The organism is Streptomyces sp. NPDC028368, assembly GCF_055565615.1.
In genome coordinates, this window is the sequence record NZ_JBVHTY010000004.1 from 55,918 (window position 1) to 113,588 (window position 57,671).

General features: G+C 70.7%; 40 protein-coding genes and 2 pseudogenes (1 of these 42 running past the window's edge). 12 read left to right on the forward strand and 30 right to left on the reverse strand.

What is annotated here, in order from left to right:
* Positions 1–131 precede the first annotated feature (131 nt).
* Both ACZ4S3_RS10540 and ACZ4S3_RS10545 read left to right on the forward strand, forming a co-directional pair.
* Positions 132–1,370: a hypothetical protein gene (locus ACZ4S3_RS10540; RefSeq protein ID WP_467929962.1), complete on the forward strand. Its 1,239-nt coding sequence runs from the start codon at positions 132–134 to the stop codon at positions 1,368–1,370.
* A 34-nt stretch (positions 1,371–1,404) separates the two neighbouring features.
* A complete protein-coding gene (locus ACZ4S3_RS10545; RefSeq protein WP_467929966.1) occupies positions 1,405–1,914 on the forward strand; it encodes a glycine-rich domain-containing protein in 510 nt (169 codons plus the stop codon).
* A gap of 76 nt (positions 1,915–1,990) precedes the next feature.
* Here ACZ4S3_RS10545 and ACZ4S3_RS10550 read toward each other — a convergent pair whose 3' ends face one another.
* From ACZ4S3_RS10550 to ACZ4S3_RS10560, 3 genes are read right to left on the reverse strand one after another with little or no spacing between them, the layout of a single operon-like run.
* Positions 1,991–4,123: a protein kinase domain-containing protein gene (locus ACZ4S3_RS10550; protein WP_467929970.1), complete on the reverse strand. Its 2,133-nt coding sequence runs from the start codon at positions 4,121–4,123 to the stop codon at positions 1,991–1,993.
* Positions 4,120–6,348 carry a protein kinase domain-containing protein gene (locus ACZ4S3_RS10555; RefSeq protein ID WP_467929974.1) on the reverse strand — a complete coding sequence of 743 codons (2,229 nt, stop codon included), beginning with the start codon at positions 6,346–6,348 and terminating at the stop codon, positions 4,120–4,122. Before ACZ4S3_RS10555 ends, ACZ4S3_RS10550 begins: the two co-directional genes overlap by 4 nt.
* 16 nt (positions 6,349–6,364) lie before the next feature.
* Positions 6,365–7,159: a hypothetical protein gene (locus ACZ4S3_RS10560; protein WP_467929976.1), complete on the reverse strand. Its 795-nt coding sequence runs from the start codon at positions 7,157–7,159 to the stop codon at positions 6,365–6,367.
* Positions 7,160–7,702: 543 nt separating this feature from the next.
* Here ACZ4S3_RS10560 and ACZ4S3_RS10565 point away from each other — a divergent pair.
* A complete protein-coding gene (locus tag ACZ4S3_RS10565) occupies positions 7,703–8,686 on the forward strand; it encodes a DMT family transporter (protein ID WP_467931519.1) in 984 nt (327 codons plus the stop codon).
* Between the two features lie 149 nt (positions 8,687–8,835).
* Here the strand turns inward: ACZ4S3_RS10565 and ACZ4S3_RS10570 are convergent, their stop codons facing one another.
* Both ACZ4S3_RS10570 and ACZ4S3_RS10575 read right to left on the reverse strand, forming a co-directional pair.
* Positions 8,836–10,599 (reverse strand): MOSC domain-containing protein, encoded by a 1,764-nt coding sequence (locus ACZ4S3_RS10570; RefSeq protein ID WP_467929981.1) that lies wholly within the window; start codon positions 10,597–10,599, stop codon positions 8,836–8,838.
* Between the two features lie 330 nt (positions 10,600–10,929).
* Positions 10,930–11,445, reverse strand: a complete 516-nt coding sequence (locus tag ACZ4S3_RS10575; protein ID WP_467929983.1) for a CGNR zinc finger domain-containing protein — start codon at positions 11,443–11,445, stop codon at positions 10,930–10,932.
* 342 nt (positions 11,446–11,787) lie between these two features.
* Here ACZ4S3_RS10575 and ACZ4S3_RS10580 point away from each other — a divergent pair, with 342 nt between their 5' ends.
* Positions 11,788–12,663 carry an alpha/beta fold hydrolase gene (locus ACZ4S3_RS10580; RefSeq protein WP_467929986.1) on the forward strand — a complete coding sequence of 292 codons (876 nt, stop codon included), beginning with the start codon at positions 11,788–11,790 and terminating at the stop codon, positions 12,661–12,663.
* 335 nt (positions 12,664–12,998) lie between these two features.
* A complete protein-coding gene (locus ACZ4S3_RS10585) occupies positions 12,999–13,859 on the forward strand; it encodes a DUF427 domain-containing protein (RefSeq protein ID WP_467929988.1) in 861 nt (286 codons plus the stop codon).
* Between the two features lie 115 nt (positions 13,860–13,974).
* Here ACZ4S3_RS10585 and ACZ4S3_RS10590 read toward each other — a convergent pair whose 3' ends face one another.
* Positions 13,975–14,724, reverse strand: coding sequence for an SDR family NAD(P)-dependent oxidoreductase (locus ACZ4S3_RS10590; protein ID WP_467929993.1), 750 nt, complete (start codon positions 14,722–14,724; stop codon positions 13,975–13,977).
* 118 nt (positions 14,725–14,842) lie between these two features.
* A pseudogene (locus ACZ4S3_RS10595) lies at positions 14,843–15,052 on the reverse strand (winged helix-turn-helix domain-containing protein); the annotation flags it as partial.
* A 97-nt stretch (positions 15,053–15,149) separates the two neighbouring features.
* Here ACZ4S3_RS10595 and ACZ4S3_RS10600 point away from each other — a divergent pair.
* From ACZ4S3_RS10600 to ACZ4S3_RS10615, 4 genes are all read left to right on the forward strand, one after another.
* Positions 15,150–16,088 carry an alpha/beta hydrolase gene (locus ACZ4S3_RS10600; RefSeq protein ID WP_467929998.1) on the forward strand — a complete coding sequence of 313 codons (939 nt, stop codon included), beginning with the start codon at positions 15,150–15,152 and terminating at the stop codon, positions 16,086–16,088.
* A gap of 10 nt (positions 16,089–16,098) precedes the next feature.
* Positions 16,099–16,833, forward strand: coding sequence for a helix-turn-helix transcriptional regulator (locus ACZ4S3_RS10605; protein WP_467930002.1), 735 nt, complete (start codon positions 16,099–16,101; stop codon positions 16,831–16,833).
* A 402-nt stretch (positions 16,834–17,235) separates the two neighbouring features.
* Complete coding sequence (locus ACZ4S3_RS10610; RefSeq protein WP_467930006.1) at positions 17,236–18,648, forward strand: alpha/beta hydrolase family protein; 1,413 nt, start codon at positions 17,236–17,238, stop codon at positions 18,646–18,648.
* Positions 18,649–19,023: 375 nt separating this feature from the next.
* Complete coding sequence (locus ACZ4S3_RS10615) at positions 19,024–23,304, forward strand: molybdopterin-dependent oxidoreductase (protein ID WP_467930010.1); 4,281 nt, start codon at positions 19,024–19,026, stop codon at positions 23,302–23,304.
* A gap of 36 nt (positions 23,305–23,340) precedes the next feature.
* Here the strand turns inward: ACZ4S3_RS10615 and ACZ4S3_RS10620 are convergent, their stop codons facing one another.
* From ACZ4S3_RS10620 to ACZ4S3_RS10635, 4 genes are all read right to left on the reverse strand, one after another.
* Positions 23,341–23,709, reverse strand: a complete 369-nt coding sequence (locus tag ACZ4S3_RS10620; RefSeq protein WP_467930014.1) for a methyltransferase domain-containing protein — start codon at positions 23,707–23,709, stop codon at positions 23,341–23,343.
* Positions 23,658–24,245: a glutamine amidotransferase-related protein gene (locus tag ACZ4S3_RS10625; protein ID WP_467930019.1), complete on the reverse strand. Its 588-nt coding sequence runs from the start codon at positions 24,243–24,245 to the stop codon at positions 23,658–23,660. Before ACZ4S3_RS10625 ends, ACZ4S3_RS10620 begins: the two co-directional genes overlap by 52 nt.
* A 392-nt stretch (positions 24,246–24,637) precedes the next feature.
* Positions 24,638–25,342, reverse strand: coding sequence for a M24 family metallopeptidase (locus ACZ4S3_RS10630; protein WP_467930023.1), 705 nt, complete (start codon positions 25,340–25,342; stop codon positions 24,638–24,640).
* Positions 25,343–25,362: 20 nt separating this feature from the next.
* Entirely contained in the window at positions 25,363–26,130 is a 768-nt protein-coding gene (locus tag ACZ4S3_RS10635) for a class I SAM-dependent methyltransferase (protein WP_467930028.1), read from the reverse strand.
* A gap of 816 nt (positions 26,131–26,946) precedes the next feature.
* On the opposite strand from ACZ4S3_RS10635, the gene ACZ4S3_RS10640 reads away from it, so the two are divergent.
* A complete protein-coding gene (locus ACZ4S3_RS10640; RefSeq protein ID WP_467930033.1) occupies positions 26,947–27,657 on the forward strand; it encodes an IclR family transcriptional regulator in 711 nt (236 codons plus the stop codon).
* A gap of 34 nt (positions 27,658–27,691) precedes the next feature.
* Here ACZ4S3_RS10640 and ACZ4S3_RS10645 read toward each other — a convergent pair whose 3' ends face one another.
* The 7 genes and pseudogenes from ACZ4S3_RS10645 to ACZ4S3_RS10675 form a co-directional block, all read right to left on the reverse strand.
* Positions 27,692–27,958, reverse strand: coding sequence for a MoaD/ThiS family protein (locus ACZ4S3_RS10645; RefSeq protein ID WP_467930038.1), 267 nt, complete (start codon positions 27,956–27,958; stop codon positions 27,692–27,694).
* Positions 27,955–29,121: an acyl-CoA dehydrogenase family protein gene (locus tag ACZ4S3_RS10650; RefSeq protein ID WP_467930042.1), complete on the reverse strand. Its 1,167-nt coding sequence runs from the start codon at positions 29,119–29,121 to the stop codon at positions 27,955–27,957. The genes ACZ4S3_RS10645 and ACZ4S3_RS10650 overlap by 4 nt, the downstream gene beginning before the upstream one ends.
* Positions 29,096–29,425, reverse strand: a complete 330-nt coding sequence (locus ACZ4S3_RS10655; RefSeq protein WP_467930046.1) for an acyl carrier protein — start codon at positions 29,423–29,425, stop codon at positions 29,096–29,098. Before ACZ4S3_RS10655 ends, ACZ4S3_RS10650 begins: the two co-directional genes overlap by 26 nt.
* Positions 29,385–31,106, reverse strand: a complete 1,722-nt coding sequence (locus tag ACZ4S3_RS10660) for an acyl-CoA dehydrogenase family protein (RefSeq protein ID WP_467930051.1) — start codon at positions 31,104–31,106, stop codon at positions 29,385–29,387. The genes ACZ4S3_RS10655 and ACZ4S3_RS10660 overlap by 41 nt, the downstream gene beginning before the upstream one ends.
* On the reverse strand, positions 31,100–31,924 hold the full coding sequence (locus tag ACZ4S3_RS10665) for an acyl-CoA thioesterase (RefSeq protein WP_467930055.1): 825 nt from the start codon (positions 31,922–31,924) through the stop codon (positions 31,100–31,102). Before ACZ4S3_RS10665 ends, ACZ4S3_RS10660 begins: the two co-directional genes overlap by 7 nt.
* A gap of 16 nt (positions 31,925–31,940) precedes the next feature.
* Positions 31,941–33,572 (reverse strand): AMP-binding protein, encoded by a 1,632-nt coding sequence (locus tag ACZ4S3_RS10670; RefSeq protein ID WP_467930060.1) that lies wholly within the window; start codon positions 33,570–33,572, stop codon positions 31,941–31,943.
* Positions 33,573–34,033: 461 nt separating this feature from the next.
* A pseudogene (locus ACZ4S3_RS10675) lies at positions 34,034–35,308 on the reverse strand (AMP-binding protein); the annotation flags it as partial.
* A gap of 415 nt (positions 35,309–35,723) precedes the next feature.
* Between ACZ4S3_RS10675 and ACZ4S3_RS10680 the strand changes: the two are divergent.
* Positions 35,724–36,536 carry an SDR family NAD(P)-dependent oxidoreductase gene (locus tag ACZ4S3_RS10680; protein ID WP_467930062.1) on the forward strand — a complete coding sequence of 271 codons (813 nt, stop codon included), beginning with the start codon at positions 35,724–35,726 and terminating at the stop codon, positions 36,534–36,536.
* Between the two features lie 212 nt (positions 36,537–36,748).
* Here ACZ4S3_RS10680 and ACZ4S3_RS10685 read toward each other — a convergent pair whose 3' ends face one another.
* The 10 genes from ACZ4S3_RS10685 to ACZ4S3_RS10730 form a co-directional block, all read right to left on the reverse strand.
* Positions 36,749–39,601 (reverse strand): condensation domain-containing protein, encoded by a 2,853-nt coding sequence (locus ACZ4S3_RS10685; RefSeq protein WP_467930063.1) that lies wholly within the window; start codon positions 39,599–39,601, stop codon positions 36,749–36,751.
* Positions 39,591–41,516, reverse strand: coding sequence for an amino acid adenylation domain-containing protein (locus ACZ4S3_RS10690; RefSeq protein WP_467930067.1), 1,926 nt, complete (start codon positions 41,514–41,516; stop codon positions 39,591–39,593). Before ACZ4S3_RS10690 ends, ACZ4S3_RS10685 begins: the two co-directional genes overlap by 11 nt.
* A gap of 1 nt (position 41,517) precedes the next feature.
* Positions 41,518–43,458 (reverse strand): amino acid adenylation domain-containing protein, encoded by a 1,941-nt coding sequence (locus tag ACZ4S3_RS10695; protein ID WP_467930069.1) that lies wholly within the window; start codon positions 43,456–43,458, stop codon positions 41,518–41,520.
* Positions 43,458–46,640, reverse strand: coding sequence for a non-ribosomal peptide synthetase (locus tag ACZ4S3_RS10700; RefSeq protein WP_467930074.1), 3,183 nt, complete (start codon positions 46,638–46,640; stop codon positions 43,458–43,460). The genes ACZ4S3_RS10695 and ACZ4S3_RS10700 overlap by 1 nt, the downstream gene beginning before the upstream one ends.
* Before the next feature lie 141 nt (positions 46,641–46,781).
* Positions 46,782–48,080 carry a non-ribosomal peptide synthetase gene (locus ACZ4S3_RS10705; RefSeq protein WP_467930078.1) on the reverse strand — a complete coding sequence of 433 codons (1,299 nt, stop codon included), beginning with the start codon at positions 48,078–48,080 and terminating at the stop codon, positions 46,782–46,784.
* A gap of 121 nt (positions 48,081–48,201) precedes the next feature.
* Positions 48,202–49,518 (reverse strand): MFS transporter, encoded by a 1,317-nt coding sequence (locus ACZ4S3_RS10710; protein ID WP_467930083.1) that lies wholly within the window; start codon positions 49,516–49,518, stop codon positions 48,202–48,204.
* Positions 49,519–49,926: 408 nt separating this feature from the next.
* On the reverse strand, positions 49,927–51,567 hold the full coding sequence (locus ACZ4S3_RS10715; protein WP_467930087.1) for a glycoside hydrolase family 13 protein: 1,641 nt from the start codon (positions 51,565–51,567) through the stop codon (positions 49,927–49,929).
* Between the two features lie 51 nt (positions 51,568–51,618).
* The gene (locus ACZ4S3_RS10720; protein WP_467930092.1) at positions 51,619–52,452 is read right to left on the reverse strand and encodes a carbohydrate ABC transporter permease; all 834 of its coding nucleotides are present in this window, start codon (positions 52,450–52,452) and stop codon (positions 51,619–51,621) included.
* Positions 52,449–53,465 carry a carbohydrate ABC transporter permease gene (locus ACZ4S3_RS10725; protein WP_467930096.1) on the reverse strand — a complete coding sequence of 339 codons (1,017 nt, stop codon included), beginning with the start codon at positions 53,463–53,465 and terminating at the stop codon, positions 52,449–52,451. The genes ACZ4S3_RS10720 and ACZ4S3_RS10725 overlap by 4 nt, the downstream gene beginning before the upstream one ends.
* 18 nt (positions 53,466–53,483) lie before the next feature.
* Positions 53,484–54,788, reverse strand: a complete 1,305-nt coding sequence (locus ACZ4S3_RS10730; protein WP_467930101.1) for an ABC transporter substrate-binding protein — start codon at positions 54,786–54,788, stop codon at positions 53,484–53,486.
* A 436-nt stretch (positions 54,789–55,224) separates the two neighbouring features.
* On the opposite strand from ACZ4S3_RS10730, the gene ACZ4S3_RS10735 reads away from it, so the two are divergent.
* Complete coding sequence (locus ACZ4S3_RS10735; protein WP_467930106.1) at positions 55,225–56,289, forward strand: LacI family DNA-binding transcriptional regulator; 1,065 nt, start codon at positions 55,225–55,227, stop codon at positions 56,287–56,289.
* 302 nt (positions 56,290–56,591) lie between these two features.
* On the opposite strand, the gene ACZ4S3_RS10740 is transcribed toward ACZ4S3_RS10735, so the two are convergent.
* Positions 56,592–57,188: a cysteine hydrolase family protein gene (locus ACZ4S3_RS10740; protein ID WP_467930110.1), complete on the reverse strand. Its 597-nt coding sequence runs from the start codon at positions 57,186–57,188 to the stop codon at positions 56,592–56,594.
* Positions 57,185–57,671: the final stretch of an MFS transporter gene (locus ACZ4S3_RS10745; RefSeq protein ID WP_467930115.1), read on the reverse strand. 1,049 nt of this gene lie beyond the right edge of the window; 487 of the gene's 1,536 nt are visible here — the last part of the coding sequence; its start codon lies beyond the right edge, outside the window; the stop codon is at positions 57,185–57,187. Before ACZ4S3_RS10745 ends, ACZ4S3_RS10740 begins: the two co-directional genes overlap by 4 nt.

A 57,671-nucleotide genomic window follows, 5' to 3' on the forward strand; every position in this document is an offset into this window, starting at 1 on the left:
CGCTGACCGGCCGGATGGCCGACCGATGAGCGCACGCGAGCGGTCCGGTGGAGGTTCTCCCGCCGCCGGACCGCTCCCGGGCGCAACGCCCCACCCCACACGCCCACCTTCCGAGCACACAGGAGGGGTCCATGGATGGTCAGCCGACCGCCGAGGTCATCGAGCAGATCCGTGACATTCCGATCTACCGCCAGTCGCTGGAGCGCGGGCACTTCCCGATTCTCGACAAGCCGGAGATCGCCCGGGGTTTTCCCGACAACTGGATGACGCCCCGACTGGCCGCCGCGCTGGAGTCCGGCGAGGCCGAGTTCGTACTGTCCACAGGTACCAACCATGCCCGTATGCAGATCATCCGGCCCCCGTATTTCCTCCTGAATTCCTACTACCAGCTGTGGCGCGAGCACCCCGATATCGCCGAAACCTGGGAAGCGGGCTGCCGACGCGTTTCGCTGACCACCGTGCTGGCGACGGAACACGTCGCCCGGGTGAATGCCAAGAAACGCGGTGTGGACGCGGATCCCGTACCGCCCCTGGACGACCGATGGCTCGACGCGCGTACCTGCTATCTCAATCTGCGGCTCGACCCGGCGCTCTGGGAGCGCGACGAGGTGGAGCGGATGCTCACGGAGATCCGGACGGCCGCACAGGCGCACCCGCACGGCTGGTATCACCTCGACTGTTCCAGCTATCACCTGGCGCATCTGCTGCGAAAGGTGATCGAGTGGGGGCTGTGGGATGCGTTCCCGCCGCCCGCCAGCGTCATCCACGCCTACGAATACACCCCGGTGAACGTCCGGCGTTTCCTGGAACAGCATTTCGCGTGCCCGATCATCGACCTGTTCGGCAGTACCGAGCTCGGCTATCTCTTCTTCAGCGACCGCCGCGGCCGGTACCATCCGCATCTCGACAAGATGAGCGTGGAACTCGTCCCGGTTGCCACCGGAAGCACGATCTACCAGCTCATCGTGTCCAGCGTGCGCAATCCGTACATGCCGCTGATCCGGTACCGCTCGGGAGACTGCGTCCGCACTCTGGACGGTACGCCCGACCTCGACAGGATCTCCCAATTCTGCGGCCGGGAAAAGGAGTTGCTCGCCTCGCCGCACGGTCCCATCGCCCAGGGCGATCTCGACCGATGCGTCAGCGAAGCGTCATCGCATGTCTTTGTGCACCAGTTGCGGCTGCCGGGCACCGGCGAAGCCCAGCTGGCCTATACGACGTTCACGGGTGCACCCATCGAACCGGCCGAGGCCGCGGCGCTGGAAGACGGCATCCAGGAGCTGACCGGGCGGCGCTGCCGACTCGACCACCGTACGCATATCCCCATCGGGAAGTCAGGGAAATACGCCTGGCTCGCCAACGACGCCTGAACCACACGGGCCATTCCCCCCGGACAGGAGAAGCATGACCAGTCAGCCGCGGATATCCGCCGACGACCTCAAGGCACTGCTCGGCGATGCGCTGCACTCCGAGGTGGTGGAGCATTTCGTCGAAAGGACCGATGCACCAAGAGAGTTCGTGGCACGCCAGGTCACCGAGTGCCTGCGCTATCTCTATCTCGTCTCCCGGTACCGCGACCGGCTCAGCGGCCTCTTCCTGCCGGTCGAGCAGGACATCGACGAGATCTGGCATTACCTCATACTGCAGACCCGCGAATACCGCACGCTGTGCGAGGAACGGCTGCCGGGCACGTTCTTCATCGAGCACCGCAGCATCGCCTACGAGGACTACCAGCAGAAGCCGGGACGGGAGCAGGCTCTCGAAGAGGCACTGCGCTGGATCCCGTTGTACTGCCAGGAGTTCGGGCCATTCGACGAGGGCGCGCTGCCGCACTGGACGATCGTCCGTTTTCTGCATGCGCAGATGAGCCTGTCGCTCACCGAAATCGCGGCACTCGAACCGATGGCGGCGTGACCGTCGGCCCCGTCGGGACGAGCTGCCCCTTGCTCGCTCTGGGCGGTGGGGCCGCACCGTCGGGCGGCACGGGCTGCTACGCCTCGGGCACCGAGAAGGAGAAGAGTTTGCCGGACCAACTGGCGAAGACGTGGTCCTCCACCGGGAACGCCGACCAGGAGCCGGAGCCGCCGCTGACCGGGTACTGCCAGACTTGCTTGCCGGTCTCGGCGTGGAAGCCGTACAGCCCCTTCGGCCCTGCGGCGAGGAAGAGGTTGCGTACGGCGCCCAGGAACTGCAGCGTGCCGAGGCCGGAACCCGCCGTCCAACGGACCGCTCCGGTACGGGAGTCGACGGCGTGCAGAACCTTGTCGAGATAGCAGACCGTCGCGCCGGACACGTCATAGCCCCGGTTTCCCCGGGCGGCGGTCCGCACGCTCCACAGGGTCTTCCCCGTCGCCGGGTCGAAGGCCGCGAGCAGCCCGCTGGTCGAGCCGCTGGCGCCGGTGCCCGGGTAGCAGAACAGGGTTGTGTCGTGCAGGCTCAAGGACCCCTCGTACATCAGGATCTGACTGTTCGTCGACGGCAGTGCGGTGCGCTTGCTCCACAGTGTGTCGCCGTCGGCGGAGTTGAGGGCGAGCAGGTTCATGTCGCCGTCGATGGCATAGAGCACCTTGCCCCTGGACGGCGGGTAGAGGGCGACGAGGTCCTTCGACCACAGCCGGTCGCCGGTGTCCGAAGCGATGGCGGTGTATCCGTTGAGACTCGCGGTCGTGGACGTCTGCGCAGCCCTGCCCCAGACGATCAGCCGGCCCGCCGGGGTGGTACCGACCGCCGAGATTGCGCCCATGTCCGGCGACTTCCACCGCACCTCGCCGGTCGATGCGTCGAGCCCCTGGAAGCGCCCGTTGTCGCCCATGGTCACGACCAGTGAGCCGCTGGCGAAATCCAGGTGTGGCGCGCCCGTTCCGGTCGGGGACGCGTCCCACAGTTCCTTTCCGGTGCGGCCGTCGAGGGCGTGGACCTTTCCGTCGGTACGCACCGTGTAGACGCGCTTGTTATCGGCGAGGGCGGCGATGTTCTGGCCGCTGACGTCCTTCCAGAGGAGCTTGCCGGTGGCCCGGTCGAAGCAGGCCCCCGAGGTCTTCCCGGCACACAGCAGAGTGGACGGGGTCACTGTGAGCAGGGACATGCCGGGCTGCGGGAGGTCCCCGGTCCAGGAGAGCTCGGGGGCGGCCGCCGCCTTCTCGTCGCGTGAGCGGAGCAGCAGGGCGGTGCCTCCGGCGGCCGCGGCCGCGGCGAGCACCGCGCCGCCGAGCAGTATCCGGCGCCGACTGAGCAGGGGAGTGCGCACCTCGTCGCCAAGGCTGCGCTCCGACTCGGCCACCTGCAGTTCGACCGCGCCGAGCCAGCCCGCGGTGGTCGACGGACGCAGCCACTCCTGCAACTGCGCGACGGTCGGCCGCCGGTCCGGGGCCTTGTCGAGGCAGGCGGCGACGGTGCCCAGCAGGGCGTGCGGGACGCCGTCCAGCTCGGGCGCCTCGTGGGTGGCGCGGTAGAGCAGCGCGTGGGCCGCGCCGGTGCCGAACGGCGGGGTACCGGTGGCGGCGTAGGCGAGCACGGCGCCGAGGGCGAACACGTCGCCGGCGGGCGTGAGTTCGGCGCCGGTCGACTGCTCGGGCGACATGAAGCCGGGCGACCCGATGATCTGGCCCTCCGCGGTGAGCACGGTGCCGTCGACGGCCCGGCTGATGCCGAAGTCGATGACTCTGGGCCCGTCGAAGGTGAGCAGGATGTTGGACGGCTTGAGGTCGCGGTGGATCAGTCCCGCGCGGTGGATGGCGGCCAGCGCCTCGGCCAGGCCCGCGCCGAGCACACGCAGGGTGGCCTCGGGCATGGGCCCGTGCGCCTCGATGGCGTCGGCGAGCGAGGGGCCGGGGATGTACGCGGTGGCCAGCCAGGGCTGCGGCCCCTCGGGGTCGGCGTCGACGACGGGCGCGGTGAAGGCTCCGCTGACGGCGCGTGCCGCGTCCACCTCGGCCTTGAAGCGCCGCCGGAAGTCGGGATCGGCGGCCAATTCGGGACGTACGACCTTGACGGCGACGGCACGGCCGCTGCGCGACGCGGCCAGATGGACGCGGCCCATGCCGCCCGCGCCGAGTTCCCGGATGACTCGGTACGGCCCGATGTGCGGGGCGGCGGTGTCGGCCTGTGCGGTCGGCGTGGTCATCGGGCGGCGCTCCGGAAGGCGTAGAGGGTGGTGTCGGATGCGGCGTAGACGGTGGTGCCGGTGATCTGCACCCGCCACGCGCTGCTCTTGTTCTTGGTTTCAGCGCCGGAACCCTGGTGCGCCCAGAGGACTTTGCCGTCCGTGGCGCGCAGGACGATGAAGCCCGGGGTGTCGGCGCTGAACAGGGGGTATGCCAGCAGGGACGAGGAGACGGAGGGGCCCGGATCGGATGCGCCGCCGGGGTCGAGGGGCAGCGGACTCGCGGTGTGCCACAGCTGCTTGCCGTTGCTGGTGTCGAGGGCGAAGACGGTGGCCTGGCCGTCCACGACATAGGCCCGCTTACGCCGGACCGTGGTGGGATTGAGGTTGGTCGGCTCGTCCACGGCAGTCCACAGTTTGCGGCCGTCGGTGGCGTGGAACGCCTGCACTTTGGTGCTGGTGACGAGCAGCGCGTTCCCGTCGGTGGCCAAGTCCGGGTAGTCGCCGGGCCTGACGACGTCCCGGACCGTCCAGCGCACCTCGCCGGTCCGCAGGCCAAGGCCGTGGACGGTGCCGCCGTCGTGCAGGAAGCAGAGGCGTCCGTCGGAGGAGGCATGGAAGTCGCTGCCGGCCACCTTTCGGGACCACAACACCTTCCCCGCGGCGAGGTCCACGGCGCACACGCCGTACCCCTGGTCGCCGGAGGTGCCGAGGAGGGCGACCGAGTCGGCGACGCAGAAGACGTCCTGGATGTGGTCGCTGAAGGAGGTCCCCTCCTCCGGTTCGGTGACCGGGTGGCTGAACTTCAGCTTGCCGTTGCCGTCCAGGCCGAGCAGATAGCCGCGGTCGCCCCAGGCCGTGGCGTACAGCGTCGACCCCTGGACGCCGAGCCAGGAGGGCTTGCCGCTGACGTCGGACGGCACGCGGGGCGCGGCCGTCCACCGTTCCTTACCGGTCGCGGTGTCATAGCCGATCGCCGTGGTCTGGTCCCATTGCACCAGGGTGTCGCCGAGCAGCCGCAGCTGTCCGTTCTGCAGGCGCCGTAGCGGGCTCGACCACTGCGGCTTCGGTCCTGGGGGCACCTTGACGCCGGGCCGGACCGCGGTGCCGCCGGCGCTGCCACGGCCCGGGGTGCGGCCGGGCTTCGCCCCCCACCCGGCCAGGGCCGCCGCGCCCGCGGCCGCTGCCGCGGTGCCGCCGGCCGCGGTGAGCCACAGGAAGCGGCGGCGGCTCGGCCCGCTCGGAGCCGCCGTGACCAGCGGGGTGATGGGCACTGGAGGCGCGGTCACCAGGACGGCGGCGTGCGCCTCCCGCCTGGCAAGATCCTCCCGCAGACCCGGCGTGAGCAGCGCGGAGGGCTCGGCGGGACCCAGTGCGGCCAGCACCGCGGTGGCGGACGGCCTGCGGGCGGGGTCCTTGTCCAGGCAGGCCGCCCCCAGGGGACGCAGCGCGTCGGGTACACCGGTCAGCTGGGGCGGGGCGTGAACGGCCCGGTAGAGGATCTCGGCAGTGTTTCCGGTGCCGAAGGGGCCCCGGCCGGTGGCCGCGAAGACCAGGACACAGCCGAGGGAGAAGACATCGGCTGCCGGTCCGGCCTCGCGGCTCGACACGATCTGCTCGGGGGCCATGAATCCGGGCGTCCCCATCACGGCGCCCGTCCGGGTCAGCTGCGTCGCATCCGCCGCCCGGCTGATACCGAAGTCGATGACGCGGGGCCCGTCTTCGGCCACCAGCACGTTCCCGGGCTTGAGGTCGCGGTGGACGATGCCGGCGGCGTGGATCGCCAGCAGCGCCTCCGCGAGGCCGGTGCCCAGAGCCCGCAGGGCCGGCTCGGGCAGCACACCGAAGCCTCGTACGACGTCGTGCAGGGAGGGTGCGGGGATGTAGGCGGTGGCCAGCCAGGGCTGGGGGGAGTCGGCGTCCGCGTCGAGCACCGGCGGAGTGAAGAAGCCGCTCACCTTCCGGGCGGCGTCGGCCTCGCGCCGGAAGCGCCCGCGGAAGTTCGGCGTCTCGGCGTACTCGGGCCGGATGACCTTCAGCGCGACCAGGCGCGAGCCGGGCGACCTGGCCAGGAAGACCCGGCCCATGCCGCCCTCGCCGAGGAGTTGGAAGACCTCGTACGGGCCGATCCGGCCCGGCCCCGGCTGTAGCGGGGCCGGGACCAGGGCGTGCGGCTGCGGGAGAGTGGTGCGCTGACGGGTCTGCGGCAGCGTCGCGCCGCTGCCGCCGTGTTCGGGTGTCTCCACTTCGCGGCGGCCGGGGTCAGCCGAGCGAGCCGAGCACATCGCGGGCGGCGGCGATCGCGGCGTCCTCGGACTGCTGCTGGTTCATGCCGGAGCGTTCGATGTCGTAGGTGTAGCCCACGGTGTACGTGGCGTTGCCGGCGCGGACGATCACCGTTGCCTCGGCCAGGCTCATCGGTTCCTTGTCGACGGCGTGGACGACGTGGGCCTCGTCGCCGAGATCGCCGAGCGGCCGGGAGTCGGTGACCTTGCGTACCTTGCCCAAGCCGGTGAGAGCGGTCTTCTTGTGGATGTCGTACATGCCTTTCGCCGCTGGGGCGACCGAGAGGTTCACGTCCAGGTCGAGGAGTGCGCCGCCGGAGCCGAAGGGCGTTTTCCAGCTCGGCATCCTGGTGATCATCGCTGCCATGGTGGCGTTGTCGAACTGCGACGGCTTGCACTCGGTTCCGGGCGCGATGCGGGCGATGGTGGACGCCTTGATCAGCTCGCAGCCTTCGGGAACCTTGGTGTAGGTCTTCCCCGTGGCTTCCGCCGACCCGGGCCCCGGCGGCTTGGCGGCGCCGCCCGGAGCGGCGGAGGACTTCTCCGACGCGCTGCTCTTGCCGTCGCCTCCCGACGTGGCGACGACCACACCGATGATCGCGGCCACGGCGAGCACCGCGCCGCCACCGATCAGCCAGGGCCGCGCACTGCCGCGCGCCCGCCCCGCGGCCGGGTCGCCGTTCTGCGGCAGCGTCGCCGGAACCGTCTGCGACCAGGCAGAGGGCGCGCCCGGCGCCCGGTCCGGGATCGGCGGCGGCGCATGGCCCGGCATAGGAGGCGGTGCCTGGCCCGGGGCCGGCGCCGCGGGTCCCGGGTCCGGGGTTCCCTGCGGGAGCGGCTGGGTGGGGCCGGTCTCGCCAGAGCCCTCTCGGGGGTCCAACTGAGGGGTCTCACTCACGGGGCAACTCGCTTTTTTCCGTTCGGTTCTCGCCGTCGGGAACGGCACAGGCCACTCCCATGGGCCGGGCCCGGGGCGAGGGCGCACCGGGGACCCGACGCGACGTGCCGAACTCTTTCGCGAGGCGGTGAAACCTCGATGAAATAGTGCTGATGTGAGGGACTTGATGGACTTGAGGAACTTGATGGACTTGATGGACTGAGAAGGACCAGCAGAACGCACCGGCGCCGCCTCGGCCATCGCGGCGCGTCCGTACGCGGGAGCCACTCCGCCCTCGGGAACCCCGACCCCAGCCCCAACCCACAAGCCCCGCTACTCGGTTGTCACCAGAGCGTCGCCTCTTGCAAGCTTGCATCTCACGTGCGCGCGCAGGGCGCGCGCAGAGAGCTCTGGGAGGACGCCACCGTGAGTCGGCGGGTGGGAACAACAGCGGCGGATGGCGATACCGGGTCGGCGAGCAGGGCGGACGGCCGCGCGCTTGCCGCAGCCTCCGTCACCGTGATCCTTTGGGCATCGTCGTTCATCGCGATCCGCAGCTCCGGTGCGCATTTCGGGCCGGGCGCGCTCGCCTTCGGCAGGCTTGCGGTGGCGTCTGTCGTGTTGAGCGCCATCCTGCTGGCTCGGCGTGGTGGGTTCCCGCCCCGCGAGGCCTGGCCCGGCATCATCACCTCGGGAGTCCTGTGGTTCGGCGCGTACACGGTTGCGTTGAACTGGGGTGAGCATCACGTGGATGCCGGAACGGCTTCCTTGATCGTCAATGTCGGGCCGATCCTGATGGCGATCCTGGGCGGTTGGCTGCTGAAGGAGGGCTTCCCGCCCAGGCTGATGGCGGGCGTGGCGGTGTCGTTCGTCGGGGCCGTGGTGGTCGGACTGTCCATGTCCGGCGGGGGAGAGTCGTCTCTCATCGGCGTGCTGCTGTGCCTGTTCGCGGCGGTGGTGTACGCGGTGGGTGTGGTGGTGCAGAAGCCGACGCTGAAGCACGCCACGCCGATACAGGTGACGACGTTCGGTGCGCTCGCCGGAGCGGTGGCATGCCTGCCGTTCGCCGGGCAGTTGGTGTCCCAGGTGAGCCAGGCTCCCGTGTCGGCGACGTTGCAGATGGTGTACCTGGGCGTCTTCCCGACGGCCCTTGCGTTCACCACGTGGGCCTACGCACTGTCTCGTACGACCGCCGGGAAGATGGGCGCCACGACCTACGCGGTCCCGGTGCTCGTCGTCTTCATGTCGTGGCTGTTCCTCGGCGAGGTGCCCGGCTGGCTGACGCTCCTCGGTGGCCTCCTCTGCCTGTCCGGGGTCGCCGTGTCGCGGATGCGGGGGAAGGCGCAGGCACAGGCCCCGGAGGACGCACGACGGAGCCGAGCGGCCGCGGAGCCCGACGTGTCGGCGGAGTCTGCACGGTAGGCGGCTGCCGCGTCAGCGCCGGGGCCGCGAGAAATGACCCGCCCCGCACTCGTGTCGATGAGTCAGCGATTCCGATGGCCCCAAGGAATGGACGGTCCGACCAGGCGGTGGCAGATCCCCGTCCGATCTGCCACCCACTGGTGGTGGTCTTAGAGGTCGAGGACGACTTCGGTGGTCGGTTTGCTGCAGCAGACGAGGATCGTGCCGGCCTCGGGGAGTTCGAGGGGTTGGGTGGTGTAGGCGATGTCGCCTGCCACGAGGTGGGTGATGCAGGTGTGGCAGACGCCGGTGCGACAGGACCAGCGGGTGGGGATGTCGCAGGCTTCGGCGAGATCGAGGAGTGACGCGTGAGCGGGTGACCATGGGGTGGTGATGCCGCTGCGGGCGAAGGTGATGAGGGGGCCGGTGGCCGGTGGGCCGGGCGGTTGGTGCGGCCGGATCGCGGCCGCGGACGCTACGCCGGGATTGATGGCGGGGAGCGCGCTGAACTGTTCCGTATGGATCCGCTCGGGGAGCAGGCCGTGAGCGCGCAGGTAACCGCCGAGGTCGTCCATGAAAGCGGGCGGTCCGCAGAGGTAGGCGTCGGCGTCGGTGGGAATGCCCATGGCCGCGAGTGAGGGGGCGGTCGGACGCCCCTGGGTGATGTGGGGCTCGTCGGGATGTGGGGCGGCTTCGGCGGTGTAGTAGATGTGCTCGTGGGCGTGGGGGAGTTGCGCCAGGAGCGCGTGGGTCTCGTCCGCGAAGGCGTGGTGGCCTCGGTCGTGAGTGGCGTGGATCCACCAGACGGGGCGTGGGTCTTGTGCGTCGGCGAGTTGGTGGAGCATGGCGAGCACGGGAGTGGCACCGATCCCCGCGGAGATGAGGACGACCGGGTGGGTGCCGTCTTCGAGCACGAACGTTCCGCGGGGGCTTGCGATGTCCACGAGGTCCCCGGGGTGGAGCGAGGCATGGACGTAGCTGCTGACTTGTCCCTGGGGCTCGCGCTTGACGCTGATGCGGTAGGTGCCGGCCGTGGGCGCGGAGGACAGGGAGTAGCTGCGCACTGCGGGCGCGGCACCGCCGACGGCGAGGCGGAGGGAGAGGTACTGGCCGGGGCGGGCCTCGGGTAGGGGCGTGTTGTCGGTGGTGTCGAGGTAGATCGACGAGACGGTGGGGGTCTCGGGGACGATGCGGGCGACGCGCATGGCCTGGAAACCCGGCCATCCCGGTTCTTCTCCGGGCTGCTGGGTGCCGGCGAGTTCGCCCGGCCATCCCGGTTCCTGTTTGGGCTGCTGGGCGGCGGCGAGTTCACGGAAAGACTGCTGCCATCCGGGGCTGAGGGCAGGGATGTTCAGTGCTTTACGCAGCTTGGCGGGGTCGCGGTCGGGGAGGTAAAGCAGTGCGTCGGTGTCGGCGACGCTGACTTCTTCGGGACCCTTGCGGGTCAGGGTGATCTCGTCGCCGGCTTGGACGCGCCCCTCGGCGAGGACGCGCAGGTAGAAGCCGGGGCGGTGGTGGGCGACCAGCAGGGAGGCCATGGTGGGTTGGCCCAGGCGCATGCCGACGCGGTAGCAGGTGACGCGCGGCTGGGTGACTTCGAATTCGGCCTCGCCGATGCGGTACCGATCGCCGATGCACACGTCGTCGTCGGGCAAGCCGTCGACCGTGAAATTCTCCCCGAAGATCCCGAAGGTCAGGTCGTCGCGACCGAGTTTCCTTTGCCAGTACTGGTAGGACTGCAGCTGGTAGACGAGGACGGCACGAATTTCGCCGCCGTGCCCGGCCAGGTCCCCTTGACCGTCTCCGTCGATGTTCAGCCGCCGCACCATCCGGGGACCGTGCACGGGAGACTTCCAGGCTCCGGTGTGGACGGTCTTTCCCTGCCAGGAGACGTCCTTGGGGATTCCTACATTGACGGACAGCAGCATCGCCATCGCGGACCCTCCTGTGGGGTGGCCGGCGGGGCAGCCCCTCATGGCGCTGTGATCTGTGCGCTGGGGCCGATGCTAGTTCTGTGCCGGTCTCGCCGCGATTCCCTGATCACGAATCATGGAGTCGGTCTCACCGGCGCCGAACCGTGCACGGCTCGGTGCAAGGCCTGTACCTGGTGGACCCCGATCTCGAACCTGCGCGGGCCGAGCCGGCGAACCGCCGGCCTGCGGCGGCAGGGGCTGCCAAGGTGAACACCGAAGCAGGGCATTGGTCGGGCAGTGGTCCTGCCGCGAAGGGTCGAGCCCCCGCCGCGTGTCCGGGGGCTGCCGGAGTCACTCGGCTGCTGCGTCGCGGGTGCGCTGGTAGTGGCGCCTCGCCTTCATGCGGTTGCCGCAGACGGCCATCGAGCACCAGCGGGCCTTGTTGGGCTTGCTGCGGTCGAGGAGGAACAGTCGGCACTCCGCGTTGGCGCACGCCCGCAGCCGACCGGGCATCGTCTCCTGCAGCGTGCTCCATGCCATGACCGCCGCTACCGCCATTCGGCGCTCCGCAGGGGCGTCCAGCTCCCACGACACCCCCGCAGACGAGAGGCGCGGGAGGGAGGTGACGCCTTTCAGGAGCGGGGCCAGCGACGTGGCGGGCCGGCTGCCGCGCACCACGTCCTGCAGGGCATCGCGCGCCTGCACAAGGCTTCGGAGCTCGTCTGTGGTGCCGCTGCCGCCGTGGGCCAGCTGCCAGGACCTGGCGGCTTCCGGGTCTGCGAGCTGGTCCTGGGCTACGCCGTTGACCACCGGCGTGGTGTTGAGGAGCTCCAGCAGTGCGTCCTGCTGTTCTCGACCGGCCACCATCACACCTCCTAACCGTACTGGTTCGCTTGACAGGTTACCCGCTCGGTTCCCTCGACTGCGGCGCTGCGCCGGCCGGACGCTCAACAGTCGTGGCAGGAAGGCAGGGCCTGAAGGCGGGGTCTGAAGGCAGGGCCGGCCTGAAGGCGGGGCCTGAAGGGTGACTGTGCTGGCTGGCGGCCGTTTGCGGGCGGAGGCTTGAGGCGGGTCGATGTCCTGCCGTCCCGACGCGCAGGCGTCCCCGACCACAACCGTCATCTAACCAGCAAAAGAGCCTTGACAGGTTAGGTCGATCGTGCTCGACTGGATATGTAACCACTAAAGGTCGATAGAGAGGTTATAGACATGGTCTCCGCAGTTCACCACCGCACCGCCACTGTCAACGATCTAGAGGTCTTCTACCGGGAAGCCGGCGACCCGAAGGCACCCGCCGTGCTCCTCCTCCACGGCTTTCCGACCAGCTCGCACATGTTCCGCCACCTGATCCCGGCGCTCGCCGACAGCTACCACGTCATCGCCCCCGATCACATCGGGTTCGGCCAGTCCGCGATGCCGGCCCTGCAGGACTTCCCGTACACCTTCGAGGCCCTCACCGACGTCACCTCCGGACTGCTCCACCACCTGGGCATCGACCGGTTCGCGATGTACGTACAGGACTACGGCGCTCCCATCGGCTGGCGGCTCGCCCTCCATGCCCCCGACCGTGTCACCGCGATCATCACGCAGAACGGCAACGCCTACGAAGAGGGCTTCGTCAAGCCCTTCTGGGACGGCGTCTTCGCCTACGCACAGGCGCCCGGACCGGACACCGAAGCCTCCATGCGCGGCGCCCTGACCCCCGAAATCACCCGCTGGCAGTACGTGAACGGAGTCGCTGACCCGAGCCTGGTCAGCCCCGACAACTGGGTCCACGACCAGGCGCTGCTGGACCGCCCCGGCAATGACGAGATCCAGCTCAAGCTCTTCCGCGACTACCCGACCAACGTGGACCTCTACCCGCGGGTCCACCAGTACTTCCGCGACTCGCAGGTCCCGCTGCTGGCGGTCTGGGGCGCGAACGACGAGATCTTCGGCCCCGACGGCGCCAAGGCATTCGCCCAGGACCTGCCCCACGCCGAGATCCACCTGCTCGAGTCCGGGCACTTCGCCCTGGAGAGCCACCTCGAGACCATCACCGAGCACATGCGCGGCTTCCTCGCCCGTGCCCGCGCCCTCGCCTGACGCGCAGGGAGCCGGGGCGGCCGCGGGCCACCACACCCCTCCCGCCGCCGCCGGCAAAGGACCCGCCATGCGACACCTCGCCCAACACGCCCTCAGCGCCGCCCCGCAGAGAGTTCGTACCGCCCGCAACTTCGCGAGGCAGGCCCTCGGCACCCAAGGCGGGTCCCGACGCCGCGACGACATCCGGGCCTGCGTCTCGGAACCGGCCGGCAACGCCGTCCAGCACGCAAGCGCGGACGGCCGCGCTTACTCCTGCACGCCCTGACCGTCAACAACAACCACCCACACCCTGGGGTGCGGACTCCTGCCCACCCCGCACCCGGAAGGATCCCGCCATGGGACTGTCCTGGCAGCAAGGACCCCTCTCCGCCGAAGCGATCGGACACTTCCTGACCCCCGAACCGCTGCCCGAACGCCTCCTGTTCACCGAGCGGCTGCGCCGCCGCATGCGGGTGAAGTGCCACGACACCTGGATCGCCGACAGCGAGAACGTCATCCTGCTGCACGAGCCCGGCCGCTACCCCGTCGCCTACTTCCCCCGCGAAGACATCGACGCGCAGGCCTTGGCCGCAAGCGGCAAGACCACCCACCACAAGGACCTCGGCGACACCGCCTGGTACGCGGTGCACGCCAACGACCGCACCACCGAACGCGCCGCCTGGGCATTCACCGCACTTCCCGGGCACGCCGCCGAACTCCAGGGCCGCATCGCCTTCGCGTGGCGCGCGATGGACGCCTTCTACGAAGAGGACGAACGCATCCTCGGACACGCCGCGGACCCCTACCACCGCATCGACATCCGCAACACCTCCCGCACTCTGGAGGTCCGCCTCGGAGACACCGTGATCGACCGCTCGGAACACCCCGTCGTGCTCTTCGAGTCCGGATTCGCCCCGCGCTGGTACGTCCCACGTGCCGACATCGACGAGACCCAGCTGCGCCCCGTCGAAGGCCAGACCTTCTGCCCGTACAAGGGCCTGTGCGACTACTACGACATCGGCGACGTCCACCGCGCCGCCTGGTCGTACCGCAACGCCTACGGGGAGGTTGAGCGGATCGGTGACCTGGTGTCGTTCGAACCGGACCAGGTCGAGGTCTCTCTCGACGGCAAGCGCCTGCACCTCGAGCCCGGACAGAGGGTCGTCCCCCACGGCATCGACCGCGGCCTGGACGCCGACGAGGCCAGGGCCCGCTGACCCCACGAGCGCCTGGCCGCATACCGCCCCGGCATGCGAATACGTGGGATCGCGCGCGGAAGGCGCACGCGGAAAGACGCGCACGGAAAGACGCATGCGGAGGGACGTATGCGGTTCACACGGCCGTGCGGCCGCCGTCGACAGGCAGCACCACGCCCTGCACGAAGCTCGCGGCGTCGCCGGCCAGGTACGCGATCGCCTCGGCGATCTCCCTCGGTGAAGCCGGCCGTCCGGCGGGCGCTTGAGAGGCGAGGGCGTCGAGGTCATCCCCCATGCCCGCCGTGCCCTCGGTCCGTGTCGGACCGGGCTGCACGGCGTTGACCCGGACCCCGCGCGGGCCGTATTCGGCGGCCCAGGCCTTGGTCAGCAGGTTCACGGCCGCCTTGCTCGAGCCGTAAAGCGCCGATCCCGAGAAGCCGAGCTCGGCCACCATGGTGCTGAGGTTGACGATCGCCCCGCTGCCCCGCTCGGCCATCGCCGGTGCGAGTTCCGCCACCAGGTAGAAGGGAGCCTTCACGTTCAGCGCGTAGACGGCGTCGACGTCGCTCTGCGATGTGTGCTCGGTGGGTCCGAAGGGGTAGATGCCCGCGCTGTTGACCAGGATGTCCACCCGGCCGCCCCGTTCGACGGCGTCCCGCGCCAGCTGTCGGACCGAGCCGGCGTCCAGCAGGTCGGCGGCCACGAACTCCGCCGTGCCACCGCTTTCCCGGATGGCTCCGACGACGCCCTCACCGCGCCCCCGGTCCCGGCCCGCCACCAGTACGTGCGCACCGCGCTCGGCGAGCATCTCCGCGGCGGCCGCACCAATGCCGCTGGTCGCCCCCGTCACCAGCGCGACTTTCCCTGTGAACGATGCAGTAGTCACAGCCGTACCTTTCCTTCTCAGCGCCACGCCCTTGGGTGATTTCGTTGTGTGCGATCACTTATATCCACCCGCGCCCATTCCCTGGAGGAACGTTCCGGGGTGGCGTGTCCGTTGCGCCTCACCTTGAGGCCTTGTTGCGACGTCGGCGCCGCGACGACCGGGCGATGCGGTAGCCCACCCCGGGCGTCCGCGTGATGACCGGTGGGCTGCCCAGTTTGCGGCGCAACCGGCCGATGGTGACGGTCACCGTGTTGGTGAACGGGGCGGCGTTCTCGTCCCACACCTGTTGCAGGAGATCCTCGGTGCTCAGGAAGCCCGGACTGGCGCGCGGCGTGCGAGCGACAGGTGAGGCGACAGGTCTGTGACACAGCTCACCAGGAAAGGGTGACAGGACGTTGTCGCGGACGGCTGCGACTGTCGACAGCATGACGATCACAGACGAGGACTGCCTCGCCGAGACCCTGAAGTTCAACGAGCGTTTTGCCGCCGCTGCCGCGAGCCGCCCGGCTCGCGAAGGGATGCCGGACGCCACTCTGCTGGCCACCCTGCGGCGTAACCGGCTCGGTGGCGACACACCACCGGTGAGACTGCCGCAGGGCCAAGACCGCGTCATTGCGGGCGGGGTGAAAGTCCGGGTGTTCGTACCCGACCACGTCGACGGCGTGTACCTGCACATACACGGAGGCGGCTGGGCATTCGGCTCCGCGGACGGGCAGGATGAGAGGTTGTGGCGGCTCGCCGAGCGGGCACGGCTGGCCGTGGTCAGCGTGGAGTACCGCCTTGCGCCGGAACACCCGTTCCCCGCCGGGCCTGACGACTGTGAAGCGGCCGCCCGGTGGCTGGTGGACCGGGCCGCAGCCGAGTTCGGCACTCAACGGCTGCTGATCGGTGGTGAGTCGGCCGGTGCCCACCTGAGTGTCGTGACCCTGCTGCGCCTTCGCGACCGGCACGGCATCACCGGCGCGTTCCGGGCGGCTCACCTGCTTTTTGGCCCCTACGACCTGTCGATGACACCAAGTCAGCGGTCGTTTGGGTCAAAGCGGCTGCTGAGCAATACCGAATCGATTCGGGGCAGCTATGAGCTGTTCACACCGGGGATGGGGGCGGAACAGCGCCGCGATCCCGAGATCTCACCGCTGTTCGCCGACCTGGCCGGCTTGCCGCCCGCCCGGATCGTCGTCGGGACCGAGGATCCGCTGCTGGACGACTCGCTGTTCCTGGCCCAACGGTGGCAGGCGGCAGGCGCGCCTGTGCAGCTCGGCGTCGTCGCCGGCGCGATGCACGGCTTCACCCTCTTCCCGCTGACCATTACCGAGCGGGAACTGCGGCGCGAGCGGGACTTCCTGTCCACCACGGGAAGGTAGCGTCGGCGGCGTGAACCGCACTGCTCGGCTCTATGCGCTGGTGGAAGAGTTGCGCGCGGCGGCGCCGCGACCGCTGACGGTCGCGGCGCTCGCCGCGCGATTCGAGGTCAGCACGCGCACGGTGCAGCGTGACCTTCAGACGCTGATGGAGGCCGGTGTCCCGGTGCGGACCACACCCGGGCGTGGCGGGGGCTGGTCGATCGACCCGGCGATGACCCTGCCCCCGATCCACTTCACAGCCGATGAAGCCTCCGCGTTGGCCGCCGCGCTCGCTGCGGCCGACGCCTCCACCCCCTACGCCAGTGCGGCCCGCACGGCATCCCAGAAGATCGCGGCCTCCATGACCGGCCCCGCCTCGGCGGCGGCCCAGGAACTCGCCGCACGGATCGTCGCGCTGCCGTCGCGGACCGACTCCGAGGTCCGCGCCGCAGTCGAACGGGCCCTCACCACAAACATGGTGCTGCGGCTGTCCTACACCGACGCGGCAGGACGCGAAAGCGATCGCGTCGTGGAACCGGCCGGACTGCTCACCGCCGACGGCCGGTGGTACCTCATCGCCTGGTGCCGCACGCGGCGGGCCGGTCGCGGCTTCCGGCTGGACCGGATCGCCGCAGCGGCTTCAACGGGTGAGCAGGCGCAGCCCCATGACCTGACCGAGCTGCTGCTCGGCTCGGCCGCCGCCGGTGCGGTGCAGCCCACCGCGCTGGCTTCACTCACCCCCCGCCCAAGAAACGACAGGCCCTAGCGTCGGCCGCAGACGGTCTCTCCGCTCTCGGGGAAGTTGGGTCGAGGGCGCCTTCCAGGCGCGGGCCCGGGGCAACAGGGATCCGGAGCGTGACGGTCCGCTCCATCTCGCCGGACGCATGGCGTATCCGCTTCACTGCCGGCTGTGCTGGACCAGCTGAGGGGCTGCTTCCGGCCGCCCGGGACAGCCCCGGCTGAAGGGCGACCGCCTCGGCACCGCCGCCGACCTTGCCGGCCATCTCGTCTTCCGATCCGCCGTGGTGGACCGCCCGGTATTCCGCGGTCGACCCTGGCCAACCCGACCGCGACGCACGGTTGCTGACCGTGGCCCCCGGGCCGTTCGGGGGAACCGCCTGTGTCGTGCAGGAAGATGCGGGTGTCGCAGCTCCTACGGTCAGCCGGCATGACGCACGTAGCGCAGGACGCATCCCACCCGACCCGACGCACCGCGCTCACCGGACTCGTCGGTGCCGCCGGGGCCGTGCTGGCGGCCGGTTGCACGGCCTCGGACAGCACCACCGCACAAGGGCGGCCCGCTCCGCGTCCTTCGGTCTCGGCCACGGGCTCCACGGGCGGCGCCACACCCGGTGTGATGACGCTCTTCAAGGACCCGACGTTCAACTTCACGGGCCTCTGGGCCCTCGGCGGCGCCGGTTTCAGCGGCAGTGAGGTGGGCGAGGTGCTCACCGCCGTGAACACGATCAACAAGGCCGGCCTGTCCGCGCAGACGTACGTCGAAACCTTCAAGAAGCTCGGCGACCAGTTGCTGGAAGCGCCCGAGGGCAGCAAGCCGGACCGGCAGACCAGGCGCTTTCGCGCGCTGCGGGCCGCTCAGTACTACGCCCAGGCATTGTTCTTCGTCCTCGGTTCCGACAACCCCAGCAGCGAGGAGCAGCTCTACAGGGCGGGACGCGGCGCCTGGGACACGTTCTGCAAGCTCTGCGACCCAGCGCCGGTGACGGCGAACGTCCCGTACGGGAAGACCCCGCTGCCGGTGTGGTTCTTCCGCCCGGACGACTCCGATGAGCCGCGCCCCACGGTGATCCTCACGAACGGCAGCGACGGGCAAAACATCGACATGTGGGCCTATGGCGTCTCGGCGGCCCTGGAGCGCGGCTGGAACGCCCTCGTGTACGACGGGCCGGGCCAGGGACAGCTGCTCTTCGTGAACCGTGCGGTCTTCACACCGCGCTGGGAGACGGTGGTCACTCCGCTCGTCGACTGGCTGGTCGCCCGTTCCGACGTGGACGCCGAGCGGATCGCCCTGACCGGGCTGAGCATGGCGGGCAACCTGGCCCCCCGGGCCGCGGCCTTCGAGAAGCGGATCGCCGCCGTGGTGGCGATGCCGGGATGCCTGGAACCCTGGTGGGGCTTTCCGCCGGAGATCCGGAAGATCCTCACCCCGGACAAGGCGGAGACCAACAACATCTGGAACAAGGAGGTCGTCCCCGAGCTCCCCGCGGCCGCCACCGCGACGATGACGAAGCGGTTCGAGCCCTTCTCCGTCCCGGCGATGCTCGCGGCCCGCGAGGGCAAGGTCTTCACCGACTTCTACACCCCGGCCAAGCGCATCGAGGCACTGACCATCACGGACATCGTGGGCCGCATCACCATGCCCACCCTGGTCCTCGACTACGAGCACGAGCAGTTCTATCCCGGACAGCCGCGCCAGATGTTCGACAAGCTGACCTCTCCCAAGGACTACATGAAACTCACCTCGGCCACCGGCGCGCAGCTGCATTGCTCGCCCATGGCGCCGCAACAGCACTCCGACATCGTCTTCGACTGGCTGCAGGAGACGCTGCCGAGGCGCTGACCGCAGATCGACGGCCGCGCGAGAGCGTCGGCTCGTGCACCCGATGCCGAGATCCGGACGCCCCACAGGCCGGCACCCACCTGGGCCGATGGATGATCACCAGGCCCGCCACATGTGCCGTGACCAGCGCGTTTTCCTGTCAACGCGCCAACGGCGGCGAAGGCTGCGGAGTGCGTCGGCGGGCCTTCGCGATCGCGCGGGCCGGGGGCCTCACACGGAGGCGACCCCTCGTGTGTGTGGTGCGTAACCCTGGATGTTCCCGAGGTGTGACGGGTCGGAAACGCGATCTTTCTACGGTGCTGGTTACGGGGTGCCCAGCCGTCGGCGGCGCGTCCCGGCTCGGGAAGGTACACGCACCGCGGAGGTGGAGGTTCGGTGGCCGCTGGCTCGACGGACGGGGGTGTCCGCACGGTCTGCTCGTACTGTGGGGTGGGCTGCGGGATCGTGCTGGATGTGGCGAGGGACCCGTCCGACGGACGACGCCGAGCGGCGAAGGCTTCGGGCGACAAAGCCCACCCCACCAACTTCGGCCGTCTGTGCACCAAGGGGGCGACGAGCGCGGACATGATGGCCGCATCCGGGCGCGTGGGGAAGGCACTGGTACGTGCCGAGCGTGGCGCCGACCCGGCCGAGACGGATGTGGACCGGGCGATATCGGCGGTCGGCGGCCGGCTGCGGGCGATCCTGGACGAGCACGGGCCGGACGCGCTGTCCTTCTACGTGTCCGGGCAGATGTCCCTCGAGGCGCAGTACCTGGCGAACAAGCTGGCCAAGGGCTTTGTGCGCACCAATCAGATCGAGTCGAACTCCCGGCTGTGCATGGCTTCCGCAGGGTCCGGCTACAAGCTGTCGCTGGGCGCGGACGGTCCACCGGGTTCCTATCAGGACTTCGACCAGGCGGACGTGTTCTTCGTGATCGGCGCCAACATGGCGGACTGCCACCCGATCCTGTTCCTGCGCATGATGGATCGGGTCAAGGCCGGAGCCAAGCTGATCGTCGTCGACCCGCGCCGCAACGCCACCGCCGACAAGGCCGATCTCTTCCTGCAGATCAGGCCCGGTACCGACCTGGCTCTGCTCAACGGCCTGCTGCACCTGCTGGTCGCCGAAGGCCACACCGACGAGGGGTTCATCGCCGAGTTCACCGACGGCTGGGAGGAGATGCCCGCCTTCCTCGCGGACTACCCGCCCGACCGGGTCGCGGAGATCACCGGCCTCGCTGAGAGCGACATCCGCCAGGCCGCGCGGTGGATCGGCGAGGCCGGCGAGTGGATGAGCTGCTGGACCATGGGCCTCAACCAGTCCACCCACGGCACCTGGAACACCAACGCCCTGGTCAACCTGCATCTCGCCACCGGCGCCATCTGCCGCCCGGGTTCCGGCCCCTTCTCACTGACCGGGCAGCCCAACGCCATGGGCGGCCGCGAGATGGGCTACATGGGCCCCGGACTGCCCGGTCAGCGTTCCGTTCTGGTCGACGCCGAGCGGGCCTACATCGAGAACCTGTGGCACATCCCCGAGGGCACCCTGCGTACCGAGGTCGGGCGCGGCACGGTCGAGATGTTCGAGCAGATGGCCGCCGGCGACATCAAGGCGTGCTGGATCATCTGCACCAACCCCGTCGCCTCGGTCGCCAACCGCAAGACCGTCATCGCCGGTCTGGAGGCCGCCGAACTCGTCATCACCCAGGACGTCTTCGCCGAGACCGAAACCAACGCCTACGCCGATGTCGTACTGCCCGCGACGCTGTGGGCGGAGTCCGACGGCATCATGATCAACTCCGAGCGGAACCTCACCCTCGTGCAAGGCGTCGTCGACCCGCCGGAACAAGCGCTGCCCGACTGGAAACTGATCGCCCGGGTGGCCTGCGAGATGGGCTTCGCCGAGGCGTTCAGCTACGCCTCGGCCGAGGAGGTGTTCGAGGAGCTCAAGCAGGCGTGGAATCCCAAGACCGGCTGGGATGTACGCGGCGTGACCTATGAGCGGCTGCGCACCACGCCGGTCCAGTGGCCGGCGCCGACCGCCGACGGACCGGACCGCAACCCGATCCGCTACCTCAACGACGGCATCAGCCAGAGCCTCCTGGAACGCGAGGACGGCACCCGCCCCCGCCTGGCCTTCCCCACCGCGAGCGGACGCGCGCAGTTCTTCGCCCGCCTGCACCTGCCGCCCGCCGAACTCCCCGACGACGACTACCCGTTCGTCCTCAACACCGGTCGCCTGCAGCACCAGTGGCACACGATGACCAAGACCGGCAAGGTGGCCAAGCTCGCCAAGCTCAACCCCGGCCCGTTCGTGGAGGTCCATCCCGAGGACGCCGACGCGCTCGGCGTCGATGAGGGCGATCACCTGGAGGTCGCCTCCCGCCGCGGTCGTGCCGTACTGCCCACCGTGGTCACCGACCGGGTCCGGCCGGGCACCTGCTTCGCCCCCTTCCACTGGAACGACCTGTTCGGCGAATACCTCAGCATCAACGCCGTCACCAACGACGCCGTCGACCCGATCTCCTTCCAGCCCGAGTTCAAGGCCTGCGCCGTCACGCTCGCCAAAACCGCAGCCCCCGCCCTGGCGGCACTCCCGAGCGCCGAGCCCGAGGCCGGCCCGGCCACCGCCGATGCGGCGGGCCTTCAGCACCGGGGAGGAGCCCCCGTGCCCCCCGTTCCGGCCACGGCGGGCGCCTCGGACCCGGCCGTCCACGAGCTCGCCGCCCTGTTCGGCATCACCGATCTCGCCCCGGTGGCCCTGGCCGAGCCGGAACGCCGCTATCTCGCCGGATACCTCTCCGGAATGGCCCTGACCCCGCCCGACGGCAGCGTCCCCGTACTGCCGCCGAGCGCGCCCTTCGACCCCGGCCACGCCCTGTGGGTCAACGGAGTCCTCGCCGGAAAGTTCTCGCGTGTCACGGTGCCCACCGGCGGCGCATCCGCCCTCGCGCCCGCTGCCGCACCGGCAGCCGACACGGGCGCACCGGCCCGCCGCCTGGCCATCCTGTGGGCGTCGCAGACCGGCAACGCCGAGGAGTTCGCCGCCACCGCCGCCGCCCGCCTCGCAGGATCGGGCCACACCCCGGAGCTGCTGCCGATGACGGACACGGCCCCGGCGCACCTCACCGCCGACACCGATGTGCTCGTCGTCACCAGCACCTTCGGCGACGGCGACGCCCCGGACAACGGCGCCGACTTCTGGCAGGCACTGTCCGCCCCGGACACCGGCCGGCTCGACGGGGTCCGGTACGCGGTCCTCGCCTTCGGTGACTCCACCTACGACGACTTCTGCGGATACGGCCGCCGGCTCGACGAACGGTTCGACGCCCTAGGGGCCACCCGGCTCGTCGCCCGCACCGACTGCGAGCCCGACTACGAAGAGGCCGCCGACCAGTGGGTCGACCAGGTCGTCACCGCCCTGGCCACCGCCGTCGACCGGCAGCCCGACACCGCCCTTGGGACCCGCACCGCAGCCCCCGCCCCCACCGCCGCACCTACGGCGCCGGCGGCCCCGCCCGCGGTCGCCCAGCCATCCCCGCCCGCGTCCTCCGGCTACACCAAGGCGTCACCGTTCGCGACCCTGCTGATCGGAAACCGGCTGCTGAGCCTGCCCGGGTCCCAGAAGGAAGTGCGGCAGTTCGCCTTCGACACCCGCGACGGTGAACTCGCCTACGACGCCGGTGACGCCCTCGGCGTGTGGCCCGCCAACGGCGCCGAGCTCGTCGCCGAATGGCTCGCCGTCACCGGCCTCGACCCCCACGAGCCCGTCGACGTCGGCGACACCACACACATCCCGCTCAGCGAGGCCCTGCGCACCCGCCTGGACATCGCACGCATCACCACCGACCTGCTCAAGTTCGTGGCCGAACGGACCGGCAGCCACGACCTGAAGCGGCTGCTGCGTCCCGACAACAAGGACGAGTTCGCCAGGTGGAGCTGGGGCCGCCAGGCCGCCGACCTGGTCGCCGCGTTCCCCGTACGCGCCTCCGCGGCGGAGTGGACCGGTGTCCTCAAGCGTCTCCAGCCCCGGCTGTACTCCATCTCCTCCAGCCCGCTCGCCCACCCCAGCGAGGTCCGACTCACCCTCTCCGTCGTCCGCTACACCAACGACCTCGGCCGGGAACGCAAAGGCGTGTGCTCGACGTACCTCGCGGACTGCGCGGACGACGGCCCGGTGCAGGTGTTCGTGCAACGCTCACCGCACTTCCGTCCGCCGGCCGACCCCGCCACCCCCATGATCATGGTCGGGCCCGGCACGGGCGTGGCACCCTTCATCGGGTTCCTCGAAGACCGCCAGGCCCGCGGCCACACCGGCCGCAACTGGCTGTTCTTCGGCGAGCAACGCCAGGCCACCGACTTCTACTACCGCCAGGACCTGGAGGCCAACCAGGCATCCGGCCACCTCGACCGCCTCGACGTCGCCTTCTCCCGCGACCAGCGCAACAAGATCTACGTACAGGACCGGATGCGGGAGAACGGCTCCCGCCTGTGGCAGTGGCTCCAGGACGGGGCTCACTTCTATGTCTGCGGCGACGCGGGACGCATGGCCCAAGACGTCGACCAGGCACTCAAGGACATCGCCGCCACCCACGGCAGAATGGACGACCACGAGGCCACCGCCTATGTCAGGCGCCTTTCCGCAGACAAACGCTACGTCCGCGACGTCTACTGATACTGACAGCGCTTTCCGCGAGCACGAACACCTCGTTCAGCCCACCCGGACGGCGCGGGCCACGAAGTGCCGCTCGGCGTCGTCGTAGATCGTCAGCCGCCAGCCCGTCGCGTGCAGCAGCGGCCGCAGGTTCGGTTCGGCGCGAAGGTCGTCGGGGCTGAGGTGCTGCCCGTGGCGGGCGGCCCGCTCGGCCCTGCCTGACGGGTGGAAGACCAGAAGCGTGCCGCCGGCAGCGCTGACGCGTGCCCACTCGCCCAAGGCGGTACGAGGGGTGGCGAGGTGGTCCAGGAGCCCCGCCGCGAAAATTCCGTGCACCGACGCCGAGGGGAGGGGGAGGCGGGCGCAGTCGGCCATCAGCAGCTGCCCGGAGCCGGAACGGCCGACGCGGGCCGCCGCAGCGAGCATGGCGTGGGTGACGTCGACCCCGAGCACCGTTCCTGGATGCGGAATGCCTGGGCGTGGCGGCTGTCGTCCGACGCCAGGACCACGGCCGCGACGGGGAGCTCCACGGTGGCGCCGTGCCACCGAGTCACCCGGGACTGCCGCGGCGGAGCGCCCCCGAACAGCGGGTCGGTGCCCGCTGCCGAGGCGACCCCGAGCGGCAGGCAGCCCGTCTGCGCGGCAGACGCGGGTAGGGCGGTTCCGCCGCCCGCGAGCGCCAGCAGCTCCGCGCCCAGGCCGATGCCGAGTACGGGTACTTCCGCGGCCAGGGCGGCGCGCAGCAGCTGCAGTTCGGCACGGGTCGTGTCGGCGCCTTCGTCGGAGCCGGCTGCCCCCGGGGCGTCCGTCACTACCAGGGCGTCGACTCCGGCGAGGCTCTCAGGCACGCGATCGCCTGCCGACGTCCGGCAGGTCTGGGTGTTCAGCCCGGCTGCCTCCAGGGCGACACCGAGGGCGTACGGGCCTTCGGCCGGTCCGTGGTGAATGATGATGACCGCCACGCACCGCTCCTTATATTCGAGCCATTGCGGCGCTTTCAGGCCGCGCATGCGCAAGGATGCCGTGTAGGGCGCCGCATATGCCAGAGTGCGAGCCGAGGGTGAGTGGGGTGGCCGGCGGGGAGTCAGGCGTGACGGTCCTCCGGTGCGTGATGAGCCCAGGGCCCGCGGTGGTCTGGCGGAGTCCCTGCTCCAGGGCAGCGCCTGGCCAAGGGCCGGCCCGCCTCGCACTACGGTCCTGTGCCCCGGTTCCGTCCTGATCACTGGCCGGATGAACCAGCACAACCATCCTTGTCAGAGGTCGAGTTGCCGCAAGCTTGCCGGGTTGCAGTCGGCGCGGGAGCCGTACCCGGGCAGCGGGTGGCACCGAGCACCGGCCGCCGGCTCCTGCGGCGTCACGCCAGGTCCAGCAGCTGCTCATAGAAACCGCCGAACCCGTTCTGTTCGTCGATGAGGTGAATCTCCAGGATCCAGTGGCAGCGCCAGCCGGCCCGGTCGGTGCGGCGGATCGGGTGGTCGTTGTCCGGGGTGATGTACGACTCGGCCGGCGCGCCGTCGATCGACTCGTGCGGGAACTCGCCCACCAGGTGGCCTGCGTGCCAGCCCCCGAGGGTCCAGCCCGCCTTGGCGGCGAGCGCCCGCACCTCGGCGTGGAGCTGCCCGCCGGTGATGTCCGGATCGGCTCGGAATGCCTCCCGCCCGGCTGCGAAGATCACCGGCAGGTCCTTGCGGAGCCGGTGCTTGGCGGGGTCCTCGCCGAAGACGAAGGTGCGGCCGAAGTCCGCCTCGTACTCCTCGAAGATAGGGCCGAAGTCGACGAAGGTGATGTCGTCCTCGCCGATGATCCGGTCCGGAGGGTTCTCTTTGTACGGGAAGAGGGTGTTCGGACCGGAGCGGATGATCCGCTTGTGCCAGTGCTTGGTCATGCCGAACATCTCGTTCGCGAGGTCCCGGATCCGGTCGCTGACCTCCCGCTCACCGGATCCGGGCGCCACCAGTCCCCGTGCCTCCACCTCGGCGAACAGGGCCGCGGCCCTGCGTTGAGCCTCCACCAGCCCAAGGGCGCGCAACTGCTCGTCCATACGGTCGGGTACTGCCATGGTGCTGTCCCTCTTCCTCGTTACGGGGTCGCGCGCACGATGACGAGCGACCCCTGATAGGTCGGCTGGGTGCGCAGGTGCCCGAAGCGCTCGTCCCAGGCGCCGGAGGCGAGGTCGTTGCGCAGATTCCGGTCGAAGCGTTCACGGACGCCGTCATCGACGAAACTCCATGCCGAGCAGGCATGGCGGGCGGCCGGATCGAGCAGCATCTCGGGGCGCCCGTAGTACGCCTCGTTGAAGCCGTCGGTGCAGTTCCCGGGGATCGGTACGGTCCGGACGGTGACGTTTGCGCCCAGTGCCGCGGCCATGTCCTCGACGGGCGGGTAGCGGCGGGCCTCGGTGTCGAGGACCTCGGGTGCGTACCCGTACAGCCAGAAGTCGCGCACGAGGCTCGGGTCGCAGGTCAGGACGACGACGGGGCCACGGGTGACGCGCCGCATCTCGCGCAGGCCCGCCGTCACGTCGTTCCACTGGTGGACGCTGAAGAGCGTCATCGCGCCGTCGAACTCGCCGTCGGCGAAGGGCAGGTCCTCGGCGACGGCGTCAACGGCCGGGGCGAGGCGCTGCGCACGCATGGACTCGGACGGTTCGACGGCCGTCACGGACCGCGCGGCGCTCTCGTACGACCCGGAGCCCGCACCGACATTGAGGACCGTTCGGGCCCCGCCCAGTGCCTCGGCGATGACCTGGGCGATACGGGCGTCGGGCCGCCGGTGGGCGGAGTATCCGGAGCCGATGGCGCCGTAGTCCACGTCTCCGGCGCTGCCGTCCTGGGTGCGTGTGGTCATGGGTCCTTACCTCGCCTTGTGAGCAGGAATCAGGGGGAGGGGCGCTGTCCCTGCGCGTCAGCGCGAGTGCGCTGTCATGTCAGCTCCTCGGCCTCCGACAACCGCATACATATCTCGTCACCATGCATCCTGCATCCGTGAGGGTACGTGCGTAAATCGAATGGCAAATGCTTGGCAAATCGACCAAGAAGCTCACACATGCGGTCTCAGATGATGGGCCCTGGTGTTTGAGTCCAGGTTGCCTCGGCGACACGTGCGACCCGTACTGGTGAGTCTGGTTGCACATACGAAGAGCAGGCACCCGAAGACTGCTCAGGCGAAGGTGAGCACGGGGCCCTCGCCACGACGACGAGCAGCTGCGACACCGGCGGGGAATACGATCAGTCTGCCCGCGGCACGGCGTACCGGCGTACAAGGCTCCTCGGGTAGGTATGGCACCGGCGCGTACGGTCCCTCGGGAGGCGCGCGTCCCGCGGTCCGGCCGTGAGCAGATGCGGCCGCGGCCTGGACGAACGGGATGCTTCCGTGCGCCGTTGTGGAGGGGTTGTCTCCGTTTGAGGGCGAGGGTCAACTGGAGAGAACCGGTCCGGTTCCCGCACGTGGATGCCCGAAGCCCACACTTGCCCACCACGGCTCTCGGGGCGAACCGCCCAAGGCGAGCCGGACTCCAGCCGTCGCCGACATCGTGATCAGCGCGGGCGGTCCACCAGGGCCCCATACCGGAGGTGTGTGCGCGTGGCATTTCGCGTGGCGTCCGGAGTCTCGGACGATGCTCGGTGCCGATCGGCACTGCCGGACCGTACTGCCCAGGTGACCGTGACCGGTGTCGTGCGCAGGGTCGGCGTGATCCTGGCCGAACTGGCCGAAGCGGCAACTCCCTTGTCTCTGGCGGAACTTACCTGCCGTACCGGCCTGCCCAAGACCACCGTCCACCGGTTACTGGCCTCGTTGAGCAGTGCCGGCCTCGTGCGACGTGGTGACCTCGGCTATCTGCTCGGCCCGGCCGCGTCCCCCGCTTGTGCACCCGTACCCGACCGGGCACCCCTCTCGCTGCCGCGGCGGTGCTTTCTGCCCCATCTGGTCGAGCTCTACGAGAAGACGCACCAGATGGTCAGTCTGTGCATTCTCGTGGGCGACGACGTGGTGTTCATCGAGCGGATCTATGGGCATGACCGGGTGGACGACGGTTCTGACGACGTCAACCGGGTACCGGCTGGGCACACCGCCGCGGGACGCGTGCTGCTGGCCTTTGCCCGCGCCGCACGGCCTGGCGGCACGGGGGCCGCGCCGGGAGCTGGGCTGGAACGGTGCCTGGCCGGCATCCGGCGCCGCCGGGTCGCCGTCCTTACCGCCGTGTACAACTCCGGTGTGATCTGCGCTGCCGCTCCGGTGATCGGCCGCACCGGCCGGGTGGTTGCCGCGGTGGAGATCGCCGGAGGCTCCCCGGCCATCGGGGTGACGACGATGGTCAACCAGGTCCGTAGGACGGCGCTCGGCATTTCCGCCGCGGCGCGCTGCCTCGGCTGAGGCCAGGGCCTGGGCGGCCCGCGAGGGGAGCGGTTCAGCCTCCGGCGATGGCGGTGAGGATCTCCACCTTGTCCCCGTCCCGCAGCGCGAGTTCATCGTCCGGTGAGGGCACCAGTTCGCCGTTGATCACCACCCGGTGGGTCCGGCGCAGCTTGCCGCTGTTGTCGCGCAGTACCTGCCTCAGCTGCGGATGACGGCTCTCCGCCCAGCGCAGTGCCTCCCCGAGTGTCCCGGCAGGGATGGTGAGCACGCGCTCGAAGTCGACGAAGCGCTGCAAGGTACCGCTGAACTGCAACATCATGATGGCGCTTCCTCTCGTGAAGCGGTGTGGCAGGCCGAGATCGAGGTCGTCCCCAGCAGAACTTCGAGGGTGTCTTGAGCGCCGGCGGCCACCACGAGGTCGGTGAAGTCGCGCAGCGCCGTCCCGTAGCGGGGATCCCCGTAGCAGGAATGTCCGCCGAGCACCCGGAACGCCTGGTCCGCGACGTAGCGCACCTGCTCGACCACGAAGTACTTGGCGGCGGTGATGACGGGATCGAAGAGCGGATCGCACCGGCCGGTCTCGGCCCGGTCAAAGGCGCGGTGGAGCATGGCCTGCGCGGCCTGCAGGGCGATGTACATCCGCCCCAGCGCCCCTTGCACGTTGGGCATCTCGCAGAGCGGGCGCCCGTACCGGGTGGTGGAGGCCAAGCGGTGCACGCACCGTTCAAGGAGGGCTCTGGCCCGTCCGAGCGGTCCGCACGCGGCCACGAGGCGGCGTGCGTTGAGGAAGCACTGTGCATGGCCCAGTCCGTCCACCGCGGTGACGAGCCGGTCGGCGGGGATGGGGGTGTGACGGAAGGTCAACGTCCGTGGTCCGTTGGTGCGGTGGCCCACGGACGCGGTGTGCCCGAACTCCACCCCGGGGTCGTCGCGCTCGACGATCAGCGCCTTCATGTCGCCGTCTTCGTCGCGGGCGTAGGTGAGGAAGAAGTCGGCCAGGGCGGCGCCGCTGACATGGGTCTTGTGTCCGGTGAGCAGGTATCCGTCGCTGGTGCCGCGCAGCAGCGTGACCAGCGCGAACGGGTCCGCGTCCTCGGAGTAGGCCAGGGCCGCCAGCGAGGTCCCCTCGACGATCGGGGGCAGATACCGCCGGGCCGGCTCGCTGCGGTCCGCATCCAACAGCGCGGTGGCAATGCCCACTTGCATGCTCACCGTGTAGGGCACCGCATCGTCCTCGCACAGATAGCCGATCTCCTCCAGCACCCGTCCCCAGGCTCGGGGACCGGCGCCTTCTCCGCCGGCTTCGCGGGGCAGTGCGAACGACGTCAGCCCGGTGTCGGCCGCGGCCTTCGCGAACCAACGGGGCAGCGGTTCACCGGCCGCGTACCGCTCGGACACATCCGTGTTCACCCTGGCCAGCAGCGCGCCCCAGCGGTCGCGCACCAGGGCTGCGACGTCATCGTCGTCGGTCCACAGGGGCATCATCACCCACCTTCCCCTCGCCCGTTCGGACCTCGGTTGCCAGGAGACGGGCGAGCTCCCCGAGACCGGACCTGGCGAGTTCGGCGATCGGCACGCGGACTCCCAGGTCCTCCTCGATGATCACCGAGATACCGGCGATGGTCACCGAATCAAAGCCCTGCGCTTCCAGCGATTGTTCGAGTGTGACGTGGTCAGGTGTGGTTCCGAGGCAGCCGGCGAGCAGTGTGCGCAGGTAGACGGCGGCGTGTGTGTGCCGGTCCGCGTCAGCGGACCGCAGCACCGCCGCGGCCGTTGGCCTGTCCATGGCGTTGTCCCTTGATCGGCGGTGGATGAGAGAGCAGCGAGGGCCAGCGACCCTCGCCGCAGGTTCGCGAGAGCCAGTGCACGAGGTCGTCTTCGGGAACGGCGACGGCGGGCTGTGGGGGACTGAGGCCGAGCATCGCCAGCAGCCGGTCCCAGCACGCGGCCAGCCACTGTGGGGCGGCGAGTTCGGGATCCAGCAGCCGGCGGTTGTGCGCCCAGGTGTGTCCGCAGGCGGCGGCCGCGTGCAGGAGGCAGTGCCGGCGCGCCACGGCGAACGCCGCACGGGGTGTTCCGTTCGTCCATGTCAGAGCGTGGATCCGTCGGGCGAGGTCGGCGCGCTCGGCTTCGAAGATCTGGAACCGGCCCTCGAGGCAGGGGCCGCCCCATTCCTGGGTGATCTCGTCCCGGGCGACCGGCCGCAGCCGTAGACCGGTGCGCCCGGGGTGCCACCGAGGCGCCGGTGTCGCAAGGGAGAACAGGCTCGTCAGGTCCAGGACAGTGCCCTGGTCCTTCGCGTGCGGGGCGGCCACGCTTCTCAGTGCGGAGGCGATGAGGTTCAGCTGCACCATGGAGGTGCCGTCCACGATGCCCATCACGGGGATATCGCGCGCGAACTTCTGCAGCATGCCCGAGGCCGTCTGCTCGCGGAGATAGAACCGGGCGCTCAGCACCCGCGCCGCATTCCGTACCGTTCTCTCGCACAGCAGCGGCACCAGGTACTTGGCGACCGAGGACCACAACCGGGCCCGGTCCGCGCTGAGCGTCACCGCGCGGGCGGCCGAGACCGCGACGCACTCCGCCGTCAGCAGATCCAGGCAGGCCGCCGAGAGCAGTTCTCGCACCGGCGGCAGGGCCAGCAGGTCCCGGCCGTACAGTCTCCGCTCGCGTGCCCAGGCGGCCGCGATGCGCAAGGCACCGTCGGCGGTGCCCAGGGCAACCCCACAGGCAAGCACGCGCATGTAGGACGACGCGGTCAGCAGCATCTCCAAGCCGCGTCCGCTGTCGCCGACCTGCGCGGCGGCGGGAATCGCGCAGCGGTCAAAGGCGATCCCGCTCAGGTCGTTGCCGCGCAGGCCGAGCGTGGGCACCTTCGGCAGGTGCCGGAACCGGTCTGCCGGGAGGGAGCGCTTGTCCACGAGGAACAGTCCCAGGCGCTGCCCGCTGCGGGCCAGTACCGTGCAGAACGTTCCCCTGGTGGCGTTGCTGATCAGCCATTTCTCGCCGTCGAGCCGGAACCCGGCCGGTGTGCGGGTTGCCGTCGTCGTGGTGGCGAGCAGATCACTGCCGGCCCGGTCCTCACTGATCGCGATGGCCCCGAACTCGCCGGCGGCCAGTCGCTCCGCCACCAGAGCGCGCTGCGCCGCGGTACCCCACATCCACACCGGAAGGCCGGCGAAGAGGGACGCGGCGTGCCCCACGGCCAGTACGGGGTCGCGGCGGGCCAGCACCCGCAGCAGGCCCAGCAGTTCCTCGAAGCAGGTCAGCCGTCCCCCTTCCCCCTCCGGGATCAAGTGGCGGGACATGCCCCACTGTCCGGCCACCCTGAACGCCTCGTCCGGGCGTTGCTCCCGCTCGTCCAGCGCGATCACGCTGCGGTACGGGACCGGAGCGGCGGGATCGAACGGGTCGCCGAGCGCCGCTTCCAGAGCCGCCGACGACCGGTACGCGGCAGGAATCACCATTGCTCCACCACCACGGCGTGGTCGCTTCCCCGGGATCGCACCACGTGGGCGAAGGCCATGCGTGGGCTGCGGCGCCAGCAGCGGCTGGTCACCTCGCCCCGGTCGAACAGGTAGCAGGGCCTGGTGAGTTGGGCTTCCAGGGTGCGTACGGGATGCTGCAGGCCCGCGCGCAACTGCGGGATGCGCTCTCCGTGGTCAAGGATGAGCCTCTCCCTGCCGGCCGCGGCCAGGGCGACCAGCTCGGTCCAGGCCCACTGGTCGGCCACCTCGCAGGCCCCTCGGTGGATCAAGAACGGCGAGACGGACCGGGCCAGGGGAGGAGCCGCACGCTCCAGGTCCCGACGGAGCCCGGGGACGGGGGAGAGACGGGGTGTCTCAAGGGTCTCGTCCTGGGGGAACCGGCGGAGCAGCTCCGGCCCGAGGGGTGCCGGCCGTGCGGACAGCGCGGGGTCTCCGTCCAGATGGACGGGGACCGTCACCAGGTACACCCGTACCGCCACCGCCGAGGCGTGCTGCGGCCCGGCGCCGATGCAGGTCTCCCACTCCACCTGCCGGCCGCCCTGACGAGTCCGTCCTTCGACCCTGACCTGCAGTTCATCGGTGTCGTCGAAGCGCAGCGGACGCTCGTAGCAGATCCGGACCGACCACACCACCAGACCGGTGCGGTACTCGGCCAGCAGTCTTCGGTAGCTGACCAGATGCTCGCAGAGCCAGCGGGCGACCGCCGTGTTGGCGATGCGGCCCGCCATGACGGGCTGGAGCTGGAGCGGGGTGAACAGACTGGTGTCACACGGCAAGGAGTACCGACAGTCGCGCACCAACGACCTCACATCCTCATTCCTGGAAGGCGCCGAAACGCACGGCGGTCTCCACCGGCAGCCGGCCTTGGACGTAAAGGTCGTGCAGGCGCTTTCGCCGCAGTTTCCCGCTCGAGGTGCGCGGCATGGCACCGGCGACGATGACGACGCCCGCCGATGGGCCGGCACCGTGCCGTTCGACCAGCCTTTGCCTGGCCAGGCGGCACGCCTCCGCCCAACTCCCGAACGACGGACCCTCGTTGCGCCGCCGCTCGACGACGAAGACATATCCGCCCTCGCCGTCCGCGACGGCCGCGCAGCGGTCCTGCCCGACGGCCAGGAGCCCGCTGACGGTCGCCTCCAGATCAGCGGGGTAGAGGTTGCGGCCTACGGTGAGGATCACGTCGTCGGCCCGTCCCACGATGTGCAGCTCGCCGCCCCGAACGGCCGCCAAGTCGTCGGTGACCAGCCAGCCGTCGGCCCGGCGCGGCTCCGCATCGCCGGTGTACCCGGTCATCAGGCAGTCGCCGCGCAGCTCGACCCTGCCCACCTCGCCGGGGACCCGCGCCTGGACACCGGCCACCGGAGGCCCGCAGGAGACCAGCTCGATTCCGGTCCCCGCCGGCTGCCAGCGCAGCTCACCCAGCGCGGCCGGCTCGACGCGCACCGACGTCCAGTGCTGATGCGGAGCCACCAGGCTCACCGCAACCGACGCCTCGGCCATGCCGTAGCCCGGACACAGTGCGGTCTCGTCGAAACCGTACGGTGCCATCGCGGCGGCGAACCGGCGCAGGCTCTCCCCGCGGACCGGTTCCGCGCCGACGACGACAGCCTGCAGCGCACGGAGATCGCAGCCGGACCCGCCGCCGACGCCCATGTATCGCGCCACCAGCTCGAGCGCGAAGTTCGGCGTCCAGGTCACGGTGGCCGACCGCTCGGAACAGGCCCACAACCAGCTGCGGAGGAACCAGTTCGGCGGCATGAGGGTCAGTTCCCGGGCGGCGCAGGGCTGTCCCATTCCGGCCAACGTCGCCAAGGTGGCGGCAACGAGCCCCATGTCGTGCGAGAGCGGACACCACGAACAGCACACCAGACCCTCCGCGGCGCCGCCCAGCCGGTCCAGCAGCGCCAGGACGTTGGCAGCGATCGCCTCAGAGGTCAGATGGACGCCCTTGACCGTGCCGGTACTGCCTGAGGAGAACTGCACCAGGTCGCCTGCGCCGGTGGCCTCCCATCGCCGGCCGTGCCGCGCACACGCGGCGACGTCGACGACATGCCGCGCCAAACCAGCGACCAGGCCGAGGGACTCACCGGGCACGGCGAGAGTGCCGATCTCCATCCGCCGGCAGATGTCCGCCAGGGAGGACCGGTGCTCCGCGGCAGTGACGCCACGGCCCGGCCGGGGGAGCGAGACCGCGGTCAGTCCCGCCCGCCAGGCGCCGAGCAGCGCGGTCAGACAGTCCGGAGAGGCGGCCATCAGCAGGCCGACCGGTTCCCCTGGACGGGCGGCCAGGTCCCGGAAGAAGGCGGCAGCGGCCTCGGAGCGCTGCCACAGGTGCGCAAACGGAATCTGCTGGACCTGCGGGCCCGAGGGCAGGCCGAGGAATCTTGTGGTGCCGGTGCTGGAGGCGGCCGCCTCCAGCAGTTCGGTGAGCGTGTGCTGTGTCATGCTCGGCAGCCCGGTCAAGTCCAGCGGCCCGTACCGACGGGCCGGACATCGGGCAGCAGCCTCTCCCGCAGGCGGACCCGGGCGATTTTCCATGTGCCGGTTCGCGGGAACTCCTCCCAGCGGATGCGGACCGGCGCCGCCAACTCCGGCAGATCTCTGGCCGCTTGCTTCCACTCGTCGGGATCGAGGGGAACGTCACCTGAGGCGCTGTAGACCGGGACGGGCAGCTGCTTCGCAGCCGGCAGGATCACGAGTTCGGTCAGCTGGGGCAGGCGGTCCAGCAGGACGTCCTCCAACTCGATGGCGCTGCCGCCGGCGATCTGGTCGATCTCCCGGTCGATCAGCCGGACCGTCCCCAACCGGTTGATCACACCGAGGTCTCCGGTGTTCCACCACTCCCCGTGACGTTTGTGCTCGTGCCGGTCCTGCTCCCCGATGTACGCCAGACAGCGACCCGGCTGCGAGAACTCGATGAGGCCGACCTTGCCCCGGCGCACCGGGCGCCCGGATTCGGGATCCACGGCCCGGATCTTCCCGTACCCCGGAATCGGCCGGCCGAGATTCTGGTTGACCGGTGGTCGCTTGCCGCGCCGCCGGACCGACCGGCGCGAGTACGGCCGCAGTGCGATCGGGCCGCATTCGGTCTGGCTCCAGGCCTGGATCCACAGCGGTACGCGACGGTCGCTGGCGTCCAGGAAGGTGCGGATGGTGCGGGTGTGGATCGCGTCGAAGGAGTTCAGGAACAGCCGTACGTTGCCGAACGGGCGGACCGGGTCGCGCGCCATGTCCTCCCAGGCAAGGAACATGTTGGGCATGGCTTCCACGACGGTGGGCCGGTGCTCGGTCAGCAGTCGGCGTACCGCCGGCGACGTGGCGTCGGAGAGCATGATCATGCGAAGCCCGATGGTCGCCACGGTGAGCTGATTGGCCATCACCCGCTCGTGCCAGAAAGGGTCGCAGAACGCCCAGGTGTCCCGCGGGTTCATCCACAGCGGCCAGCGCTCGGCCTCGACCAGATCCATGCCGTGTGCCGACGTACCGGAATGCATCACGAGCTTGGGCACACCGGTGGTACCCGAGGTATGGGTCACCCACATCGGCTCGTCCGGCGCCCGCAGCCGCGGGGCCGCCGCGGCCCCGCCCCGCAGGCTCGCCAGGTCCACCAGATCACGGCGGCCTTCGACGTCATCGACGCACACCGTCCGCCGGGTCAGCCGCGCGACGGCGGCGGGGTCGAGAGCGCAGGTCTCGAGGTGGGCCCGGTCGGTGACCAGGAACGGCCGCTCGAGGCGCCCGAGCAGGATGTGGGAGATCGGCGTGCCGCCCACCGGTGGGCCGTACACACCGGACAGCGGTGCGGGGATGGCTCCGATCCGCGCCGCGGCCGACGAGATGACCAGCAGGTCGAAGTGGTTGGCCTTGAGGATGGCCACGCGATCCCACTCGCGCACGCCCAGTTCGTAGAGCCAGGCGGCCGTCTCATCGACCAACGACGCCCACTGCGTGAACGTCCGGGTCGACGAGCCCTGGGGGTCGATGTCGGGCGGCCGGTCGGCGATCAGCAGTTGGGACGGGTTGCGTTGCGCCGCGACGTGCCACACCTCGCCGATGCGCCCGGTGGCCAGGGGGCGGCCACCCAGAAAACGGGGAAGGATCCTTTTCGCACCGCGGGTGGCCGCGTACTCGGTGAGAAACGTGGGCAGCTCTCCGTGCTGCGCCGTCATGTGCGGGGGCATGCCGTCACCTTCTTGTGTAGTTGTCGGTCAGGTCGCGGCGTGGGTCCCGTCCCGAACCATCGCGTGTGCCCGGAGCGCACGCACACGCTTCCCGGCTGTGTTCCGCGCCGGGCGGTGCCCTACCGCACAGGTCTGCGGGGTCTGCTTTCCTCTGTGCGGCATTCCGGAAGTGCGGCTTTTCTCTCCAGCCTGCGTGAAGTGTGTAAAGTGCGTCGGCCGTCCGGCAAGCGGGCGTTCCGGGGAGCGGAACGCGTCCGCGAATGGGCCTTTCTTCAGAGAGCTATAAGCGTTCCGCACAGTGGAACGGGGCTTGCCCGTATCGCCGTCTTCCGCCGACGCTTCGCACAGCCGGTATCTGCAAAGTGCCGCAACTCGCAATCGGACAAGGGAATTCAACGAGACGAAAGGCTGTGCCGTGTCCTCTCGGTTTGATCTCGACGGTAGGAAAGCCTTGGTGACCGGGGCTTCACGCGGCACCGGCCGGGCGATCGCACGTGCCTTCGCCAAGGCGGGCGCCGATGTGGCCGTCCTGGCGCGCAGTACCGACGACCTACGTGAACTCGCCGTCGAGGTGGAGAAGTTCGGCCGGCAGGCCGTGGTGCTGACCTGCGACGTCACCGAAGAGGAACAGATCCATGCCGCTGTCACCGAGGCGATTCGCGCGCTCGGGCCTCTGGACGTCGTCGCCAACGTCGCGGGCGGCACCCCCACCGCGGGCCCCTTTGTGGAGATCCCGGTTGACGCATGGCAGCGAGACATGCGAGTCAACTTCGAATCCGTGCTGCACTTCTGCCGGGCCGTGGGGCCACATCTTCTGCAACGGGGCACCGGATCGGTGATCAACGTTTCCTCGGTGGCCGCGGTGGCCGGTGTTCCCTCCCGTTCGACGATCGCCGTGTCGAAGGCCGCCGTCGTCGCCCTGACGCGGACCCTCGGCGCGGAATGGGCATCAGCCGGTGTCCGGGTCAATGCGATCCTCCCGGGCTGGACCGCGACCGCGGAGACGGCGCAGGTCCGCGAGAACCAAGAGGTGTCCGCCGGACTGATGCACGCTGTCCCGATGCGCCGATGGGGCACTCCCGAGGAGATCGCCGACTCCGCCGTCTACCTGGCCGGCGACGCATCCAGGCTGGTCACCGGCAGCTGCCTCACCATCGACGGCGGTGTATCCGCCTACGTCGGCGGCCCTACGCTGCTCGATCTGCTCGCCCTCGGGCGCCTGGGCTGACCTGCGGTCGCGAAACCCGGTCGCTGACCAGTGTGCCCAGGACCCCGCGGCCCGGACCCCGCCGGTCCAGCACGCGACGACGGCCCAGGCGGTGCACGCCCACGACGACCGCGGCGATCCGCTCGATGTCGGGGTGGGGCGGCGCGGACGGAGGCAGAGCGCCCGATGGCCAGGCAGCCACCGGGCGCCGCGCCCTCGTCACGTCTGGCAGCTCACCGCTCGGACGAGTGGGTCATCGCGGCCAGTACGGAGCGCCGGTCCTCGCCCGGCTGGGGGCGCAGGGACGGGGCCAGACGGTCGGAGTGGTAGTGCCAGCGGTGGTTGAGGTCCGGGTGGACCTCGACCGTTTCGTGGATCTCGCTGTCGCTGCCGAGCAGTTCGGTCAGGTCTGCGGCGAGGTCCCGCCAAGTGACGTGCCCGCTGACGGCGTTGGCGACTCCGTGCACGGGGGACTCCAGGCAGGAGACCACGGCACGGGCCAGGGCCGCGGCGTGCACCCAGGCCGCGCCGAACCAGGCATGGCCATGGGTACCCGGCCGGGGCAGGGCCATCGACCGGCCCTCCCGCGCCGCCTGGTAGAGCAGACCGGTCGCACCCCAGCGCAACTGGTCCCGCAGCCGCTGGTGCGGGCCCCAGACAAGGGGGGAGCGTACGGCGCTCGCCCCACCCCGGCCCTGGGAGCCGGCTGCCTGCAGCAGCAGCCCTTCGCAGTCGAGCTTTCCCTGCCCGTACCCGCTCAGCGGCTGCTGTGGGGCGGACTCCTCCACCACCCACTCGCCGACGGGGTGTCCGTAGGCGTCGACGCTGCTGACGAAGACGAACGGACCGCGCGACCAGGCGCCGACCATCGCCGCCATCGCTGTCACATCGACCTCGGGACGGGTAAAGGTGCAGGCCGCGTGGATGACCGCATCGGCACTGTCGACGGCCTTGCGCAGACCGGCCAGGTCGGTGAGGTCGCCCTCGATGACGTCCACGCCCGCCGCGGCGACCAGGTGCGCGGATTCGGGGCGGGCCAGGGCCAGCACCGGGCGCCCCTGGGCGGCCAGTTCGCGCAGCACGAACGCGCCGACCCCGCCGGTGCCGCCGGTGACCAGGACCGTGCCCTCGCGCGAGCGCCGTGGGCGGGAAGAGGTGGCCGGCGGAGCGGCGGCACGCTCCGCCTCGCGGGCGTCCAGCAGCGCGGTGACCGCGCGCGGTGTACGGGCCTGCATGATGTCCAGGCCGGTCAGCGGCAGTTTCAGCGCCCGGCGCAGCCGCTCGGCGAGCTCGACGGCGATCAGCGAGTGGCCGCCGAGGAGGAAGAAGTCGTCGTCCGGCCGGGGCGGGTGGCCCAGCAGCGCGGTGAAGCCTTCGGTCACGGCGTCGGCGACAGCGCCTTCCGGCGCGGGCGCGGACGGCAGCCCGGGGAGCCGGGCCGGGTCGGCCGCGCCGTCGGCCGTACGCGGCAGCGTGTCCAGCAGGGACACCGCGACGGGTACCAGTTCCGGAGCCAGTGCGGCGCGCAGACGGGAGCGGAGTTCGGCCGGTGAGGGGCCGCCGATCTCGCGCAGTACGGCATACGCCAGCAGGGGGCCGCCGACTGGTTCGAGCACCGCGGCCTCGGCCACCCCGGGGTGCGACCGCAGCAGCGCTTCGGCCGGGTGCCCGCCGGTCTCGCCTTGGGGCGCCGGCGCCGCACCGGGCAACTGGGACAGCCGCAGGCTCGGTTCGTCCGCGACCGCCGTGAGCAGCGCGGCGTAGTGCGCACCGAGATCGGCCGCCGCTTCCTCGTCCAGCGCACTCCGGCCGTACTGGACGAATCCGGCGGGGGCGTCGGTGTCCACCAGGCCGAAGGAGAGGTCGAACTTGGCCTCGCCGGGGCTGACCTCGACGTACTCGCCGACCGTGCCCGGAAGTTGCAGGGTTGTAGGTGCGCCCAGGACATCCGCGGTCACCCGGATCAGCGCCGTCCCGTCCGGGGCGCGGGCGGCGGCGCCGAGCCGCTCCAAGATGAGATCGAAGGGCACGTCGCGGCCCTGCTGGGCGTCGAGCAGCGCCTCCCGGACGCGCTCCACGAGCGCGGTGAAGGACGGATCGCCGTCCGTGTTCACCCGGACCGGGAGGGTGTTGACGCACAGGCCGACCAGACCGCGCATCTCCGCGCCCTCTCGGTGGGTACCGGCGACCCCGATCACCAGGTCGTCCTGGCCGGTGAAGCGGTGCAGGGCGGCGAAGGCGGCGGCGAGTGCCACGGTGAACAGGGTGGCCCGGTGCTGCCGGCCCAGCTCACGGAGGGCGGCCGGCACCCGCGGGTCGAGCGGGGCGGTGTGCGTTCCGGCGGGCCGGGTGCCGGCGTCGGCGGGCGGGTTCGAGGGGCGGGGCAGGCGCAGCGGGGAGATACCTTCGAGGCGGCCTTCCCAGTGGCACAGGCCCTGTTCGAGGCGGTCGGCGGCGGCCTGCTCACGCCGTGCGAAGTCCGCGTACTGCGGGGGTGCCGGCTGCTCGGCTGTGGTGCCGTGGGCGCCGGCCGAGTAGAGCTGGGCAAGTTCCTCGGCGACGGTCTCCAGCGAGGTACCGTCCAGCGCGATGTGATGGAACGTCAGCAGAACGGTGTGGTCCTGCTTCCCGTGCCGCAGGACCAAGGCGCGCGGAACGGGACCGGCGGCCAGGTCGAACGGGCGGCGTGCCTCCTCGGCCAGCAGGGCACGGGAGCCGTCGACGTCCGACTCCACGACGCGCAGCGCGATCGTTTCCGGTGCCGGCAGCACATCCTGGTACGGCTCACCGTCCAGTTGCCCGTACCGGGTACGCAGAATCTCGTGGCGGCCCACCAGCGACGCCAGCGCGGCGGCAAGCGCGTCCAGGTCGAGCGGGCCGCGCAGCCGGGTGGCGAACGGCACGCTGTACGAGGCGCTGCCATGGCCCAGCCGGTCCATCAGCCACATCCGGCGCTGGGCATGCGAGAGCGGCGCGGGCCCGTGGTGGACGGCCTCGGGGGCGGGCGCGGGGCGGGCGGCGCGGGAGCGCGCCCGGCGCAGCAGTTCCTCCTGGAGAGCCGCCGCAGCTGGAGTGTCAGTGGCCATCGGTGTCCTCCGGGGTGCCGGGGCGCAGATCGCTGTGCGCGGCGAGCAGCGCGCGCTCGACCAGCGCGGCGTGTCCCGCCACCGTGGGGGCGGCGAAGAAGTCGGCGAGAGTCAGCTCGACGCCGAGTTCCTCGCGGAGGTCGTCGGTGACGGCGAGCGCCAGCAGGGAGTGACCGCCCAGCGCGAGGAAGTCGGCATCCGCGCGGGCCACTTCACGGCCCAGCGACCGGCTCCAGACTTCGGCGACCGCCTGCTGCAGGGGGCTGAGCGGCCCGGCCGGAGCGCCGGGCCCGTCCGCGACGACGAGGTCCGTCAGTGCGTGGCGGTCGACCTTGCCGGAGGGTGTGAGCGGCAGCGCGTCGACGATCTGCACCTCGTCGGGGACCAGATGGGCGGGCAGGACGGCGGCGAGCCTGTCGCGCAGGACGGTGGGGTGGGGGACCGGACCGGACGGGGCCACGACGAACGCGGCGAGGCGGGCATCATCGGGGGAGGGGCGGTGCACGGTGACGGCCGCGTCCGCCACCTCGGGCTGCTCCCGCAGGGCGTGTTCGATCTCCGCCGGTTCGATCCGGAAGCCGCGGATCTTCACCTGGTCGTCCGTGCGCCCGTGGAAATCGAGGTGCCCGTCCGGACGTAGGGAGGCGAGGTCGCCGGTGCGGTAGAGGCGCCCCAGCTCGGGGTGGTGGACAAAGCGCTCGGCGGTCAGCTGCGGCTGCCCGGTGTAGCCGCGCGCCAGCCGGCTGCCGCCGATCCACAGTTCGCCGCGCTCACCTTCCCGGACCAGCCGGCCGCTGTCGTCGAGGAGATGCACGGTCGCACCGGCGATTGGCCGGCCGATGGGCACCCGGCCGTCACAGTCGCTATCGGTGACGCGGTGGGCCGTGGTGAACGTCGTCGCCTCCGTCGGCCCGTAGCCGTTGACCAGCTCCAGCCAGGGGAAGGCCCGCAGGACCGCGCGGGCATGGTGCGCGGACAGTGCCTCGCCGCCCACGATCACCGTGCGCAGCAGCGAAAAGACCCGGGAGCGGCGGCCGGCGAGCTGGTGAAAGAGCGCGGTGGTGAAGAACGCGACGGTAACGCCCTGGCGTTCCACATGCCGGGCCAGGTCCTCGAACGAGGGCCGTTCGGCGGTGCACACCACCACCGCGGCGCCGTTGGCAAGGGCTCCCCACACCTCGAAGGTAGAGGCGTCGAAGGTCATCGGCGAGTGGAAGAGCACCCGGTCGCGGGCGGTCAGGGTGAGATACGCCGGATCGGAGACCAACTCGGCGATCGCGCTGTGCGGCACGGCCACGCCCTTGGGGCGGCCGGTGGAGCCCGAGGTGAACATGATGAACGCTGGTGTGTCCGGGCCTGGTTCGGCCGCCGGGATGTGGTCGCCGCTCACCAGCAGCTCGTCGGGCAGCGCAAGGGTGGCGCCGGCGAGTGCCGCGGATTCGAGGAGTTTGCTGTCGCCGACGGTCAGTGTCGCGCCCGCGTCGGTGGCCAGGGCCTCGGAGCGGGAGCGAGGATGCGCGGGATCGAGCGGCACACACACGGCGCCCGCCCACCACAGCGCGAGCTGGGCGACGACCGTCCGGGCACAGCGGGGCATCAGCAGCGCCACGGAGTCACCCGGGCCGACGCCGTGCTCACGCAGATGGGCGGCGAGAGCGCGGGCCGACGAGACGAGCTGTGCGTAAGTGAGGGTGGTGTCGCCGTCCGCCACGGCCAGGGCGTGCGGGGTCCGTGCGGCGTGCCATGCCACGAGGGCCGCCGGACCGGCTGCGGGCGCGGGCCGTCCGGTCGTCGGGACGGGCGCGGTGCGATCACCCGACGGGGTATGCGCGTGCGACGGGTTGCCTTCGGTGGGCACGGGGCTTTCCTTCCGGGTGTCGGGGGAGGACGGGGGCGCGGGGGTGTGAGTGGTCATCTCAGGCTCCTGCCGGTTGCCGGGAGGCGCGGCGCTGGTCGATGAGCAGGGCCACGGCACGCAGGTCCGGCCGGCGGAGCAGCTCGGAGGCGCGCAGCCGTACACCGCTCTCCTTCTCGATGGCGGCCAGCAGCCGGGCGGCGAGGAGGGAGGTGCCGCCGGCCTCGGTGAAGTTCTCCGCCAGGGAGGTCTCGGGCCGGTCGAGCAGGTCGCGTACGGCGCTCAGCACGAGCTGCTCACCGGGGGTGGCGCCGGCGGACTGTCCGCTGTCCGGGCCGGTGCCGCCGCGAGATGCGCCGGAGTCGGCCGCCCGCCGGGTCAGCTCGGCGCGGTCCACCTTGCCGTTGGCGTCCAGGGGGAAGGAGCCCACGATCCGTACATCCGAGGGGACGGCCTGCTCGGGCAGCCAGGCCCGTAGGGCCGACAGCAGAGCGTCCGCCGTGAGCCCGGCATCGGCGGCCGTCCGTACGTACGCCACGAGGCGGGCGCGGCCGTCGGCGGCGCGCGGCGCCGTGACCACGGCGCTCAGCACCGCCGGGTCCTTCTCGAACGCGGCCTCCACCTCGGCCGGTTCGATCCGGACACCGCTGATCTTGACCTGGTCGTCGAGGCGGCCGAGGAATTCCAGCCGCCCGTCGGCCGGCATCCGCACCCGGTCTCCGGTGCGGTACAAACGCTCCACTCCCGGCAGATCGAGGCCCTCGGGAACAGCGGTGAAGCGGCGCGCGGTCAGCTCGGAATCCAGATAGCCGAGCGCCAGACCGCTTCCACCGATGAGAAGTTCGCCCTCCGCACCGCGCTCGACGGGCCGGCCGTCCGCGTCGGCGACGATCACGGTCACCCCCGGTATGGGGTGGCCGATCGGGGGCGCGCAGTCCGTGCCCGCCGCACTGTCCGTGCGGTGCATGGCGTACGTGGTGGTGACCACGGTGGCCTCGGCCGGCCCGTAGGCGTTGTGGACGGTGGCGGTCACATCCGGCCCGGGTCGGCGGCGCATCCGGTCACCGCCGACCATCAGATGACGCAGCCTCAGGCCCTGGGGCCAGGGCCGGTCCAGCAGCGGCTCGATCATGGGGGTCGCCGCGACCCCCACCGACACCCCGGCCTCGCGCCACCAGTCGGTCAGCACCGTGGAGTCCCAGCGGACCTGGTCCGGGGCGGGCACCAGAGCCGCTCCGGACGTCAGCCCGGCCCACAGCTCCATCAGATGGGGGTCGAACGCGGCGCCGATCAGCAGGGACTGCCGGTCACCGGGGGCGAGACCGGTCGTGGCGCGGTACCAGTCGAGGAGTCTGCCGAGCGCGGGCTCGCCGACGGCCACCGCCTTGGGGCGGCCGGTGGAGCCGGAGGTCAGCACGGCGTAGAGCGCTTCGGCGGGCGCGGAATGTGCGGTGGCACCGGGCGCGGCGAACGCCGCCACGACTGTGGCGGTGGCATTGGCCCCCTCGCTGGGCAGCGCCAGCTTCATCCGGTCGGCCGTCCGGTGCCGGGGCGGCAGGCTCCCGGGATCGCCGATCAGACAGACGACATTCAGATCCTCGGTGACGGCATCGGTGCGGCGCTCACCGGGGCGGGGCCCCAGCGGCAGATATACAGCGCCGATCCTGGCGAGAGCGACGGCGGTCACCACGAGTGCGGCCGACCGGTCGAGGCAGACGCCGACCAGGTCACCGGGCCGTACCCGGTCGCGCAGTGCCTGGGCGACCTCGGCGGCGGCGGTGCCGATCTGCCGGTAGGTCCAGCTGTGGGTCCCGTCGATCACCGCGGGTGCCTCCGGGGAGCGCCGGGTCCACTCCTCGAAGCGGGCGAGCACTCCGGTCGCGCCGTCGGTGGCGGGGGAGGCGCCACGGGCGATGCTGAGCGCGCCGGGGTGCGGGGTGTGCCGTTCGGTGCCGAAGGTGGTCGTCGGGGCCGCCGTCCGGGCGGTCATCGGCTGGGTCATCAGGACTCCGTCACGGTGGTCGAAGCGGCGGCAACGGGGGTGGCGGTGCCGACGGCGGCGAGCGCGGCGGCCTGGTCGGTCAGCACCGGGTTCTGGAAGAGCAGCCGCAGCGGCGGACGCTGTCCCAGCCGGGGTTCCAGCCAGGAGGCCAGCTGTGCGGCGAGCAGCGAGTGGCCACCGGACCGGAAGAAGTCCGAGGACACATCAAAGCGGCTGTGGCCCAGAGCCTCGCGCCAGCCCTCGGCGAGCAGCGCCGTCATCGGATCGTTCGGCTCCGGCGGCTGTCCGCTGCCGGGCTGCTCGGCGGGGGCCGCCGGCTCCAGTGCGGCGGCGCTGCGGGTGAGCGCGGTACGGTCCGGTTTGCCGCCGGCCAGCCTCGGCATGACGTCGAGCCGGACCCAGCGCCCCGGTACGAGGGCACCAGGCAGCCGTCGGCTGAGCTCCGTGTGCAACGCCTGCTCGTCCCACGGCTCTTCCTCGTCCGCGCTCTCCAGGAAGCCGACCAGCTGCGGCCCGCCCGGGGCCTCGCGGTCCAGGACGACCGCGCAGGACCGGCCGCCGAGCGCAGCAGAGGCGGCCGCCTCCACCTCTTCCAGTTCGATGCGGTAGCCCCGCAGTTTGACCTGGTTGTCCAGACGCCCCAGGAAATACAGCAGCCCGTCGCGGCCACGGTAGCCACGGTCGCCCGTGAGGTAGACCCGCTCACCGCCGAGGGCCTCAATACAGCGGAACCGTGCGGCGGTGGTCTCAGGGTCAGCGACATAGCCCTCGGCCAACCCGGCCCCGGCGATGGCCAGTTCACCGACTGCACCGTCCGGCAGCGGCCGGTGGTGCGCGTCCAGGACATGGACCCGTTCGCCGGGCAGCTCGGTGCCGAGCGGAATCTCCGCCCCCTCGGCGAGGCCGTCCCGGGTGATCTCGTGGACGGTGGAGCTGATGGCGGCTTCGGTGACACCGTAGACATTGAGCACGGTGCTGTCGGTGTCGGCCAGGAACACGCGCAGCACATCCGCCGGGAGGCGTTCACCGCCGAGCACCAGCAGCCGAGGTGCCCACTGGCCGTCCCGGAGCGCGGAGCACATCTCCTGACGGGTGGCCAGGAAGTAACTGGTGGGCAGATTGGCCACGGTGACCCGGGCGGCGACCAGCAGTTCGGCCAGCTCGGCGCCGGTCGGTACCTCGCGCTCGGGGACGACAAGGCACGCCCCGGCGTACAGCGACGGCAGTGCCTCTTCGAGGGCCACGTCGAACGACGGCTGGGCGAACAGCAGCACCCGGTCACCCGGGCCCAGGCCGAACCGGCCGGCCGCTCCGGTCAGATGGTTCTCCAGCGCCGCGCGGCCGACGGCCACGGGCTTGGGTATGCCCGTCGAGCCGGAGGTGTGAATGATGTACGCCGCACCGGGCACGGCCTCGGCCACCCGCGCCGGCGGCAGGACCGGAGCGTCGATCGTGGCCGACGGCAGCCCGTGGGGAACGGGAACGGCGGCGTCCGCCGAGGTCAGGACCAGTGCCGGACCCAGTCGGCCCAGCAGCAGTTCCAGCCGGGCCGGCGGATCGGACGGCGAGAGCGGGCAGTACACCGCCCGGGTCCGCAGGCAGGCCAGCAGCGCCACGACCGAATCGGCACCGCGGGGCAGCACGGCGGCCACCGGCTGACCGGCGGTCACACCCGCCGCCAGCATCCGCTGCGCGAGCGAGGCGACCCGGTCCTCGAGATCGCCGTAGGTGATCCGGCGGGCGCCGACGAGCAGCGCGGGCAGCGAGCGGTCGTGGGCGGTGGCGGGGTCGAGCGGGTCGTGGTGCGGCGCCTGCGGAGCGGCGGCCGGGAGGGCCGGCGGTGCCGGCGGGGGTGCCAGGTCCGCGAGGGCGGTTCCGGGCGCGTCGAGATACGCCCGCAGCAGATCGAGGAACCGCCCGGCGAGCAGCTTCGCCACGTCCTCGCCGAACATATCGGCGTCGTAGTCCCAGACCAGCGTCATCCCTGGCGCGCCGTGCCGGGGACCGACGCCGCGGCGGTCGTCCGGCAGCAGCACCACGTCCAGGTCGAACCGTGTGGTGCCGGTGTTGAAGCCCTCGAACAGGGTGATGTCCAGGCCGGGGACCTCGACTTCTGGCAGTTCGGCGTCGTGAGCGCTGAACATGACACTGAACAACGGGTTGTCCGCACCCGAGGTGTGCAGGCCGAGCGCGCGGGTCAGCTCCTGGATCGGCACCTCCTGGTGCGGCAGAGCGCGGATGAGGGTGTCGGTCACCTCGTCCATGGAGTCCTCGGCCGGGGCGACCGGGTCCAGCCGCAGGGGGAGCGGGATGGTGTTGACGAACATGCCCACGGCGTCCTCGAAACCGCGCGGGCGGTTGCCGACCGCGGTGCCGATCACCATCTGCGAGCGGCCGCTGTGCCGGCGCAGCAGCTCGGCGAAGAGCCCGAGGAGTGTGGCGAACGGCGTCAGACCGCGCGAACGGGTGTGGGCACGGAGGCGTTCCGCCAGATCCGCGCCGATCGACTGACGCAGCTGGCCGCCGTGGTGCCGGCGCCGGGATCCGGGCCGGGCCAGACCGGGCAGCGGCATGTCGTAGGACATCTCGCGCAGTTCACCGGCCCAGAACTCCAGCCCGTCCCGCCGCTCCGCGGTCGCTTCGTCCCGGGACCGGGCACGGACATGGTCGGCGTACGAGGGAGCGGGCGGCAGCTCCACCGGCTCGCCCAGGACGCGGCCCCGGTAGACGGTGAATACATCCCGCAGCAGGATCGCGAACGAGTGACCGTCGTGGATCAGATGGTGTTCGACATGGATGAGCCGGTGCCGGTCGTCCGCCAGCCGTACCAGCGTCCAGCGCAGCAGCGGTGCCTCGTAGGTGTCGAGCGGGGTCTCCGCCTCGGTGCGCAGCAGCTCCTGGAACGCGGTCTCCGGGTCCGCAGCCCCGCCCAGGTCCACCGTGCGCAGCCGCGGCGTGCAGGCATCGGTTACCCGCTGTCCCGGCATCGCCCCGGCGACGGCGACGAGTTCCAGCCGCAGACCGGCGTGCCGGTCGAGGGCGGCGGTGAGTCCGTGGCGCAGCGCCTCGGCGTCGAGCGTGCCCCACAGGTCGAGTGCGGCGGTGAAGTTGTATGCGCGACTGCCCGGTTGCACCTGTTCGTGCAGCCAGACGATCTCCTGCGAAGAGGAGAGCGGAAGCATGGGCGATCCCTGAGGTCGTCGGGTCGGGTTCTCCGGCCAGGGCTTGGTCGTGCCCGGCCTGGGGGGCGCAGACCGGCCGCGGATCGCGCGGCAGGTCTGGCGGTATCGGCTGGTGAATGAGGGGCGGGGCCCCGGGGCAGGTCAGCCGGCTGTCGGCGCCGGGGTGCGCAGTGCGTCGGTGAGCGCGGTGAAGGCGCTCTCGGCGGTGCGATCGGGCAGGATCGCGCGGTCCCACACCATGCGCAGCCGCAACTCGTCGGGGCCCTGGGTGACGGAGACCGCGAAGGGGCCGCGGACCGCTCTGCCGCCGATATGAATCTCCCGGCCGGTCACGCCGCCCAGGCGGAGCGGGGGTTGGCGCCGGGTGTCGTCCACGGTCAGCATGCCGTCGAGCCGGCCGGTCCAGCCGGAGCCGGCCGCGCGGGCGGCGTGCACCACGGCGTCGAAGGGGGTAGCGGCATGGTCCAGGTCGTCCCACCAGGCGCCCGCCGTCGCGGATGCGGCGGGTTCGTCTCCTGTCGCGGTCGGGAAGACCACGGTGTTGAGGAAGCAGCCGAGCACCGGTGCGGCGCCGGCCGGCCGGCCACCCCACGGGTAGCTGAGCGGCACCACATGGCCCGCTCCGTACAGCACCGCTGCCGCCGCCCGGCAGGCGTTGAGCAACTCGGGGAAGGGCACACCGCCGGGGGGCGCGGGCATCCGCAGCGCGGCCGAGCCGCTCGGCAGCGTACCGCGGGAGAGAGGTTCCGGCCGTGGCGCAGCGGCCTGTTCGCGTACCGCGCGCAGCCGTTCGCCCCAGTACGCCATGGACGTCGGTGTGCCCGCGAGCTCCTCCACGTCGAGCTGCCGCAGCACGGCATCACGGTAGGCGGCCAGCTCGGCCGCGACATCGGCGGGAGAGAGATCGTGGTCGCCGGGACTTTCGTCGTAGCCGGCGCCGAGTTCCCCGATGATCCGGGCCAGCGACTGGCCGTCGCACACGCTGTGGTCCAGTACGACGGCGAGCACCTCCTCCGCACCCTCGGGACCGTCCGGCACCAGGAACAGCCGCAGCGGCGAGCCCTGCGGGGCCCAGTGACCCAGGGCGCGACGCAGCACGATGGCCGCGTCCTCGCCGGGCGCGCAGCCCATCCGGGTTACGGGTACCCGCGGCTGCTCCAGGCGGAGTACGGGTGTGCCGCGCAGCACGGTGGGGCGGGCACGCAGCACAGGGTGCAGGGCGGCGAGACGGTTCGCGGCTGCCGTGAGGCGTACGGGATCCACCGTGCCGCGCGGAAGGGCAAAGAACATCGGTACGAGATCCGGCCGCCCGGCGGGGTCCATGGCACGCACCAGCGCAAAGCGACGCTGGGCGCCCGTGACGGGCAGCAGGACCGGGGCCTCGTCACCGGTGTCGAGTCGCCGGTAGCGGGCCAGGTACTGGCTCGTGATGCTGAGCACGTGATCCTCTTGTCGTGACTGACACGTTTGTCGTGACGGACACACATCGCCGGAGGTGATGCGGGGTGGGAAGGCCAGATGGGGGAGAGGGACGGGCGAGGCCGGATGCGGCGGTCGGCCGTCAGCCGAGGGACGCGGGCTCGGCCCGGTTCGCGGAGCCGGCCCGAGCGGCAGCCGTGTCCTCGTCCGCGCCGGTGACCGGCAGTTCACGCATCCGGCGCAGCGGGGAGAGCAGCAGCGGCAGCGGCACGACCAGGAATCCGGCCGCGCACCATGTCAGCGCCGTGCGGGCGCCGAAGGCGTCGGCCAGCGCACCGCCGGCCAGGGCACCGAGCGGCAGGGTGCCCCACATCAAGAACCGCAGGGTGGCGTTCATCCGGCCGAGGAGCCGGGACGGGCACAGCGCCTGACGGAAGCTCACCTGGGCGACGTTGTAGACGACGGCACCGAAGGAGACCACGCCGGAGCCGACCGCGAACAGTGCGGCGCCGGCGCCGCGTCCGGAGAGCGGCCACAGCAGCGCGAACGGGCCGGTGGCCAGCGCGGACAGCCAGATGATCCTGGCCTGGCCGAACCGGGCGGCGAGCCGGCCGGCGCACAGTGCGCCGGCGAGCCCGCCCACCGCCGAGGCGGCCAGGACGAGGCCGACCACTCCGGGCGCGAGCCCGAGCACCCGGACCAGGAAGACGGTCTGAGTGGCCATCAGCGTCGCGGTGAAGAAGTTCGCCAGTCCGGCCGTCGCCGCGATCACCCGCAACAGGGGGTGCCCGAACACGAACCGCAGCCCCTCCCCGATGTCCTGGCGCAGGGATGAACCCGCAGTGCGCTGCGGGCGGCTCTCGGGCTGCTTGATGCCCCACAGGAACAGTGCGGAGAGCGCATATCCGGCCGCGTCGGCGACGATGGCCAGGGGAGCCCCGAGCAGCTGGACGAGACCGCCACCGAGCCCGGGGCCCGCTACCTGCGCGGAGGAACGGATGGTCTCCAGCGCTCCGTTGCCCGAGACCAGATGAGCCTTGGGCAGCAGCTGGGGCAGGAAACTCTGGTGGGCCACGTCGAAGAAGACGGTCGCCACGCCGGTGACCAGGGCGACGACGTACAGCTGTGCCATTGTCAGCACATCGGCGACGGCGGCCAGGGGGATGCTCGCCATCGCCACGGCCCGTACCGCATCGGCCCGGATCATCAGTGGCAGCTTGCGCATCCGGTCGACCCAGGCTCCGGCCGGCAGTCCGACCAGGAGGAAGGCGGCGGTCTCTGCGGCCGTGAGCAACCCCACCTGGAAGGCGGGGGCGTTGAGCTCGAGTACCGCGACGAGGGGCAGGGCGACCAGGGTGACCTGGGCGCCGAGTTGTCCGGCCGCGGCGCCGGCGAGCAGGAGACGGAAGTCGCGGATGCGCAGTGGGCCGCTGGCCGCGGGTCGGGGTGTGGCGGGCATGCGAACGACCATCGCTGAACGGCCGATCAGTGGTCAAAAGCCAATGCACACTTTCAGTCGCCTTTCTTCACCGTTTGCACACTGTCACAGGAAATTTTTCGGCAGATCCTGGCAACTACCGGATGACCGCGACATGCTGCACCCCCTTGCGGGCGGGGGGTCCCGTGGAGACCGCAGGTCGAGACCGGGCGATCATGCGCTGAGCGTTACGTGCCGGACTTCGACCGAAAACAGTCACCGATGTCCCCTTATTAACCGAAGCGATGCGTTCATTCGCTATGGCATCCGCTCCGACACCACAGCTTGGACGTCCGAGAGCTGCCTCGCCGCGTGCGCAGGCCCCCGTGGGCGACCGACCGGCCCGGAGCGGTCGATCGCCCACGTGCGGCGGTTGGCGCTGTTACGCCGTTACAGTGCCAACCAGACCGCCTCGTCCGCCCCCAGCCGGCCGTCCTCGATGTGCCCGCTCGCCAGCAGCACCGCGTCGTGTTCCGGGAGTTGGTACGGCTCGGAGGAGAGGTTGACGACGCAGGCGAAGCCCGGGTCGCGGGTGAAGGCGAGCACTCCGGCCGGTGAGTCCAGCCAGGTCAGGCTGGAGTCGCCGAGCGCGGCATGGTCCCGGCGCAGGTGCAGGGCGCGGCGGTAGAGCTCCAGCATGGACGTCTCGTCGCCGGTCTGCGCCTCGACGCTGCGGGTGTGCCAGTCCGCCGGCTGGGGCAGCCAGGGCGCGCCGGTGGCGTCGTCGGGGCTGAAGCCGAACGGTGCCTTCCGCCCGGACCACGGGATCGGGACACGGCAGCCGTCCCGGCCCGGGTCGGTGCGTCCCGAGCGCTCCCAGATGGGGTCCTGCAACACGTCCTCGGGCAGGTCCTCGACCTCCGGGAGGCCGAGTTCCTCGCCCTGGTACACGTATGCGCCGCCGGGGAGGGAGAGCATCAGCAGGGCGGCGGCGCGGGCGCGCCGGGTGCCGAGTTCGAGGTCGAGGGGCCCTTCGGGCCGGTAGGGCGTATTGGCGGTCCACTTCTTGACCACCGTGCGGCCGAAGCGGCTGGGGTGGCGTACGACGTCGTGGTTGGAGAGCACCCAGGTGGCGGGGGCACCGACGGAGCCGAGGGTGGCGAGCGAACTGTCGATGACCTCGCGCAGCGCCCTGGGATCCCAACTGGTCATCAGGAAGTCGAAGTTGAAGGCGGTGTGCAGGCCGTCCCGCCGTACGTAGCGGGCGAGCCGCTCGGGGCTGGGCGCCCAGGCTTCGGCGACGAACTTGCGGTCGCCGGGGAACTCGTCGGCCACCCGGCGCCATGCACGGTAGATCTCATGCACCTCATCGCGGTCCCAGTGCGGGTGGTCGACCGGCACCTGGGGCTCCGGGGCGCCCGGGTCCGGGAGGGGTGGCAGGTCGGGCAGTTCGGGGTGCTTGATCAGGCCGTGGGCCACATCGATACGGAAACCGTCGACGCCCCGGCTGAACCAGAACCGCAGAATGTCCTCGAACTCGGCGCGTACCTCCGGACTCTCCCAGTTGAGGTCGGGCTGCTCGGGGGCGAACAGATGCAGATACCACTGTCCGTCGGGCAGCCGCTCCCAGGCCGGGCCGCCGAAGACGGACTTCCAGTCGTTGGGCGGCTCGGCGCCGTCGGGGCCGCGTCCGTCCCGGAAGATGTAGCGCGCGCGCTCAGGGCTGCCGGGCCCGGCAGCGAGCGCGGCCTGGAACCATGCGTGCTGGTCGGAGGTGTGGTTGGGCACGATGTCGGGGATGACGCGGATGCCGTACCGATGCGCCTCCTCGATGAGCGCCTCGGCCTCCGCGACGCTGCCGAACAGCGGGTCGATCTCCCGGAAGTCCGCCACGTCATATCCGTGGTCGGCCATCGGTGACGTGTACCACGGGTTGATCCAAATGGCGTCGATACCAAGGGACTTGAGATACGGAAGGCGCGAGCGGATGCCTGCGATGTCACCGATCCCGTCGCCGTTCGCGTCGGCGAAGCTGCGGATGTAGACCTGGTAGATGACGGCGCTGCGCCACCAGGGTGCGGTGCTGGGCATGGTCGTGCGTACTCCTTACGGCAAGGGGCGCGGTAAAGGGAAAGGGGCGGGCTACTTCGCCGCGCCGGCGGTGAGGCCGGCGACGATCCGGCGCTGGAAGATCAGCACCATGATCACGAGCGGGATGGTGACGAGGACGCCGGCCGCCATCTGGCTGCCGAACGGCGTCTCGAACTGCGTGGCCCCGGAGAACTTGGAGATCGCCACCGGCGCGGTCTGCATTCCCGCTTTGTTCGTCATCGACAAGGCGATCAGAAACTCGTTCCAGGCCGCGATGAAGGTGATGATCGCGGTGGTGAACATGCCGGGTGCGGCCAGCGGGATGATGACCTTGCGGAACGCCTGGCCGCGGGTGCAGCCGTCGACCATGGCCGCATGCTCCAGCTCGTGGGGCATCTGCCGGAAGAACGCGGTGAGGTTCCAGACCGCGAGCGGCAGAGTGAAGGACATGCTGGGCACGATCATCGCCTGGTAGGTGTTGATCCAGCCGAAGTCGACGAACATCTTCAGCAGCGGGACCGTGATCGACACGACCGGGAACATCGAGGTGGCGATGATCAGGGTGAGCACCAGCCGTTTGAGCCGGAATTCCAGCCGGGCCATCGCGTAGGCGGTGAAGGTGGCGAGGATCAGTGCCAGGACGGTGGTGATGCCGGCCACGACGACACTGTTGAGCAGGGCACGGGTGAAGGACTGGGAGGGGTCGAGGGCCGCGAGGTAGTTCTCGAAGGAAATCCGGGTGGGGAACGGCGAGTTGTCGAAGATGTCGGACGTACGGCGCAGACTGGAGACCAGCATCCAGTAGAACGGTGCGAGGCAGTAGGCGACGACCGCGGCGACTCCCGCGTACAGCAGCCACTTGCGCCAGCTCAGCCAGTTCGTCATGCCGAGACCTCCGTACGCCGGCGCGGCAGCCACCGGCCGCGCTTCGGGCCCGCATCGTCGTCCCCGACGACATTGGCACCGAGCAGCCCGACGAAGGCCAGCGCGATCAGGAAGACATAGATGAAGAGGATCACCGCATAGGCCGCGGCGGGTCCGAACCGTACGTTCGCGGCCTGGTCCTGGGCGAGCATCGACAGCGTCTCCACCGACGTCTTCTGCGCGCCGATGAGGATGTACGGCAGGTCGAACATGCGCAGCGCATCGAGCGTCCGGAAGAGCACGGCCACCAGCAGGGCGGGCTTCACCAGGGGAAGAGTGAGGTGCCAGAACTGCCGCAGGGCGCTTGCCCCGTCGAGCCTGGCCGCCTCGTAGACCGATTTGTCGATCACCTGGAGACCGGCCAGCACCAGCAGCCCGATGAACGGCGCGGTCTTCCATACGTCGGCGATGATGACCGCGACCTTGGCGTGGAAGCCCTCGGTCGTCCACAGCACATGCCGGCCGGTGAGGGCGTTGGCGATGCCGTCGCTGTTGAAGATCCAGCGCCACAGCAGACCGCTGACGGCGGTGGGTACCGCCCACGGCACCAGGATGCCGGCCCGTACCAAGGCCCGACCCCGGAACGCGCGGTGCATGACCAGCGCCATCGCCACCCCGATCACGGTTTCCAGCGCGACCGTGGTGACGGTGAGGAAGGTGGTGTTCCAGAAGGCATTCCAGAACCGGGCGCCCGCATCGCCGAAGATCGCCGTGTAGTTCTCGGCTCCCACGAACGGATCGGTATCCCGGACGAATCCGGTCTTGGGGTCGAGTCCGGGGGTGCCGAACAGCGAGTCCTTGAGGGCCACGATCGTCGGGTAGAGGACCACGATCGTCAGCACCAGCAGCGTCGGGGATACCAGCAGGGCCGCGAGTCGCCCGGACCCGGGGGTCGCCTTGCGCTGCCGTCTCGGGGACTTGGCCGGTACGGACAGCGGTGCCCGCGGCGCCGCCGTGGTGTCTGTTGTCGCCATGACGTACTCCTCGTTTCCTCAGTCCGCCGCGGGCTGCTGCCGAAGGGTCTTCTGCAGGTCCTTCAGCGCCTGCGCGCTGCTCTTGCTGCCGGTCACGGCGGCATACGCTTCTCGCTGGATCGCCGCGGTGACATCGCCGTACTGGAACACCCGGGGCCGCGGCACGGCGCGCAGGACCGACTTCTTGAGGGTCGGGAGGTACGGATACTGCTTGATCAGCTTCGGGTCGTTGTAGAGCGCGTGGTAGGTCGGTGCGCCCGGTGCGCGGGACAATGTGAACCGCTGGATCTCCTGGCTCGCGTAGAACTTCATGAAGTCGATCGCGGTGGCCTTGTTCTCGGCGGAGGCCGACAGCGCCAGGTTGTGGCCGCCGAGGCTGGAGGTGCCGGGGCCGTCGAGGCCGGGCAGCGGCGCGGCGGCGAGCTTACCGGCGACCTTGCTGGAGCCGTCCTTCTTGGACGCCAGGGGATACATGTACGGCCAGTTCCTCAGGAAGATCAGCTTCCCGGCCTGGAAGGCGCGGCGGCCGTCCTCCTCCTGGTAGGTGAGGGCGTCCTTGGGGATCGTGCCGTCCCTGAAGGAGCCGACCAGGAAGTCCAGGCCCTTCTTCGCCTGAGGGCCGTCCACGTGCGGCCGGCCCTTGGCGTCGGTGACGACGCCGCCGGCGGAGTTCACGGCCTCGGCGAAGTTGACCGTCAGGCCCTCGTACTTCTGGAACTGCCCGGCGTAACAGGCCATCTCCTTCGCCTCGGGCAGCTTCTTCACCCTGGCGCAGTCCGCCTTCATGTCCGCCCAGGTGACCGGCGGCTTGGCGATACCGGCCTTCTCGAGCAGATCGGTGCGGTAGTAGAGCATCCCGCCGTCCGAACTCATCGGGACGGCGTACAGACCGCCGCGGTACGTGCCGGTCTCCACGATCGGCCTCAGCATCCGGCGCAGCGGGAAACGGTCCTGCGGCAGCCCGTCGATCCACCGGTGCGCGGCGAACTCCGAGGTCCACACGGCGTCGAGGGACAGCACCGTGTAGGCATCGGATTTTGTCTCCGCATTCTGGATCATCTGCTGACGCTGCGCGTCGGGGTCCGTCGGCAGCTGGATGAAGGTGACCTTTTCCTTCGGGTGCAGCTTGTTCCAGCGGTCGAGCACGGACTGGACGACGCCACTGGCGTCCTTGCCGGCGACGTACGTGATGGGCCCGCGCCCGTCGAAAGAGGGCTTGCCGACCGCGACGTTGCCGGCGCCGCTGCCGCCGCAGGCCGCGACGGACGCCAGCCCGGCGAGAGCCGCGCCCGCGCTCAGGGCTCTGGTGGTCCTGGTCTTCACACTGTCTCTCCTGGTCGAGTGGTAGGGAACGTCTCTCCTGGGCGAGTGCTACGAAGCGGTCTGCTGGTCACCACGGCAGTGGATGGCCGGGCGGGCGACATGGTGGGAAATGTGACGGGGCGCGAAAGAGAGCCATGAAAACACGGTGAAGGTGCCGTGATTGCGTTGCCGCCCCGCTGGGAACGACAAAACGCCAGGTCAAAGCAACAGAGGTTCGCTCCGCGTGAATGGCTTCAACCACTCCATGACAGCGCTTTCAAGCTAAGAGCCCATGTAGGCGAAGTCAATGCGTTACGTCGCGGTAATCCGCAGGTCATTTCGATGCACTCTGCAGTTTTTACAAGGGGAAACTAGTGCGCGTGCCACGCGGTGCACTGTCATGACAGCGCTGTCATTCACCGCCGTGATCATGTGCTCGCTGTGCTACCGTCCGCTCATGTCTCCAGCTCAACGGCACCCCACGATGGCCGACGTCGCCGAGCGGGCCGGGGTCTCCCCTTCCACCGTTTCCCGCACGCTGCGCGGTCTGTCGACGGTCTCGCCCGAAGTCCGTGCGCGCGTCGAGCGGGCCGCCCGCGAGCTGAACTTCGCGGTCTCCCGGCAGGCTGCCAGCCTCGTCACCGGCAAGACCGGCGTGGTGGCGGTACTCACTCCGACGCTCAATTCCTGGTTCATCGGCTCGGCCATCTCCACACTCGGGCCGCGACTGCGCGCGGCGGGCATGGACCTGCTCGTCTACGTCACCTCGGAGATGACCGAGCGCGCCGACTTCTTCGAGCGGCTGCCGGCCCGACGGAACGCCGATGCGCTGCTGGTCTTCTGCTTCGACCTCACCGAGGAGGAGACCGCGCGGCTGGACGACCTCCAGATGCCGGTGATCTACGTCAGCCAGCACGCCGAGGGCAGCCCGAGCGTGTATGTCGACGATGTGGCCGGAGCACGTCGCGGCACCCAGCATCTGCTCAATCTCGGACACCGCCGTATCGCCTTCGTCCAGTCGGTCGGCGCCAGCGGATTTGCCTTCAGCTCCAACGAACGGCTCACCGGCTACCAACAGGCGCTGACCGAGGCGGACATCCCCCTGGACGACGATCTCGTGGTCGCCGCCCCCGTCGCCGACAAGCGCAGCATCGCGGAAGCCGTCGGTGAGTTGCTCAGCCTGCGGGATGCGCCCACCGCGATCTTCGCCGAGCAGGACGAGCTCGCCGCCTCCGTCATCTGGACGCTGCGCAAGGCCCGTATCGACGTACCGGAGCGGATCTCCGTCCTCGGCTTCGACGACCACCCGATCGCCGAATGGGCCGACCTCACCACGATTGCCCAGTCCCCTGAGGACATCGGCCGCGCCGTCGGCGAACTGGCCCGATCCCTTCTCGACAACCCGGACGCCGACCCGGCGCAGCACATCGTCCTGCCCACCCGGCTGATCCCCCGGGGCAGCACGGTCCCGCTGCCAGGCGGCGGGGAGACGGGCGGCGGCGCGGGAGATTCCGGGGTCTGAATCCGACCGGGACGGGCCGCCTGCACCGCATGCTGCCGCGCCAGGTGCGGCAGTTGGGGCTGCTGGTGGTGGGCGGCGAGGGCGCGCCGTCGTCAGCGCGAGGCCCGGCCAGGACAAGGGACGCTGGTTCGCCGAGCCCGGCATGCTCCACGGCATCCGGCTGCGCAACGGACGCGCCGAGTCCCTTGCCCGCCGACCCTGGCTCATGTTCCGCCGGAACGGACGCGTCCAAAGGCTCCGGGTGGTCTTCCCTCAGCCGCAGCGGTGAGCGTGGTTCTCTTCGTCGACCTGGGGCTGCCGGGTCAGGCGGACCGCAACAGCTCGCGCAGCCCGGCGGTGTCGATGACGTGGGCCCGGGACGGGAACACCTTGTCGAGCAGTACCTGGTGGGTCTCGGGGTCGGGGTCGGCGATGCCGTCGGACAGGACGTAGACGCGGTAGTCGCGGTCGGCGGCGTCGATGAGCGTGGACAGGACGACGCCGCTGGTGCTGATCCCGGCGAGCACCAGGGTGTCGATGCCGCGGTCGCTCAACTGCTCGTGGAGATCGGTGGTGGAGCCCGCGCCGATGCGGATCTTGCGTACGACGATGTCGCCGTCCTCGGGCGTGATCCGCTCGTCGATCCGGGAGCCGGCGTCCTCGTCGTGCAGCATCTTCGCCGCGGCGACCGCGGTGAAGGTCTTGTTGGTCTCGGGGACCGCTGCCCAGTCGTCCTCGGTGAAGGCGACGCGGACGTAGCCGATGGTGCCGCCGGCGGCGCGGACGTCGGCGATGGAGCCCTTGACCCGCTCCACGAGCGCGTCGGCGCCGGGGGCGAGGGCGACGATCCCGTTCTGGAAGTCCATGGCCAGCAGGGCGGTCCGCTCGGGGGTGATCGTGGGGAGTGCGGGGGTGCTCACGCGAGATTCTCCTTGGTGGGGTTTTCACGGGGGTTGTTGCGAGGGTTCTTACGGGGGTTTTCCCTGAGGTCTTCAGTGGAGTCGGGGGTTTCGGGGGTGTGGGGGGCGTCGGTCCGGCGGCTCGTGCCGCGGTTCATCAGCCGGCGGTCGAGGACGGTCAGCAGGAGGGCCGCGAGGCCCGCCGCGACCAGCACGATGCCGAGGGTGTGCAGGCCGTGGTCGCTCGCTCCGTCGCGGAAGACCATGCTGCCGATCACGGCGGAGGTGATGGTGCCGAGGTATCCGAAGGTCCGGAACAGCCCGGAGGCGGTGCCGATCTGGTCGGGTGGCGCCGCGAGGTAGAGAGCGGTCTGGTTGCCGACCGTGGTGGCGGCGGATGTGACGCCGAAGATCAGGGAGACCAGCACGATCGCGATCGCCGGGCTGTGCGAGGTGAGCAGCATGATGCCGACAGAGCCGAGCAGCATGGTCACCGCCGAGGCG

Excerpts from the sequence above, each read along its gene's own strand:
- ACZ4S3_RS10540 (WP_467929962.1), top strand. The coding sequence starts at position 132 with ATGGATGGTCAGCCGACCGCCGAGGTCATCGAGCAGATCCGTGACATT.
- ACZ4S3_RS10545 (WP_467929966.1), top strand. The coding sequence starts at position 1,405 with ATGACCAGTCAGCCGCGGATATCCGCCGACGACCTCAAGGCACTGCTC.
- ACZ4S3_RS10550 (WP_467929970.1), bottom strand. The coding sequence starts at position 4,123 with ATGACCACGCCGACCGCACAGGCCGACACCGCCGCCCCGCACATCGGG.
- ACZ4S3_RS10560 (WP_467929976.1), bottom strand. The coding sequence starts at position 7,159 with ATGCCGGGCCATGCGCCGCCGCCGATCCCGGACCGGGCGCCGGGCGCG.
- ACZ4S3_RS10570 (WP_467929981.1), bottom strand. The coding sequence starts at position 10,599 with ATGGCGATGCTGCTGTCCGTCAATGTAGGAATCCCCAAGGACGTCTCC.
- ACZ4S3_RS10575 (WP_467929983.1), bottom strand. The coding sequence starts at position 11,445 with ATGGTGGCCGGTCGAGAACAGCAGGACGCACTGCTGGAGCTCCTCAAC.
- ACZ4S3_RS10580 (WP_467929986.1), top strand. The coding sequence starts at position 11,788 with ATGGTCTCCGCAGTTCACCACCGCACCGCCACTGTCAACGATCTAGAG.
- ACZ4S3_RS10585 (WP_467929988.1), top strand. The coding sequence starts at position 12,999 with ATGGGACTGTCCTGGCAGCAAGGACCCCTCTCCGCCGAAGCGATCGGA.
- ACZ4S3_RS10600 (WP_467929998.1), top strand. The coding sequence starts at position 15,150 with ATGACGATCACAGACGAGGACTGCCTCGCCGAGACCCTGAAGTTCAAC.
- ACZ4S3_RS10610 (WP_467930006.1), top strand. The coding sequence starts at position 17,236 with ATGACGCACGTAGCGCAGGACGCATCCCACCCGACCCGACGCACCGCG.
- ACZ4S3_RS10620 (WP_467930014.1), bottom strand. The coding sequence starts at position 23,709 with ATGCTCGCTGCGGCGGCCCGCGTCGGCCGTTCCGGCTCCGGGCAGCTG.
- ACZ4S3_RS10630 (WP_467930023.1), bottom strand. The coding sequence starts at position 25,342 with ATGGCAGTACCCGACCGTATGGACGAGCAGTTGCGCGCCCTTGGGCTG.
- ACZ4S3_RS10635 (WP_467930028.1), bottom strand. The coding sequence starts at position 26,130 with ATGACCACACGCACCCAGGACGGCAGCGCCGGAGACGTGGACTACGGC.
- ACZ4S3_RS10645 (WP_467930038.1), bottom strand. The coding sequence starts at position 27,958 with ATGATGTTGCAGTTCAGCGGTACCTTGCAGCGCTTCGTCGACTTCGAG.
- ACZ4S3_RS10650 (WP_467930042.1), bottom strand. The coding sequence starts at position 29,121 with ATGCCCCTGTGGACCGACGACGATGACGTCGCAGCCCTGGTGCGCGAC.
- ACZ4S3_RS10655 (WP_467930046.1), bottom strand. The coding sequence starts at position 29,425 with ATGGACAGGCCAACGGCCGCGGCGGTGCTGCGGTCCGCTGACGCGGAC.
- ACZ4S3_RS10660 (WP_467930051.1), bottom strand. The coding sequence starts at position 31,106 with ATGGTGATTCCTGCCGCGTACCGGTCGTCGGCGGCTCTGGAAGCGGCG.
- ACZ4S3_RS10670 (WP_467930060.1), bottom strand. The coding sequence starts at position 33,572 with ATGACACAGCACACGCTCACCGAACTGCTGGAGGCGGCCGCCTCCAGC.
- ACZ4S3_RS10685 (WP_467930063.1), bottom strand. The coding sequence starts at position 39,601 with ATGGCCACTGACACTCCAGCTGCGGCGGCTCTCCAGGAGGAACTGCTG.
- ACZ4S3_RS10690 (WP_467930067.1), bottom strand. The coding sequence starts at position 41,516 with ATGACCACTCACACCCCCGCGCCCCCGTCCTCCCCCGACACCCGGAAG.
- ACZ4S3_RS10695 (WP_467930069.1), bottom strand. The coding sequence starts at position 43,458 with ATGACCCAGCCGATGACCGCCCGGACGGCGGCCCCGACGACCACCTTC.
- ACZ4S3_RS10700 (WP_467930074.1), bottom strand. The coding sequence starts at position 46,640 with ATGCTTCCGCTCTCCTCTTCGCAGGAGATCGTCTGGCTGCACGAACAG.
- ACZ4S3_RS10710 (WP_467930083.1), bottom strand. The coding sequence starts at position 49,518 with ATGCCCGCCACACCCCGACCCGCGGCCAGCGGCCCACTGCGCATCCGC.
- ACZ4S3_RS10715 (WP_467930087.1), bottom strand. The coding sequence starts at position 51,567 with ATGCCCAGCACCGCACCCTGGTGGCGCAGCGCCGTCATCTACCAGGTC.
- ACZ4S3_RS10720 (WP_467930092.1), bottom strand. The coding sequence starts at position 52,452 with ATGACGAACTGGCTGAGCTGGCGCAAGTGGCTGCTGTACGCGGGAGTC.
- ACZ4S3_RS10725 (WP_467930096.1), bottom strand. The coding sequence starts at position 53,465 with ATGGCGACAACAGACACCACGGCGGCGCCGCGGGCACCGCTGTCCGTA.
- ACZ4S3_RS10735 (WP_467930106.1), top strand. The coding sequence starts at position 55,225 with ATGTCTCCAGCTCAACGGCACCCCACGATGGCCGACGTCGCCGAGCGG.